The sequence below is a fragment of the Streptomyces sp. NPDC059895 genome, from assembly GCF_042731035.1.
Classification (GTDB): Bacteria; Actinomycetota; Actinomycetes; order Streptomycetales; family Streptomycetaceae; genus Streptomyces.
Genome location: NZ_JBHWKO010000004.1, coordinates 1 through 57,332, shown reverse-complemented (window position 1 = coordinate 57,332; position 57,332 = coordinate 1). Strand labels below are relative to the sequence as shown.

The window sequence follows — 57,332 nt, the reverse complement described above, 5'->3', positions numbered from 1 at the left end:
AGCCTCGGTGCCGTAGGCGCGTACAGGCTGGGTCGCCAGGAGTTGCAGTGCGTTGTCCGCGGCACGGAGGGATTCGGCCGGCTTCCCCAGGCGAAGGTGTACGGCTGCTGCGTAGTTCTCCTGTCGTGCGGGCTGGCAGGAGAAGATGCCGCCGATGTCGTCCGCCTCCGCTGCGCCGTCACGGGCGTCCTGGGCGCGGGCGAGTGCCATAAGGGCCTCGTCACGTGCGCCGAGTTCCGACCACGCGTCAGCTTCCTGGCAGGCGAGCAGTACTCCGACGGTTCCGCCCGGCTGGTAGGCCGCCCCACGTCTGGCGTAGGTGATGGCGTCCCGCAGACGGTTGTCCCAGAAGGCCACTTTCGAGCGGGTGGACAGCACCCAGGCGCGTAGATCATCGTGACCCGCGAGCTCAGCGCACAGCCACGCTGTTCGGCCCTGAGTGTCTGCGTCAGGCAGCTGGCCGAGGTCGCTCGACATCCACGCCAGCAGCCCGCACAGGTACCCGGCGGCCACGTACAGGTCGGCAGACTGCCGTGGATATTGATGGCCTTCGAGCAGGTTGAACACGCGGTCGCGCATCTGACGCGTGCGCGTGAACAGTGTGACTGGCTCTGATGTGAGGTAGTCGGCGGCCAAGGCACGGGTCTCCGCCATGATCTGTTCGAGCGCGATGTCTCCGACGTTGGATGCTTCTGCCCACTGTGCCCAAGTGGTTGATTCGTCGGCAGCGAGGCGGACCAGTTCGTGGCCGGTCGGCGTGATGGCGGGGACCGGTACGGTCGCACTCTCTGGGACGGGACTCGGTTGAGGCTGAGGACGAGTGAGCACACGGACGTCCCTCTCCGGCAGGGCTTGCCGGTCGTCGAGGTCCAGCAGATCGGCCGGGGTGCATGCGTAGGCCGAGGCCATGGCGAGCAGTACGGCTGTGCTGGGCCGGCGTGACGACGGTCCTGGCCACTTCTCCCACTTGCCCACGAGCGAGGCGTCGGCGGCGACGGCCTCACCGGGAAGTCGGTCGCTGGCCTGGGTGATGCGGTCGGCCGCATCCTGAAGGGTCCATCCGTGCGCCTGCCGCCAGGCTTCCCTGGGCCGCATCCGATAGCGGCTGCGCATCTCGACGACGATGTCCACGGTGCTGCATCCGACAGTAGTCATTCTGTGGCGGAGGGCGTTCCGGTCATGCTTCGAGCCGGGTTTGATGGGGGCGTTCATGGGCGAGCTCCCTGCGCTGCGTGGTGGACTCAACGTAACGGTCTCGTCGCTCAGACGTGTGATGGCGAACCGGAATCGATGCGCGAGCACGCCCAACGGGCGGTCCAAAAAGGGGAATTTTGGCTGGTCACGAGAGGATGAGGTGTCCAAGAAAGTTGGGCGCGACTGCCCGTGACGCCAAGTGGCCTTCTTGGGACTCTTTGAACTCGCAGACCACCACACGGCAACACCCGTGACACCAGGGCGCCTGGGGCTGGTCAAGGCGAGAAAGCACCCCCGCGACCGCGCAACCGGTCCGGGGGCATGGCCCACGCTACGAAGGAGCGTCGACATGACGAACCGTACCGCCCAACCCTCCGCCCGCCCACGGGAAGGAGGAATGACGATGCGGGTCTACACCGTGGACCGTGACGGAAGAATCACCAACGACCGTGGCACCCGCACTGTGTCGGTCGACGTCAAGTCGCTTCCCGTAGTGCTGAGCAACGACTTCCCGCCGTGTGCCTGCCCGAGGTGCCGTCTGGCAGTGGTCCGTTGAACGCCACAAGCTCCAAGAGAAACGCCCCGCCGCTGACCAGTCCCACGATGCGTGCCGCAGCCACCTGGTTCCTGGTTCAGGAGACACTGCCGCGCCACCAGACCGTGAAGCTGTTCGGCGAGGACTTCAGCACCCACCTGGAGCAGTTGATTCCGCGGATCGAGCAACTGACCGACGGACGTGCCGAGGGCGACGCGCAGGCGAGGGCCGCACAGGCCGAGGTCGGCGAGGCCCGCCGGCTCCTCCGTGTCCCGGAACGCCCCGGGCTGAACGGTGAAGTCGAGCGCGTCAAGCAACTCGCACGGTCCGTCGTCGGGCTGCGTGACCACTACGACGCGCTGGCTGGTGTCACGGTGTGCCCGGCCTGTGACCAGGCGATCGAGGACAGCGACGGAAGCCCGCCGTACGGCCAGGTCCTCTCCGCCAGGAAGCGTATCCAACGCTGTTGTGCCGACAGGAGGCTTCGCCTCTCCTGCTGAAGACCGGCCGTCCTGTTCCGGCGCGCGGGGCCGGCCCCATGGCAGCCGCAGGGCCAGGGGTGCACGCCGAATACCCCTCCCGTCCCGGACGGCGGTCCTGGGACGGAGGGGCCGGGGCGCCGGCTCCCGGGCCCTTACCCAGGACGGATGGAGCTTGGGGCGGGTGCCGAAGGCCACCGGCGCGTCGCGTGCCGACCGCTCCTAGACTGGCGCGGCCCCGCCCGCCAAGAGAGGAATGATCGATATGCGACCGGAACGGTTCCAGGCCTTCGTGATCGACACCTTGAAGAACACCCCCGGAACCGTCCAGGTACAGACCCTGGCCGAGGCCGGTGACGCCAAGCACCCCTTCGGGGTCGCGGTCACCACCGGCGATGGCGAGTCTCGCTGGCAGATCGTGGGCCAACTCGCCGACGGCGAGCGCCACGACCACGCGGAGCAGCCTGTTGAGGCCGCTCCGGCAGCCTGGACGGACGCAACGCCGGGCGACAACCCCGAGGGCTGGCTCACGGCGGCGATCGGCCGGGCAGAGTCTCCGGAGATCGCACGGATCGAGCGCTGGTCCACTCGCGACGGCCGAACCAGTCAGGGGGCAACCGTGTACTTCCACAACGGCGCGAGGGCGTACGTGCGGAAGATCTAGACCCTTCCTGCCCGTCCGGGTCTTGGCCGTGCAGGGAGCAGCACAGCACCACCTGTCAGCACCATCCACATGATGTGAGGAGCTCGATATGGGATGCACGCACGACCGCCCCGGCGCCCGGTTCGACCCGGGGATGGCCGAAGGCAACTGCCCGGTCTGCGGTGCCACCGTGGGCGCCGCGCCCGGGCAGCCGGTGGCCCAGCACCAGCGGCAGGGCTCGTTGGAGATGTGCCCCGGAGCGGGAGCTCCCGCCGTCTGACGGGCTGACGGACGAGGCGGGAGTGCGTCAACGACACGAAGGCGCCCGGCGGAAGATCCGCCGGGCGCCCCTCGCTGTCGTTCAGGCCGTGACTACAGCTTCTCGATGACGTAGTCGATGCACTTGGTCAGCGCCTCGACGTCCGTCGGGTCGATCGCCGGGAACATGGCGACGCGGAGCTGGTTGCGGCCGAGCTTGCGGTAGGGCTCGGTGTCGACGATGCCGTTGGCGCGCAGGACCTTGGCGACGGCCGCCGCGTCCACCTCGTCGGAGAAGTCGATCGTGCCGATGACCTGGGAGCGCTTGGCGGGGTCGGTCACGAACGGGTTGGCGTACTTGACGTCCTCGGCCCAGCCGTAGAGCGTGCGGGCGGAGGTCGCGGTGCGGCGGACCGACCAGTCCAGGCCGCCCTGGCCGTTGATCCACTCCAGCTGCTGGTTGAGCAGGAAGAGGGTGGCCAGCGCCGGGGTGTTGTACGTCTGGTTCTTGCGGGAGTTGTCGATCGCCGTGGGGAGGGAGAAGAACTCCGGGATGTGGCGGCCGGACGCGTGGATCCGCTCCGCGCGCTCGATGGCGGCGGGGGAGAACACGCCGATCCACAGGCCGCCGTCGGAGGCGAAGGACTTCTGCGGGGCGAAGTAGTAGACGTCCGTCTCGGCGATGTCGACCGGGAGGCCGCCGGCGCCGGAGGTGGCGTCCACCAGGACCAGCGCGCCCTCGTCGGCGCCCTCGACGCGCTTCAGCGGGGCGGCGACACCGGTGGAGGTCTCGTTGTGCGTGAAGGCGTAGACGTCGACGCCCGCCTCGGCCGCCGGCTCGGGGTGCGTGCCCGGGTCGGAGGCGATCACGGTGGGCTCGGCGAGCCACGGCGCCAGCTTGGCGGCCTTGGCGAACTTGGAGGAGAACTCGCCGAAGTTCAGGTGCTGCGACTTGTTCTCGATCAGGCCGTGCGTCGCGACGTCCCAGAAGGCGGTGGAGCCGCCGTTGCCGAGGATGACCTCGTAGCCCTCGGGGAGCTGGAACAGCTCGCGGATGCCTTCCCGGACCTGGCCGACCAGGTTCTTGACCGGGGCCTGGCGGTGGGAGGTGCCGAGGAGGGACGTGCCGGTGGCGGCCAGGGCGTCCAGCGCCTCCACCCGCACCTTGGAGGGGCCCGCGCCGAATCGACCGTCGGCGGGCTTGATGTCAGCAGGAATCTGGATCTCAGCCACGAGGCGGAGCGTATCCCCTGGGCGAAACCCTACGGAAACGTGTCCCGTCCGATGAGACGGGATTCCCGGCCTCCGAACCTGTACGGATGTACGAGGCGGTCCTTCGCGAGGCGGAAGCCTTCGTCACTGTCAGTGACGAGGTGCATGCTGGACCCATGACCGATCCCGGGGATCTCGAGGGTGAACTGCGCAGGGCCGTCCGCGGTGACGTCGGCTTCGACGTCACCTCCCGCGCGCTGGTCACCATGGACGCGTCCAACTACCGGCGGGTGCCGCTGGGCGTGGTCGCGCCGCGCGACGCGGAGGACGTGGCGGCGGTGCTGGAGGTGTGCCGGACGCGCGGTGTGCCGGTCGTGGCGCGCGGCGGGGGCACGTCGATCGCGGGGCAGGCGACGGGCACGGGCGTGGTGCTGGACTTCACGCGGTACATGAACCGGCTCGTCGCCCTCGATCCCGTCACCCGGACGGCCGTCGTCCAACCGGGGCTGGTGCTGGACCGGCTCCAGGAGGCCGCCGCCCCGCACGGCCTCCGCTTCGGCCCCGACCCGTCCACCCACAGCCGCTGCACGCTCGGCGGCATGATCGGCAACAACTCCTGCGGCTCCCACTCGGTGGCCTGGGGGACGACCGCGGACAACGTGCGGGAGCTGTCCGTCGTCACCGCGCGCGGCGAGCGGCTGCGGCCCGGCCGGGGCTGGGCGGGCGCGCCGGACGGGCTGCGGGACCTCGTGGAGGGCGAGCTGGCCCGGCTGCGCACCGGCTTCCCCGACCTGCCCCGCCGCATCTCCGGGTACGCGCTGGACGCGCTGCTGCCGGAGCGGGGCGCCGACGTCGCCCGCTCCCTCTGCGGTTCGGAGGGCACGCTGGCCGTGCTCACGGAAGCGGTCGTCGACCTCGTCGAGGCGCCCCGCGCGCGTGCGCTGGCGGTGCTGGGGTACGCCGACGAGGGCGCCGCCGCCGACGCCGCGGCCGGGCTGCTGCCGCACCGGCCGCTGACCGTCGAGGGGATGGCGGCCGACCTGGTGCCCGACGCGGTGGGTCTGCCGCGCGGCGCGGCCTGGCTGTTCGTGGAGACGGGCGGGGAGTCGGCGGCCGAGGCACGCGCGCGTGCCGAGACGATCGTGCGCGCGGCGGACGTCGTCGACGCGGCCGTCGTGACCGACCCGGCGGCACAGCGCGTCCTGTGGCGCGTCCGGGAGGACGCCAGCGGCACGGCGACCCGCATGCCGGACGGCTCCGAGGCCTGGCCCGGCTGGGAGGACTGCGCGGTCCCGCCCGCCCGGCTCGGCGCCTACCTGCGGGACTTCCGCGCCCTGCTGACCTCCCACGGCCTGCGCGGCACGCCCTACGGCCACTTCGGGGACGGCTGCATCCACGTCCGCATCGATTTCGACCTGCTCACCGAGGCGGGCGTCGGCCGCTTCCGCCGCTTCTCCGAGGAGCTCGCGGACCTCGTCACCGCCCACGGCGGCTCCCTCTCCGGCGAGCACGGCGACGGACAGGCCCGCGCCGAACTCCTGCCGAGGATGTACGGCGAGGACCTGGTCCGCCTCTTCGAGCGGGCGAAGGCCGTCTGGGACCCGGACGACCTGCTCAACCCGGGCATGCTGGTGCGCCCCGAGCCCCTCGACGCCAACCTCCGCTTCGCCGTCCTGCCCCGCGAGCCCGTCGACGTCGCCTTCGGCTACCCCGGCGACCGGGGCGACTTCTCCGCCGCGGTCCGCCGCTGCGTCGGCGTCGCCAAGTGCCGTACGACGACGGCGACGGGGCCGGCCGTGATGTGCCCGTCGTTCCGGGTCACCGGTGAGGAGCAGCACTCCACGCGCGGCCGGGCCCGCCTGCTGCACGAGATGCTCGCGGGCGGGCCGGTCACCGACGGCTGGCGCTCCACGGAGGTCCGCGACGCCCTCGACCTGTGCCTGTCCTGCAAGGGCTGCCGCTCCGACTGCCCGGTCGGCGTCGACATGGCCACCTACAAGGCGGAGTTCCTGCACCACCACTACGCAGGCCGCCGCCGCCCCGCCGCCCACTACAGCATGGGCCGGCTGCCGCAGTGGCTGCGCGCGGTGGCCCGTACGGGCACGGCGGGAGTCGTCAACGCGCTCGCCTCCCTGCGGCCGTTCGCCCTGCTCATGAAGAGGGCGGGCGGGATCGCGCCGGAGCGGCGGATCCCGCGGCTGGCCCGGGAGACGTTCAGCCGGTGGTGGCGCAGGAGGGCGCCGGTCCCCGGCAACGGCGCGTCGCGGGAGCGGGAGGCCGACCCCGGTGCCGGAGGCGCGTCGCGGGGGTGGGAGGCCGCCCCCGGTGCCGGAGGCGCGTCGCGGGAGCGGGAGGCCGCCCCCGGCACCGGCGGCGACCTGGTGGTCCTGTGGCCGGACACCTTCACCGAGTACCTCGCACCGTCCGTGGGCCGGGCGGCCGTCGCCGTACTGGAGGCGGCGGGCCTGCGGGTCGCGCTGCCGCCGACCCTGCGGATGCGCGGACGGCCGGTCGGGGACGGGCGGTCCAGATCCGCGGCCGCCCTGCTCACGGCCCGCCGCAGCCGGGTCTGCTGCGGCCTGACGTACGTCTCCACGGGCCAGCTCGACCGCGCCCGCGCGGTCCTGCGCCGCACGCTCGACCTCATGGCCCCGGTCCTGGAGACGGACGTACCCGTGGTCGTGCTGGAGCCGAGCTGCGCGGCGGCGCTCCGCGGCGATCTGCCGGAGCTGCTGCACGACGACCCGCGCGCGGCCCGTCTCGCCGCCCGCGTCCTGACCTTCGCGGAGGTGCTGGAACGCCACGCCCCCGACTGGAGACCGCCCCGCCTGGACCGTCCGGTGGCCGGCCAGACCCACTGCCACCAGCACGCGGTCCTCGGCGACAGCGCCGACCGGCGTCTGCGCGAGGCCGCCGGCCTCACCGGTGACCTGAGCGGCGGCTGCTGCGGCCTCGCCGGGAACTTCGGCTTCGAGCGGGGCCACTTCGAGGTGTCGAAGGCCTGCGCGGAGGAGCAACTGCTGCCCGCGGTGCGCCGGGCGCCCGAGGGGGCGGTCGTGCTGGCGGACGGCTTCTCCTGCCGGACCCAGCTGGAGCAACTGGCGGGGGTGCGCGGGCGCCATCTCGCGGAGGTCCTCGCGCAGGCACTGCCTCAGGGCGGGGGACCGTCCGACGAGGGGAGACCGGTCGGCGACGGGAGATGACGGAAACATGACGGAAGAAGCGGCGGCGAGAGATGACGGAAACATGACGGAAGGAGCGGCGGCGAGAGATGACGGAAACATGACGGAAGGAGCGGCTGCTGACCCAATCCCCAGGTTTTCCAAGGGTATTCACAGCGCTGCTTTGCCTTTTTTACCGCTGAACTGCAACACAGGCGTGTAGGTTCTGTGACGTCGGTTCGGGGATTTCCTCGCCGACAAACCTCTCAGGTACAGCGCAATCCAAGGAGTTGGAATGAGCCTCAAGAAGCTTGCTCCCCTGCCGAAGCCCAAGACGAAGCAGCTCCCGCCCCCGCCGCAGCCCAAGAAGGCCGCCAAGAAGCCGCTTCCCAAGCCGATCGCCGGCCGCGACTGATAATTCGGTCGTGAAGCCGTGAATGGGGGTCGGCCGTGCACAGCCGACCCTCATTTCTGCGTGAATTCGTGAACCAGGGAAATTGATCCCTGTTCGGGCAAGGGGAATGCGGCGTGGATGACGATGAATACGAGTACGAAACGCCCACCATTCCCGCCCGCGTCGCCTTCCGCCGCTTCTGGCCGCTGACGAAGGGGCTGCGCGGACGCCTGACGGTGGTCTGGGTCTGCACGGTGCTGGCCGCGCTCGCCGAGACCGCCGCCATCCTGCTCTTCAGCGAGCTCACCGACAACGCCCTCCAGAAGGGCTCACTGGCCGCGTTCTGGAAGCCCGCGGGCCAGTGGCTGGTCGTGGCGACCGTCGGCGCGATCATCGCGTACGCGGGCAACTCGCTCGCCGCCTGGACCACCGAACGGTTCGTGATGCGGCTGCGCGAGCAGGTCTTCGACCATGTCCAGCGGCTGCCGCCGCACTTCTTCCAGAACCACCGCCAAGGCGATCTGCTGTCCCGCCTGACCGGCGATGTCGAGGCCATCGAGACGATGGTCGTGTCCGGGCTGGTCGGCGCCGGCTCGGCCCTCTTCAGCGCCCTTTTCTACTCGGCCGCCGCCTTCTGGCTGCGCTGGGACCTGGCCGCGGCCACCTTCATCCTCGCGCCCCTGTTCTGGCTGGCGGCCCGCCGTTTCTCCGGCTCCATCAAATCGGTCGCGCGCGAGGGCCGGGTCGCCGACGGTGCGATCACCTCCGTGGTCGAGGAGTCGCTCGGCAACATCGTCCTCACCCAGGCCTACGACCGGCGCGACGCCGAGCGGAGGCGGCTGCACGAGGAGGCGACCGCCTGGTTCCGGGCGTCCGTCCGCTCGACCCGGCTGAACGAGGCGTACGAACAGCTTGTGGCGGTCATCGAGACGATCTGCGTGCTCGCCGTCATCGGCATCGGCGCCTGGGAGATCTCCACCGGCCGGATGACCCTCGGCCAGCTGCTCGCCTTCTCCGCCTTCCTCGGCTACCTCTACCCGCCCGTGCGGGGTCTGGCCCAGCTCGGCCTCACGATCACGGCGGCCACCGCGGGCGCCGAGCGGCTGATCGAGATCCTGGACGTACGGCCCTCGGTCAGCGACCCCCGGCGCGGCACGGACACCGGCCGCCCGGACGGCCGTGTCGAGCTGACGGACGTGTCCTTCGGCTATCCGGGCACGGACGCCGTCGCCCTGCGCGACCTCTCCTTCACCGTCCACCCCGGCGAGCTGGTGATCGTGACCGGCCCCAGCGGCGCGGGCAAGTCCACGGTCTCCAAGATGCTGCTCCGCTTCTACGACCCCGACTCCGGCACGGTCCGCCTCGACGGCGTCCCTCTGCGGGACTTCCCGCTGGCCCGGCTGCGCGAGTACATCACGCTCCTGCCCCAGGAGACCCTCGTCCTGCACGACACCGTCCGCGCGAACATCGCCTGCGGCCGGCCCGGCGCCAGCGAGCAGGCCATCGTGGAGGCGGCCCGGGCGGCCGACGCGCACGACTTCATCCAGAAGCTGCCCGAAGGCTACGACACCAGGGTCGACCCCAACTCGGCCCGGCTCTCCGGCGGCCAGATGCAACGCCTCGCCATCGCACGGGCGATCCTGCGCGACGCGCCGGTCCTGGTCCTCGACGAGCCGACGACCGGCCTGGACGCGATGGCCGCGCGCCGGGTGGTCAAGCCCCTGCGCCGCCTGATGACGGGCCGCACGACGATCATGATCACCCACGACCTCAACCTGGCCCCCGACGCCGACCGCATCCTCGTGATCGACCACGGCCGCATCGTGGAGACCGGCCGGCACGACGAGCTGCTGGCCCGGGGAGGCGCGTACGCGCGGCTGCACCGCTCGCAGAACAACGCCGTGATGGACACGGGAGAGCTGCGGCTGCCGCTGTTCGACGCACAGGCACCGCAGCAGCCGGCGTACGACTACGCGGCCGCCGCCCACGCCCACCAGCAGATGCCGCAGCAGGTGCCCCAGCAGATGTATGAGCAGGCCGCGCAGGAGATGGCTCAGCAGGTCGCCCAGCTGCTGCCCCAGGAGATGGCTCAGCAGGTCACTCAGCTGATTCCTCAGCAGATGGCTCAGCAGGTCACCCACCTGCTCCCTCAGCAGATGGCTCAGCAGGTCACCCACCCGCTCCCTCAGCAGATGGCTCAGCAGGTCACCCACCCGCTGCCCCAGCAGATGGCCCGGCAGGCGACACAGCTCATCCCTCAGCAGGCCGCCCCGTACGCGTACCAGGTCCACGAGCACTACGAGTACGTTCCGCCCGAGGGGATCCCGACCGTCCTCGACGACGGCCGCCCCCTCTTCCGCGACGAGGAGCCCTGGGCGGGGCGCTGACCGTATCCCCGTATCCTGGGACATTGGCATAAGCGCTTCACACACCTGACGCAGGTCCATTACCCTGGACTCGGCAGTACATCAGGCTGCACATTTCTCTCAGCGCCGAACCCCCAGGACCGCCCGTGAGCACCCCCGACACCGCGACCCCCACCCGGCCGGCCTCCGCCGTCGACGAGGTGGGCGGCCCGGGCCGCCTCGGCTCGCTCGGGCCGGTCGGCCTCGTGCTCGCCGGAGGCGTCTCCGTGCAGTTCGGCGGGGCGCTCGCGGTGATGCTGATGCCGAGGGCGGGCGCGCTGGGGGTGGTGACCCTCCGACTGGTGGTCGCGGCCGTCGTGCTCCTGCTGGTCTGCCGGCCCCGCCTGCGCGGGCACACGCGGGCCGACTGGGGCACGGTCGTCGCCTTCGGCATCGCCATGGCCGGGATGAACGGCCTCTTCTACCAGGCCGTCGCCCGCATTCCGCTCGGCCTGGCCGTCACCCTGGAGGTCCTCGGCCCCCTCGCCCTCTCCGTGCTGGCCTCACGCCGGGCGGTCAACCTGGTCTGGGCCGGGCTGGCCCTCGCCGGGGTCTTCCTGCTCGGCGGCGGCGGCTTCGGCGACCTCGACCTCGTGGGGGCCGCGTTCGCGCTCGGGGCGGGCGCCATGTGGGCGGCGTACATCGTGTTCAGCGCCCGTACCGGCCGCCGCTTCCCGCAGGCCGACGGGCTGGCGCTGGCGATGGCGGTGGGCGCGCTGCTCTTCCTGCCGCTGGGCATCGCCGAGTCGGGCGCGAAACTGGCCGACCCGGTGACGCTGGGCCTGGGCGCGGCGGTGGCGCTGCTGTCCTCCGTTCTCCCGTACACCCTTGAACTCCTCGCCCTGCGCCGCCTGCCCGCCTCCACGTTCGCGATCCTCATGAGCCTGGAGCCCGCCCTCGCGGCCGCGGCCGGCTTCCTCGTCCTCGACCAGGCCCTGTCCGCCATGGAGGCGGCCGCGATCGCCCTCGTCATCGCGGCGAGCATGGGCGCGGTACGCACCCAGGTGGGCCGGGGCAAGCCCCCGGTCCCGCCGGCCCCGGAGGCCTGAGTCGGCCTGGGGCGCGGCTTGCGGTTCCACAGACGGTGAACCGGCGGCGGTCCCCCTGTCGTACGGCATCCCACCCGAGGGCGAAGGGCGGCGTCGGCCCACCCCATAAATCCATGCAAGCATGCTTGCTTGTTTCTACCCCCGCTGCCATGCTCCTCCCCATGGCCGACCCGACGCCCGTCCTCGACGACCTACGCGCCGAAAGCGACGAACTCGACCGCCTGGTAGCCGAGTTGACCCCCACGCAGTGGGCCCTCGCCACCCCCGCCCCCGGCTGGACCATCGCCCATCAGATCGCCCACCTCGCCTGGACGGACCACTCCGCCCACCTCGCGGCGACCGACCCGGAGGCCTTCCGGACCCTGGTCGAGAAGGCCCTCGCCGCACCCGACTCCTTCGTGGACGACGGAGCGGAGGACGGCGCCCGCCTCCCGCCCGCCGAACTGCTCACCCGCTGGCGAGACGGACGGACCGCCCTCGACCGGGCCCTGCGCGAGGCCCCGCCCGGCGCCCGTTTCCCCTGGTACGGGCCGCCCATGTCGACCGCCTCCCTGGCCACCGCCCGCCTGATGGAGACCTGGGCGCACAGCCTGGACGTCTCCGACGCGCTCGGCGTCCCGCGCACCCCCACCGACCGGATCCGGCACATCGCCTTCCTCGGGGTCCGCACCCGCGACTTCGCGTACGGCGTCCACGGGCTCCCCGCCCCCACCGAGCCGTTTCACGTGAAACTCGTCGCCCCCTCCGGCGACCGGTGGACCTACGGCCCCGAGGACGCCGCGCAGCGCGTCACCGGACCCGCCCTCGACTTCTGCCTCCTGGTCACCCAGCGCGCCCACCGCACCGACCTCGACCTGCGCGCCGAGGGCCCCGACGCCGACCGCTGGCTGGACATCGCCCAGGCCTTCGCCGGCCCGCCCGGCGGCGGACGCCCCCCGAAGGGGGAGGCGGAGTGACCCTGCGCATCGGCAACGCCTCCGGCTTCTACGGCGACCGCTTCGACGCGATGCGCGAGATGCTCACCGGCGGGGAGCTCGACGTCCTCACCGGCGACTACCTCGCCGAGCTCACGATGCTGATCCTCGGCCGCGACCGGCTGAAGGACCCCGCCGCCGGCTACGCCCGCACCTTCCTGCGCCAGCTGGAGGAGTGCCTCGGCCTCGCCCACGACCGCCGGGTCCGCCTCGTCACCAACGCCGGCGGCCTCAACCCGGCCGGCCTCGCCGACGCCGTACGCGCGCTGGCGGACCGTCTCGGCGTCCCCGTCCGCGTCGCCCACGTCGAGGGCGACGACGTCGGCCCCGGCCACCCCGGCAGCCTCACCGCCCACGCCTACCTCGGCGGCTTCGGCATCGCCGCCTGTCTGCGCGAGGGCGCCGACATCGTGGTCACCGGGCGGGTGACGGACGCGGCGCTGGTCACCGGTCCCGCCGCTGCCCACTTCGGCTGGGGCCCCACGGAGTACGACCGGCTCGCGGGCGCGGTCGTCGCCGGGCACGTCCTGGAGTGCGGGACGCAGGCCACCGGCGGCAACTACGCCTTCTTCCGCGACGGCGACGTCCGCCGCCCCGGCTTCCCCCTCGCCGAACTGCACGAGGACGGCACCTGCGTGATCACCAAGCACGCGGGCACGGGCGGTTTCGTCGACGTCGGCACGGTCACCGCCCAACTGCTGTACGAGACGGCCGGCGCCCGGTACCCGGGACCGGACGTCACCGCCCGCCTGGACACCGTACGGCTCACCCAGGACGGCCCCGACCGGGTCCGGATCGACCACGTGCGCGGCGAGCCCCCGCCCCCGACGCTCAAGGTCGGCCGCACCCGCCTCGGCGGCTTCCGCAACGAGGTCGTCTTCGTCCTCACCGGCCTCGACGTCGAGGCCAAGGCCGCCCTGGTCCGCGAGCAACTGGAGCCGGCGCTCGCCAAGGCCGCCGACGTGCGCTGGGAGCGGGTCCGCACCGACCGGCCCGACGCCGGCACCGAGGAGACCGCGAGCGCCCTGCTCCGGCTCGTCGTGCGCGACCCCGACCAGGCCGTCGTCGGACGGGCGCTCAGCGGCGCGGCGGTCGAGCTGGCGCTGGGCAGCTACCCCGGCTTCCATGTGCTCGCCCCGCCCGGCAAGGGCGCGCCGTACGGCGTGTTCGAGGCCGCGTACGTGCCGCAGGGCGAGGTCGGACATGTGGCCGTGCTCGACGACGGGCGCCGCGTCCCCGTGCCGCCGCCCCCCGACGCCCTCGCCCTCGCCGACCTGCCGGAGCCGCCCCTGCCCGAGCCGCTGCCCGCCGGTCCCGTCCGCCGCGCCCCCCTCGGCCTGGTCGCCGGCGCCCGCAGCGGCGACAAGGGCGGCGACGCCAACGTGGGCGTCTGGGCGCGGTCGGATCAGGCCTGGCGGTGGCTCGCCCACGCCCTGACCGTGGACCGCTTCCGCGAACTGATCCCGGAGAGCCGCGAGCTGACCGTCACCCGGCACACCCTGCCCGCCCTGCGCGCCCTGAACTTCGTCGTCGAGGGACTCCTCGGCGATGGCGTCGCCTCCCAGCACCGCTTCGACCCGCAGGCCAAGGCCCTCGGCGAATGGCTGCGCTCCCGCCACCTGGACATCCCGGAGGTCCTGCTGTGACCGTCCTGCCGTCGGAGCTGGACCCCAACGGCCCCGACCACCGCGCGAACCGCGAGGCCATGCTCGCCAAGCTCGCCGACCTCGACACCGAGCACGCCAAGGCGCTGGCGGGCGGCGGCGAGAAGTACGTGGCCCGCCACCGCGCGCGCGGCAAGCTGCTCGCCCGGGAGCGCATCGAGCTGCTCCTCGACCCCGACACCCCCTTCCTGGAGCTGTCGCCGCTGGCCGCCTGGGGCAGCGAGTACACCGTCGGCGCCTCGCTCGTCACCGGCATCGGGACCGTCGAGGGCGTGGAATGCCTGATCACCGCCAACGACCCCACCGTGCGCGGCGGCGCCAGCAACCCCTGGTCGCTGAAGAAGGCCCTGCGCGCCAACGACATCGCGCTCGCCAACCGGCTGCCCTGCATCAGCCTGGTGGAGTCCGGCGGCGCCGACCTGCCCTCGCAGAAGGAGATCTTCATCCCCGGCGGCGCGATCTTCCGGGACCTCACCCGGCTGTCGGCGGCCGGCATCCCGACCGTCGCGGTCGTCTTCGGCAACTCCACCGCCGGCGGCGCGTACGTCCCCGGCATGTCCGACCACGTGATCATGGTCAAGGAGCGGGCCAAGGTGTTCCTCGGCGGCCCGCCGCTGGTGAAGATGGCCACCGGCGAGGAGAGCGACGACGAGTCCCTGGGCGGCGCGGAGATGCACGCGCGCGTGTCCGGCCTCGCCGACCACTTCGCCGTCGACGAACGGGACGCCCTGCGCCAGGCGCGGCGCGTGGTCGCCCGCCTCAACCACCGCAAGGCGTACCAGGACCCGGGACCGGCCGAGCCCCCCAAGTACGACCCCGAAGAACTGCTCGGCATCGTCCCCAGTGATCTGAAGGTGCCCTTCGACCCGCGCGAGGTGATCGCCCGGATCGTCGACGCCTCCGACTTCGACGAGTTCAAACCGCTGTACGGGACGAGCCTGGTCACCGGCTGGGCGGCCCTCCACGGCTACCCCGTCGGCATCCTGGCGAACGCCCAGGGCGTGCTCTTCGGCGCCGAGTCCCAGAAGGCCGCCCAGTTCATCCAGCTCGCCAACCAGCGCGACATCCCCCTGCTCTTCCTGCACAACACCACCGGCTACATGGTCGGCAGGGAGTACGAACAGGGCGGCATCATCAAACACGGCGCGATGATGATCAACGCGGTGTCCAACTCGAAGGTCCCGCACCTGTCCGTCCTCATGGGCGCCTCCTACGGCGCCGGCCACTACGGCATGTGCGGCCGCGCCTACGACCCCCGCTTCCTGTTCGCCTGGCCCAGCGCCAAGTCGGCCGTCATGGGCCCGCAGCAGCTCGCCGGCGTCCTGTCGATCGTCGCCCGCCAGTCGGCCACCGCCAAGGGCCGGCCCTACGACGACGAGGCCGACGCCGCCCTGCGCGCGATGGTCGAGCAGCAGATCGAGTCCGAGTCCCTGCCGATGTTCCTGTCCGGGCGGCTGTACGACGACGGCGTCATCGACCCGCGCGACACCCGCACCGTCCTCGGCCTGTGCCTGTCGGCCGTCCACACCGCGCCCTGCGAGGGCGCGCGCGGCGGCTTCGGCGTCTTCCGGATGTGAGGCCCAGTGATTACCTCCGTACTTGTCGCGAACCGGGGCGAGATCGCCTGCCGCGTCTTCCGCACCTGCCGTGAGCTGGGGATCCGCACGGTCGCGGTGCACTCGGACGCCGACGAAGGCGCCCTCCACGCGCGCGTGGCCGACACGGCGGTACGGCTGCCGGGAGCGGCGCCCGCCGACACCTACCTGCGCGCCGACCTGATCGTGAAGGCGGCCGTCGCGGCCGGCGCGGACGCCGTGCACCCCGGCTACGGCTTCCTCTCCGAGAACGCCGCCTTCGCCCGCGCCGTACGGGACGCCGGCCTGGTCTGGATCGGGCCGCCGCCCGAGGCGATCGAGGCGATGGCGTCCAAGACGCGCGCCAAGGCCCTCATGGGACTCGCCCCCCTGCGCGCGGACGAGGTGTCCGACGCCGACCTGCCGGTGCTGGTGAAGGCCGCCGCGGGCGGCGGCGGGCGCGGCATGCGCGTCGTACGCCGCCTGGAGGACCTGGGCGCCGCGCTGGAGGCCGCGCGCGCCGAGGCCGCGAGCGCCTTCGGCGACGGCGAGGTGTTCGTCGAGCCCTATGTGGAGAACGGCCGCCATGTGGAGGTGCAGGTGCTCGCCGACACCCACGGCACCGTCTGGGCCCTCGGCACCCGCGACTGCTCCCTCCAGCGCCGCCACCAGAAGGTGATCGAGGAGGCGCCGGCGCCCGCGCTCTCCGAGAAGCTCACCGAAGAGGTGAACGCGCTCGCCGTGCGCGCCGCCCGCGCCGTCGACTACGTCGGCGCGGGCACGGTCGAGTTCCTGGTGGCCGGCGACACCGCCCACTTCCTGGAGATGAACACCCGCCTCCAGGTCGAACACCCCGTCACGGAAGCTGTGTTCGGCGTCGACCTGGTCGCCGAGCAGATCCGCGTCGCCGAGGGCCGCGCCCTCGCCGGCCACCCCCCACGCGCGCGGGGCCACGCCATCGAGGCCCGCCTCTACGCCGAGGACCCGGCGAACGGCTGGACCCCCCAGACGGGCACCCTCCACCACCTGGCCGTCCCCGACGGCGTCCGCCTGGACACCGGCTACGACGACGGCGACGAGATCGGCGTCCACTACGACCCCCTCCTCGCCAAGGTCGTCGCCCACGCCCCCACCCGCGCGGAGGCGGCCCGCGCACTCGCCGGAGCCCTGGAACGGGCGGCGATCCACGGCCCGGTCACCAACCGCGACCTGCTCGTCCGCTCCCTGCGCCACGAGGAGTTCGCCGCGGCCCGCATGGACACCGGCTTCTACGACCGCCACCTGCCCGCCCTGACCGCACCGGCCCCCGACCCGTACGCCCCCCTCGCCGCCGCGCTCGCCGACGCGCACACCGGCACCGGACCCGGCCCCCGCCTCGGCGGCTGGCGCAACCTGCCCTCACAGCCGCAGACCAAGCGGTACGCCATGGCGGGGGAGGAGCACGAGGTCCACTACCGGCACACGCGCACCGGCCTGACCGCGGAGGGCGTGCAGATCGTGCACGCCGACGCGCGCCTGGTCGTCCTGGAGGCCGACGGCCTGCGGCGCCGCTACCGGGTGGCGCGCTACGGCGACCAGGTCCACGTCAACGCCACCACCCTCACCGCCCTGCCCCGCTTCCCCGCCCCCGAGACCCAGCGAGCCCCCGGCTCCCTGCTGGCCCCGATGCCCGGCACCGTCGTCAAGATCGCGGACGGCCTCGTCACCGGATCGAGTGTCCAGGCGGGAGAACCGATCGTCTGGCTCGAAGCGATGAAGATGCAACACGTCATTTCCGCCCCGGTGACGGGAGAGCTGGCCGAGCTCCCGGTGACGCCGGGACAGCAAGTGACGGTCGGCATGCTGCTGGCGGTCGTCAAAGAAACGTAGGGGCGCGGGGAACTGCGCGACCAGCCCCCTACGACCCGCACCCGAAGGAGCCACCATGACCACCCTCATCGAATCCGACGAACACAAAGCCCTCCGCAAGGCGGTCGCGGCCTTCGCCAAGGACCACCCCGACGTGGGGAACCGCGCCCTCTGGCAGGAAGCGGCCAAGCTCGGCTACATCGGCGTCAACCTGCCGGAGGCCTACGGCGGCGGAGGCGGCGGCATCACCGAACTCTCCCTCGTCCTCGAAGAACTCGGCACCGCCGGCAACCCCCTCCTCATGATGATCGTCTCCCCGGCGATCTGCGGCACGGTGATCGCCCGCTTCGGCACGGAAGCCCAGAAACAGGAGTGGCTCCCCGCGCTCGCGGACGGCACCCGCATCATGGCCTTCGGCATCACCGAACCCGACGCCGGCTCCAACAGCCACCGCATCACCACCACCGCCCGCCGCGACGGCGCCGGCTGGCTGCTCACCGGCCGCAAGGTGTTCGTCTCCGGCGTCGACATCGCCGACGCCACCCTGATCGTCGGCCGCACCGAGGACGCCCGCACCGGCCGGCTCAAGCCCTGCCTGTTCATCGTCCCGCGCGACGCGCCGGGCTTCACCCGCCGCGCCATCGACATGGAACTCCACAGCGTGGAGCAGCAGTTCGAGCTGGTCCTGGACGACGTACGGCTGCCAGCAGAGGCACTCGTCGGTGGGGGCCCCTCCCACGCTTTCGGCAGTGGGGGAGAGGACGCGGGCCTGCTCCAGCTCTTCGCCGGCCTCAACCCCGAGCGGATCATGACGGCCGCCTTCGCGATCGGCATGGGCCGCCACGCCCTCGCCAAAGCCGTCGCGTACGCCCGCGACCGCACCGTCTGGAAGACCCCCATCGGCGCCCACCAGGCCATCGCCCACCCCCTGGCGCAGGCCCACATCGACCTCGAACTGGCCCGCCTGATGATGCAGAAGGCGGCCCACCTGTACGACGCGGGGGACGACATCGGCGCGGGCGAGGCCGCCAACATGGCCAAGTACGCGGCCGGCGAGGCCTGCGTGAAGGCCGTCGACCAGGCCGTGCACACCCTCGGCGGCAACGGCCTGACCCGCGAGTTCGGCCTCGCCCGGCTGATCACGGCCTCCCGCGTGGCCCGTATCGCCCCGGTGAGCCGGGAGATGATCCTGAACTACGTCTCCCACCAGACCCTGGGGCTGCCCAAGTCGTACTGAGCGGCACCGTTCGGTGCCAGTCGCGCGAGGAGGAACCAGCCATGTTCCGCAGCGAGTACGCAGACGTCCCGCCCGTAGAACTCCCCATCCACGACGCCGTACTGGGCCACGCCGCCGGCTTCGGCGACCAGCCGGCCCTGGTCGACGGCACCGACGGCACCACCCTCACGTACGACCAACTGGACCGCTTCCACCGGCGGATCGCCGCCGCCCTCGCCGAGGCCGGTGTCGGCAAGGGCGACGTGCTCGCCCTGCACAGCCCCAACACCATCGCCTTCCCCGCCGCGTTCTACGCCGCCACCCGCGCGGGCGCCACCGTCACCACCGCGCACCCGCTCTCCACCGCCGAGGAGTTCGCCAAACAGCTCGGCGACTCGGCCGCCCGCTGGATCGTCACCGTCTCCCCCCTGCTGGAGACGGCCCGCCGGGCCGCCGAACTCGCCGGCGGCGTCCAGGAGATCTTCGTCTGCGACAGCGCCCCCGGCCACCGCTCCCTCATCGACATGCTCGCCTCGACAGCCCCCGAACCCCGCATCGACGTCGACCCCGCCGAGGACGTCGCGGCCCTGCCGTACTCCTCCGGCACCACCGGCGTCCCCAAGGGCGTGATGCTCACCCACCGGCAGATCGCCACCAACCTCGCCCAGCTCGAACCGGCGATCCCGGCCGGCCCCGGCGACCGCATCCTCGCCGTCCTGCCCTTCTTCCACATCTACGGCCTCACCGCCCTGATGAACGGCCCCCTCCGCAACGGCGCCACCGTCGTCGTCCTGCCCCGCTTCGACCTGGAGACGTTCCTCGCCGCCATCCAGAACCACCGCATCACCGGCCTGTACGTCGCCCCGCCGATCGTGCTGGCCCTCGCCAAACACCCGGCCGTCGCCCGGTACGACCTGTCCTCCCTGCGGCACGTCATCAGCGCGGCCGCCCCCCTCGACGCCGACCTCGCCGCCGCCTGCTCGGCCCGCCTGGGCCTGCCGCCCGTCGGCCAGGCCTACGGCATGACCGAACTCTCCCCCGGCACCCACGTCGTCCCCCTCGACGCCATGCGCGACGCCCCCGCCGGCACCGTCGGCAAACTCATCGCCGGCACCGAGATGCGCATCGTCTCCCTCGACGACCCCGACAAGGACCTCGGCGTCGGCGAGGCCGGCGAGATCCTCATCCGCGGCCCCCAGGTCATGAAGGGCTACCTCGGCCGCCCCGACGCCACCGCCGCCGTGATCGACCCCGACGGCTGGCTGCACACCGGCGACATCGGCCGCGTCGACGGCGGCGGCTGGCTCTTCGTCGTCGACCGCGTCAAGGAACTCATCAAGTACAAGGGCTTCCAGGTCGCCCCCGCCGAACTGGAGGCACTGCTGCTCACCCACCCCGGCATAGCGGACGCCGCCGTCATCGGCGCCTACGACACCGACGGCAACGAGGTGCCGCACGCCCACGTGGTCCGCCAGCCCACCGCCGGCGACCTCACCGAAGGAGAGGTCGCCCTGTACGTCGCCGAACGGGTCGCCCCCTACAAACGCGTCCGCCGCGTCACCTTCGTCGACGCCGTGCCGCGCGCCGCCTCCGGGAAGATCCTCCGCCGGCAGCTCAGGGAGGACCGCACATGACGTCACCCATCGGCCGCACGCGCGCGCGAGGCGCCGAGACCCTCAGCCTCGACGCGCCCGACACCCGCAACGCCCTGTCCCGCACGCTCGTGGCCGAACTGGCCGACGCGCTGAAGCGGGCCGGCGCGGACCCCGGCGTCCGCGCCGTCGTCCTCACCCACACCGGAGGCACCTTCTGCGCCGGCGCCGACCTGCGGGACCCGCCCGACCCGGACGCGTTCGTGGACCTGCTGCGGCAGATCGTGGAACTGCCCACACCGGTCGTCGCCCGGGTCACCGGACACGTCCGGGCCGGCGGCCTCGGCCTGCTCGCCGCCTGCGACATCACGGCCGCGTCCACCGGGGCGTCCTTCGCCTTCACGGAGGTGCGCATCGGCGTCGCCCCCGCCGTGATCTCCCTGCCCCTGCTGCCCCGCACCGACCCGCGCGCCCTGTCCCGCTACTACCTCACCGGCGAGCGCTTCGACGCCGCGGAAGCCGCCCGCATCGGCCTGCTCACCGCGACCGGCGACGACGTCGACGCCGTCCTGGAACCCGTCCTGGACGGTCTGCGCAGATCCGCGCCGCAGGGCCTGGCCGAGACGAAACGACTGCTCACGGCTAGGGTGCTGGAGGCATTCGACCGGGACGCGGCCGCCCTGACCGCGCTCTCGGCCCGCCTGTTCTCCTCCGCGCAGGCCCGCGAGGGGATGACGGCCTTCCTCGAACGACGGGATCCCTCATGGGTGCTGTGACCGCAGTCGACCGCGACCGCGCCCCCAAGCAGGACCGCAGCCGGGCCACCCGGCAGCGGCTCCTGGAAGCCGCCGTGGCCTGCCTCGCCGAACACGGCTGGGCGGGCTCCACGGTCTCCGTCGTCGCCGAACGGGCGGGCGTCTCCCGGGGCGCCGCCCAGCACCACTTCCCCACCCGCGAGGACCTGTTCACCGCCGCCGTCGAGTACGTCGCGGAGGAACGCTCCCTCGCCCTGCGCGCCCTGTTCCCGCAGGGCGCGTCCGGCGACCGGCGCGCGGTGGTGACGGCCCTGGTCGACCTCTACACCGGCCCCCTCTTCCGCGCCGCCCTGCACCTGTGGGTGGCCGCCGCCGACGAAGAACAGCTCCGCCCGCGCGTGACCGAACTGGAGGCCCGCGTCGGCCGCGAGACCCACCGCATAGCCGTCGACCTGCTCGGCGCCGACGAGTCCCGGCCCGGCACCCGCGAAACCGTCCAGGGCCTGCTCGACATGGCCCGCGGCCTGGGCCTCGCCAACCTCCTCACCGACGACGCGGCGCGCCGCGAGCGGGTGGTGGCGCAGTGGGCGGCGCTGCTGGAGCAGACGCTCGGCTGACGGGCGCCGCACCCCTGCGCAAAGCCCCGTGGTCCGCCCGGCGGACCGGCGGACCGGCGGAACACGCCGCTCCGGCCCAGGGGTCCGGCCCAGGGGTCCGGCCCAGGGACCCGGCTCAGGGGCTCAGGGGCTCAGCCGCTCCACCCGCCAGCTGCCGTCCGCCCGCGCCACGTACCGCAGCCGGTCGTGCAGCCGGTTCTCCCGCCCCTGCCAGAACTCCACGGACTGCGGCGCCACCCGGAAACCGCCCCAGTGCGGCGGCACCGGCACCTGCTCGCCCTCGGGATAGCGGGCCTCCAGCTCGGCGTAGGAGGCGTCGAGCTCGGCGCGGCCGGCGATCACCGAGGACTGGGCGCTGGCCCACGCGCCCAGCTGCGAGCCGTGCGGCCGGGTCCGGAAGTACGCGGCCGTCTCGTCCCGGCCGGTGCGCCGGGCCACCCCCCGCACGATGACCTGCCGGGCCATCGCGTGCCACGGAAAGAGCAACGAGACGTACGGGTTCTCCGCGAGGTCGCGGCCCTTGCGGGAGTCGTAGTTGGTGTAGAAGACGAAGCCCTGCTCGTCGAAGTGCTTCAGCAGCACCGTGCGGGAGCTGGGCCGCCCTTCGCCGTCCGCCGTGGAGACCACCATGGCGTTCGGCTCGAACAGGTGGGCCTCCGCCGCGGCCTGCTTGAACCAGCGCGCGAACTGCTCCAGGGGCGTCGCGGCCAGGCCGGACTCGGCGAGGCCCTCGGCCCGGTACTGCTTGCGCATCGAGGCGGGATCGGGGGAAGCGGCGTCTGCGGGGGTCACGCGGTCATCTTGCCGTACCGACGCACCGAAACCCAGGGTGGCACTGAGTGCCGCGAGGACTCCCCAAACATGGCACTCAGGGATATGGTGCTGATACCGGCCCGGTCGGGTGACCGCCGGCCGCACGGGGCATCAAAAGGGGTGACCGCCCAGGACCGCGAGTCCCCGGACCGCGGAACCACCGGCACACCGGTCACACTCAGCCAGTCACCACAACCGTCGCACCACCCCTCGCACCACCCGTCGCACCACCCCCGCCCCACCACCCGTCGCACACATCACGAGGAGCCGCCTGATGTCCGACTTCGTACCCGGACTCGAAGGAGTCGTCGCGTTCGAGACGGAGATCGCCGAACCGGACAAGGAGGGCGGCGCACTCCGGTACCGGGGCGTCGACATCGAGGAACTGGTCGGCCACGTCTCCTTCGGCAACGTCTGGGGCCTGCTCGTCGACGGCGCCTTCAACCCCGGCCTGCCGCCCGCCGAGCCGTTCCCCATCCCCGTCCACTCCGGCGACATCCGCGTCGACGTCCAGTCCGCCCTCGCCATGCTCGCGCCCGTCTGGGGCCTCAAGCCCCTCCTCGACATCGACGCCGAGCAGGCCCGCGAGGACCTCGCCCGCGCCGCCGTCATGGCCCTGTCCTACGTCGCCCAGTCCGCCCGCGGCCAGGGCCGGCCCATGGTCCCGCAGCGCGAGATCGACAAGGCCCGGTCCGTCGTCGAACGCTTCATGATCCGCTGGCGCGGCGAGCCCGACCCCAAGCACGTCGCCGCCGTCGACGCCTACTGGACCTCCGCCGCCGAGCACGGCATGAACGCCTCCACCTTCACGGCCCGCGTCATCGCCTCCACCGGCGCCGACGTCGCCGCCGCCCTCTCCGGCGCCGTGGGAGCCATGTCCGGCCCGCTGCACGGTGGCGCCCCCTCCCGCGTCCTCAACATGATCGAGGAGATCGAACGCACCGGGGACGCCGAGGCCTACGTCAAGCAGGCCCTGGACCGCGGCGAGCGCCTCATGGGCTTCGGCCACCGCGTCTACCGCGCCGAGGACCCCCGCGCCCGCGTCCTGCGCCGCACGGTCCGCGAGCTGGGCGCCCCCCGCTTCGAGATCGCCGAAGCCCTGGAGAAGGCCGCCCTGGAGGAGCTCCACAACCGCCGCCCCGACCGCGTCCTCGCCACGAACGTCGAGTTCTGGGCGGCCATCGTCCTCGACTTCGCCGAGGTCCCGGCGCACATGTTCACCTCGATGTTCACCTGCGCCCGCACCGCCGGCTGGTCGGCGCACATCCTGGAACAGAAGCGCACCGGCCGCCTGGTCCGCCCCTCCGCCCGCTACATCGGCCCCGGCTCCCGCAGCCCCCGCGAGATCGAGGGCTACGCGGACATCGCCCACTGAGCACAGCAAGCCCACACGTCACGCGGGGCCGAACCGCTCCGCGTGACCGACACGCGTGACCGAGACACTCCACCACCGCCGGAAACGCAGGCGACCCGCGAGTCTGGCCCTCCGGAGGAGGGGCCGGCCGGACGTACCGGCGACTCGCGGGTCGGGTGACTGCGTGGAATTGGCCGGCTGCGTGCATCTCACACACGCGGGTCCGGCGCCGAACCGAGTACGACGACGGGCTGCTAGCCCGCAGTCACCTCTTCCGTCCGGTATGCATACATCTACCGAATCACCTCCCTTCAGAAGTGAAGCCACTTTAAGAAGCGCTCTCCGCCCGGTTCAACCCCTTTTCTGAGATGTTTACCGGGGCACCTCACTTCGGACGCCATAGCCGTACCCGTCGCCCCGTTGCAGAAGGTCCAGACAGCGGTGGGTGACTTGGAGACGACCCTTCCGCGTCATGAGACTGTGCTGTCCCCTTGCGCGAACCGAGATGCGGCCGGTCCATGTCCCCGCCCACTTGCCCGACGGCACGACGGCACGCACAAGATCTCCGGTGGCGTATCCGAAGTGCCGCTTGGCACGGGATCGCAGCAGGCGGGGAAAGCCGTACCGGTCGGGGGTGGTGCGGGCGTAGGAGCCGCGCCCGGTGGCCTTCGCCACGATGACCTGGCTGGGGAACCGCACGATCTTGTTGCCGTCCGCGGGACCGAGATGCCCGATGGATCGTGATGACTGGGGCTGGTCATTCGACGGCCGTGCGGCCGGGGAGCGAATGACCTCCTTTCCGAAGTACGCCGCTGACGCTAGGTGCCGAAGCCGGAGGAGAGCATCGAACCAGGCAGAAGCAGCTCATACGCGCGAACGGGGCAGAATTGTCGAACGAGTGGGCGATTCTTGTGGTAAACGCCTGGCCACTCTGGCCACTCCACGATGTCGTGCGCCGATCGGCCGGTCCGGCAGCGTCATGAGGGACCCAAGGCGAGTCCGGGGACGGTTGCCAGCACATGGGTGACCAGCGGGTTCCGGTCCTCCGTGCGCCGGGCGAGGGCCACTGTGGTGTGGGCGGTGGGCTGGTCGAGAGGCCGGAAGGCGACGCCCTCCAGGCGGACGCGGCGGATGCCGGCCGGGGCGAGGGACACGCCCAGGCCGCTCTCCACCAGGGCGCAGACCGTCACCCACTCGACGGCCTCCTGGGCGACCCGCGGGGTGAAGCCGGCGTCGGCGCACACGGCGGTGATGCGGTCGTGCAGGCCGGGGCCGGTCTCGCGGGGGAGCAGGACGAAGGGGGCGTCCCGGAGGTCCGCGAGGGCCACGGTGGGGCCGGCGGCCAGCGGGTGGGAGGCGGGGAGGACGACGACGAGCGGCTCGGTCAGGAGCGGGGTGAACGTCAGATCCGGGTCCCGCGCGGGCGGCTCGCGCAGGAGACCGACGTCGATGGAGCCCTCGCGCAGGGCGGTCAGTTGCGGGGCGGTCGTCATCTCGCGGAGGTCCAGGTGGACACCCGGGAACCGCTCCCGGTGGGCGCGGAGCAGCTCCGGCAGCACGGTGAGGGCGAGCGAGGCGGCGAAGCCCAGGCGGAGCCGGCCGGTGCGGCCGTCACCGGCGGCCCTGGCCGCGGCGAGTCCGTCCGCGAGGCCGGTGAGGGCGCGGCGGGCGGCGGGCAGCAGTTGCCGTCCGGCCGGGGTGAGCGCGGTCCCGCCCGGGTCCCGCGTGAACAGGGGGTGGCCGACCTTGTCCTCCAGGCGCCGGATCTGCTGGCTGAGCGGCGGCTGGGCGATGCCGAGGCGGTCGGCGGCCCGGCCGAAGTGGAGTTCCTCGGCGAGGACGACGAAGGCGTGCAGTTGGGCGAGGGGCAGTTCCGGGCGCTCCATATCTCCAGAGGTATCAGATGACACGTGGATGCGTATTGGACGTATCCGCGCTGGTCCGCCTACGGTCCGGGCATGAGTGAGCGACGTGCCATCCTCAGCGGATCCCTGTTCGAGGAGCGGATCGGCTACGCCCGGGCCGTCGTCGACGGCGACTGGGTGCACGTGTCGGGGACGACCGGCTACGACTACACGACGATGACCATCGCGGACGACGTGGTCGAGCAGGCCGAGCAGTGTCTGCGGAACATCGGGGCCGCGCTCGCGGAGGCGGGCTGCGGGTTCGCGGACGTCGTGCGGGTGCGCTACCTGCTGCCGGAGCGGGACGACTTCGAGCCGTGCTGGCCGGTGCTGCGCCGCTGCTTCGGGGAGGTGCGGCCGGCGGCGACGATGATGGTGTGCGGGCTGGCCGACCCCCGGATGAGGATCGAGATCGAGGTGTGCGCACGCCGGCCGCTCACGCGTTGACGCACGCGGGGGGCCGCGTTTCCCTGTCCGGGTGACGGATCTTCGAACAGCGCCCGTGGCCGGCGAGGCCATGCTCCGGCAGTGGCGGCACGTCCACAACACGATCGTGCCGCCGGCCGCCCTCTCCCTCGACGAGGTACGCGCGCGTGCGCGGCGGTACCACCTGGAGAACGCCTACGTCGGCGACGTCCTCGTCGGCTGCTCGACCGTGCGTCCGCCTCAGGGCGAGGAGCGGGTGGCGACGGTCATCGCGCGCGTGCTGCCCGCGTACCGCCGTCGCGGCCACGGCTCCGCCCTGTACCAGCAAGGCCTCGCGCACGCGCGCGTGCTCGGCGCCGCGACGGTCGAGACGTGCGTGCCGGCCGCCAACGAGGAGGGGCTGCGGTTCGCGGTGGCGCGCGGCTTCGTGGAGATCGAACGGTATGTGCTCGACGGCGAGAGCGACGTCTGGATCGACCTGCGGCTCACCGCCTCTCAGCAGGCGGTGTGAGCGGTGCAACGATTCCTCTGCAATCTTGCGGGAACCCTATGTGGGCTGCGTCACGTTCGAGTTGAATGAGGGCACGTGAGCGAACCTGCAGGGGGTCCAGGTGAGTGCTTCCCGCCGTAGTGGGACCACCGACGAGCTGGGGCCGGACGAGCCCGAGCGGTCCGGGCCGGGGGCCTCGGACGGCCCGGCGGGCCCGGGCGGCTCGGATCTGCTGGCCGCGCTGCTCGACGGCATGGACGCGGCGCTGTGCGCCTTCGACGCCGACGGCGTCGTCACCCACTGGAACCGGGAGGCCGAGCGGATCCTCGGCTGGAGCGCGGAGGAGGCCGTGGGCCGCCGCGGCTTCGCCGGGTGGGCGGTGCGCGAGGCGGACGCCGCGGAGACCGAGAGCCGTCTGCTGGCGGCCATGCACGCCCCCGGCCGGCAGGTGCACGAGTTCGCCCTGGTGACCAAGGACGGCGGCCGGGTCCTCGTGCGCACCCAGTCCGCCGCCGTGCCCGGCCCCGACGGCAAGCCCGCCGGCCTGTACTGCGCCTTCAGCGAGGTGCACGCCCAGATCGACCTGGAGCGTTCGATAGCGCTCAGCGAGGCCCTGTTCGAGGACGCCTCCTGGGGGGTCGTGCTCGTCGACGCCGACCTGCGCCCCGCCGTCGTCAACGCGCACGCCGCCCGCGCGCTCGGCACCGGCCGTACGACCGTCCTGGGCCGCCCGCTGGGCGAACTGCTCACCCGGGGCGTCGAGGAACTGGAGAACGCCCTGACGCACGTCCTCGCCGAGGGCGCCCCGCCCGCGCCCGCCGAGATGTGGGTGGGGGTGCGCACCCCGGAGGGCGAGAAGCGGCGCTGCTGGCGCAGCGGCTTCCTGCGGCTGGCGTCGCCGCTCACGGAGGAGCCGGTGCCGCTGGGGGTGGGCTGGCTCTTCCAGGACGTCACCGAGGCCAAGCGGGGCGAGCAGGAGGCCGCGCTGCTGCGCTTCCGCGCCAACCAGTTGCACCGTGCCTCCCGCGCGGCCGCCGAGTGCGAGGACCCGGCGGAGGCGGCCACCGTGCACCTCGACTTCGCGCTCGCCGGCTTCGCCGACCACGCCCTGATCGACCGGGTGGCGGGCGCCCCGCGGGCCGACGGCGAGTCCGGGGCGCCGCCCCGGCTGGTGCGGGTCGCGGCCACGCCCTCCGGTGGCCCGGGCCCCAGCGCGCTCGACGGCCGCGCGGGCCTGCCCGTGCGCTACGCCGACGGGCACCCGGCGCTCCAGTGCGTGGCCCGCGCCGGCTGTGTGCGCGCCTCCGCCGGCGCTGTGCCGCAGGACCGGGCGCGGGAGTGGGCGCACGCGCGCCAGTGGCCCGAGGACACCGTGCACGCCCTGTGCGCCGTGCTGCGCAGCCGCGGCCGCACCCTGGGCGTCGTGACGTTCCTCCGGGGCGCCGCCCGCACCCCGTTCGAACGCTCCGACGCGACGTACGCCGAGGACGTCGCCGTCCGCATAGCCCTGGCCCTCGACCTGGCGGCGGCGACGGCGCCGGGGGAGCGGGCCTGACGTCTTCGAACCGGCGGGCCTGAGGCCGCGCCGGCCCAGCGGGCCTGACGCCTTCGAACCGGCGGGCCTGAGGCCGCGCCGGCCCAGCGGGCCTGACGGCAGGGTGCCGGAGGAGGACGACGCGAGCGGCACCGGCTCGTCGTCCTGGACGGCATCCCGCACGCCCCGGGAGAGAAGTGCCCCAGGAGGAGGACCGGCCCAGGAGGAAAACCGCCCCAGGGCGGCAGCACCAGCACCCGCCCGGCGTCCCCGTGTTGACAGCGCACTGGTCCAGACCGCACGGTGATCCGCGACACGGACACCGGACACCGGACCCCGGACAGGTGATCCGCGACATGGACACCGCACACGGCAGAGGGGCCCTTCGGATGAGCGACCGCACGCCCGCCGCCCAGTTCTTCGACGCCGCGATCGGCCTGCTGCACCGGGTCCGCGACGAGGAGGCCGGGGCCATCGAAGTCGCGGGCACCCTGCTCGCCGACACCGTCGCCTCCGGCGGCCGCCTCTTCGCCTTCGGCGCCGGCCACTCCTCGCTGGCCGCGCAGGACGTCGTCTACCGGGCCGGCGGCCTGGCCCTGATGAACCTGCTCGCCGTCCCCGGCGTCGTCGGCGTCGACGTCGTGCCCGCCACCCTGGGCTCCGCCCTGGAGCGCGTCGACGGTCTGGCGGGTGCCGTTCTCGGCACCTCCCCGCTGCGCGCGGGCGACGCCCTGGTGATCGTCTCCCTGTCCGGCCGCAACGCCCTGCCCGTCGAGATGGCCCGGACCGCCCGCGCCCTGGGCGTGCGGGTCATCGGCGTCACCTCGGTGGCGTACGCGACCGAGACCGTCTCGCGGCACGCCTCGGGCACGTTCCTGAAGGACCACTGCGACGTCGTCCTGGACTCCAAGATCGCCGTCGGGGACGCCGAGCTCACCCTCGACACCGTTCCCGCGCCCTTCGCGCCCGCCTCCACGGTCGTCACCGCGGCCCTCCTCCAGGCCGTCATGGCGACCGCCGCCGCCTCCCTCGCCGCCCGCGGCATCGAGCCCCCGCTGCTGCGCTCCGGCAACGTGGACGGCGGGCACGAGTGGAACGGGCGGATCATGGACGAGTACGGGGACCGGATCTTCTACCGGCGCTGAGCCGATCCCCTCGGCCAGAGCCCCCTTAACCCCATCGGCCCCACCAGCTCGACCGCCCCACCCGCCCGACCAACCCACTCGGCCCCACCAGGCCCGCAGACCTCCGCGGGCCCGGCCGCGGGCCCGGCCGCGGGCCCGCCCCCGGGCGGCCGTGGCCCCCGGATCCCCCGATGTAACCGCCTCGTTCCACCGGCGCGGCACGCTTGTCAGTGCTATCCGGCAGAATTGAAGCCAGGGCCAGCGCACGCGCCGAAGAGCCGTCGAGCCTTCGGCACATCTCATCAAGGGGCACGTATGTCCGGACTGATCGACACCACGGAGATGTATCTCCGCACCATCCTCGAGCTGGAGGAGGAAGGTGTGGTCCCCATGCGCGCCCGGATCGCCGAGCGGCTCGACCAGAGCGGGCCGACGGTCAGCCAGACCGTGGCGCGCATGGAGCGGGACGGCCTGGTCTCGGTGGCCAGCGACCGGCATCTGGAGCTCACGGACGAGGGCCGCCGGCTGGCCACGCGCGTGATGCGCAAGCACCGTCTCGCCGAGTGTCTCCTCGTCGACGTGATCGGCCTGGAGTGGGAGCAGGTCCACGCCGAGGCGTGCCGCTGGGAGCACGTGATGAGCGAGGCCGTCGAGCGCCGCGTCCTGGAGCTGCTGCGCCACCCCACCGAGTCGCCGTACGGCAACCCGATCCCGGGCCTGGAGGAGCTGGGCGAGACGGACGGCGCCCACCCGTTCCTGGACGAGGGCATGGTCTCGCTCGCCGACCTCGACCCGGGCCTGGAGGGCAAGACGGTCGTCGTCCGCCGCATCGGCGAGCCGATCCAGACGGACGCGCAGCTGATGTACACGCTGCGCCGGGCAGGTGTGCAGCCCGGTTCGGTGGTGAGCGTCACCGAGTCGGCCGGCGGCGTGCTGGTGGGCAGTGGCGGTGAGGCGGCCGAGCTGGAGTCGGACGTCGCGTCGCACGTGTTCGTCGCCAAGCGCTGAGCGGGAGCCGGGCCGCACCGGAGCCGGGCCGCACCGGAGCCGGGCCGCACCGGAGCCGGGGCCCCGTCCGCCCACCCGTATCGACCACCGGGTGGCGGCGAGACCGGCGGCCGGTGCCTGCGGAAAGCCTGAGCATTGTTCAACTCCTGGGGCCCGCCGGGCAGTTGAGGCCACGCATCGATGTCGTCGAATCGGTGATTCCCTGTGCCGAATCGCAGCGCTCCGGCGCTTCGCGTGCCAATCTGTCGCGAGAGGCATATGACCTGAGGGGGCGGGATGATGTGCCGCAGACGAAGGGAGGGCCCCGGCGCCGTTCGGCGCCGGGGCCTGTCCTCCCCTGTCCTGACCCGGAGCCCCGAGCTCTCAGGGTCAATCCCCTCGGACCGTTTTCCCCGAGCGGTCCGCCTCCTGATGAAGATCTCCCCTCGGTGGCGTCGATCATTCCTTGAGGGTGGTCACTCGAACGAGCGGTGTTGGCCGCGTAAGTGGGTGTTTTCGAATGCTCATTCGATAGCCTGCGGGTGAAGGGCCTCGCGTGGGGCGGATCACGGCCGTGGCGGATCACGGCTGCGGCGGACCACGGCTGTGACGATCACGCGGGGTGTGCGATGAGCGAAGGCAGTGGACAGCACAGCGGTACGACGGCAGACACGACGCGTGACCGGACCGGCCGGCTCGAACGGGAGCGAGGGGTCCGAGCGGAGCTAGGGGGGTGCCAGGACCATGGCGCGACGCATCGACGTGACCGGGGCGGGCGGTGTACGCCTGGCGGCCTGGGAATTCGGTGACCCGCCCAAGTCCGACCCGGCGCAGAACGGGTCGGAGCCCACGATTCCGGCCCAGTCGTCGGGAGGAGGGGCGGTGCCGGACGGGTCCGCCGACCCCGACCGGACCACCGGTGTGCTGTTGCTGCACGGTCTGATGGGCCGGGCCTCGCACTGGGCGTCCACCGCCCGCTGGCTCTCCGGGCGGCACCGCGCGATCGCCCTCGACCAGCGCGGCCACGGCCAGAGCGAGAAGCCCCCGCAGGCCGCCTACACCCGCGAGGCCTATGTGGAGGACGCCGAGGCCGCCCTGGAGCAGCTCGGCCTCGCCCCGGCCGTCGTCATCGGCCACGCCATGGGCGCCCTGACCGCCTGGCAGCTCGCCGCCAAGCGCCCCGACCTGGTCTCCGGGCTGGTCATCTGCGACATGCGGGCCTCCGCGCTCGGCGCCGCCTCGCAGCGCGAGTGGGCCGACTGGTTCCGCTCCTGGCCCGCTCCCTTCGCCACCCTCGCCGACGTCCGCAAGTGGTTCGGCGAGGACGACCCCTGGGTGGAGCGCCCGAACCCGGCGCGCGGCGAGTTCTACGCCGAGGTGATGCAGGAGTCCACCGACGGCTGGCGCCCCGTCTTCGAACCCGAGCAGATGCTGAAGTCCCGCGAGACCTGGATCTACGACGCCCACTGGGAGGAGCTCGCCCAGGTGCGCTGCCCCACCCTGGTCGTGCGCGGCCTCGACGGCCAGCTGGGCCGCGCCGAGGCCCAGGAGATGGTCCGCGTCCTCCCGCGCGGCGAGTACGCCGAGGTCGCCGACGCCGGCCACCTCGTCCACTACGACCAGCCGGAGGCGTGGCGCGCGGCCATCGAGCCGTTCCTCGACGGCGTCCTCACCGGCTGACTCGACGGCGCCCTCACCGGGCGAACGGGCCCGTCACGGCCGTCCGGGCCGGGTGAGTGGGTTCGCCACGGCTGTCCTCACCGGGCGAACGGGCCCGTCACGGCCGTCCGGGCCGGGTGAGTGGGTTCGCCACGGCTGTCCTCACCGGGTGAGCGGGCCTGTCACGGCCGTCCGGGCCGGGTGAGTGGGTTCGCCACGGCTGTCCTCACCGGGTGAGCGGGCCTGTCACGGCCGTCCTCACCGGGTGAGTGGGTTCGCCACGGCCGTCCGGGCCGGACTGTGTGGGTTCGCCACGGCCGTCCGCGTCGGATCGTGTGGGTTCGCCACGGCCGTCCGCGCCGGACCGTGCGGGGCCTTCACGGCCTTCACTGCCGTCCAGGCCGGACCGTGCGGGGCCTTCACGGCCTTCACGGCCGCCGCGCCGGACCGTGCGGGCGCCGCTACCGGTCCCGCCCGCACGCATAGGCCAGCGGCGAGATCAGCTCCTCCGCGTCCGGCAGCCACCGGTTCGCGGGAGTCGGCCGACAGGCCCACTGCACGGCACCCCGCGACCCGAACCGCGTGGGCGGCGCGGCCACGTACATCCCCTCGCCCAGCGTGACGAGATCGAGCGACCCCGGCGACCAGCCCAGTTTGCGGACCAGTTCGGGCAGCTTCGCGGACGCGCCCGGCAGCACGAAGAAGTTCATCCGGCGGTCCGGCGTCAACGTCACCGGCCCCAGCGACAGTTCCATCCGCTCCATCCGGGCCAGCGCCAGGAAGCCCGCCGTCTCCGGCACGGAGATCGCGTCGAACGTCCGCCCCGTGGGCAGCAGGATCGAGGCGGTCGGCTGCTTCTGCCACATCCGGCGCGCGACGGTCGCGCTGCCGGTGGCCTGCGTGGCCCAGTCCGGCCGCGCGGGATGTGCCCCGGGCGCCGGACACGCGGCGTCACCGCAGGAGCACCGCTGCATGCCCTCGACGGCTTCCAGCCAGGTGCCGGGAAAGACGTCCCAGTGACGTTCCTCGGCATAGCGAACAGCGGTGTCCAGCAGCGATTCCCCGCGCTGCTTCGGGATCTGGGTGGCTTCGGTGCCCGCGATGGTCTCTTCCACGATGAACACAACTCTGGGCGTCACCAGGGGTTACGCCCGCCCACGTGCGCGGGGGAGGAGCATCGATCCCGCGTCCGGGGCGCATGGGTGCATCGGCGGGGGCGCGCGGCAGGAATGAGCGCGGAAGCGGGTAGTCACGCTTGGGGGTCGGCTTCCGCCATTACCCCGGCAATCCTCACATGCCTCGCATTCTCGCCGTATCCGTGGGGCATTGATCTTCACGGCCGGAACTTTTCGGTGGAAGACACATCAACTCGGTGCGCGGGACGGCACCGCAGCCACAGGGCGGACGATCCGAAGGGAGCGCCGGCGCCGGCGGGACGAACGGACGGAGGCCCACGGGCCCGGCCCGGCCGTCCTCCCGGCACCAGCGGCGCGCCCGGAGGTGAGCCGCCGAGAAACAGGGGGTAGTGCCCATGGCCGCAAGGCCTCTTGTCGCGCGGCAGCCGAACGAACGGCTGCAGGCGCTCATCCAGGAAGCGGGTTGCTCGAACGCCGGGCTCGCCCGCCGCGTCAACATGTGCGGCGCGGAGCACGGCCTCGACCTGCGCTACGACAAGACGTCCGTGGCCCGCTGGCTGCGCGGACAGCAGCCGCGGGGACGCGCCCCGGCGATCATCGCCGAGGCGCTGGGCCGCAAGCTCGGCCGTACGGTCACGATCGACGAGATCGGCATGGCCAACGGCAAGAACCTCGCATCGGGTGTCGGACTCCAGTTCTCGCCGACGGTACTGGGGGCCATCGAGCAGGTCTGCGAGCTGTGGCGCAGTGACGTGGGGCGCCGGGACTTCCTCTCCGGGTCGTCCGTGGCCGCCTCGGCGCTGGTCGAGCCGAGCCGCGACTGGCTGATCTCCTCCCCGGACGCGCAGGTGGCGCGCTCGGCGGGCCCGCGGGTGGGACTGTCCGACGTGGCGGCCGTCAAGGCGATGACCCAGGCGCTGGTCGACCTGGACCACCAGTACGGCAGCGGGCACGTGCGCCCGGTCGTCGTGCACTACCTCAACAGCGTCGTCTCGGGCCTGCTCGCCGGGTCCTACCGGGAGGCGGTGGGACGTGAACTCTTCGCCTCCGTGGCCCGGCTGACGGAGCTGGCCGGCTACATGGCCGTCGACACCGGACAGCCGGGGCTCGCCCAGCGCTACTACATCCAGGCCCTGCGCCTCGCCCAGGCGGCCGGCGACCGCGGCTACGGCGGTTACGTCCTGGCCGCCTCCATGAGCCACCTGGCCGCGCAGCTCGGGAACCCGCGCGAGATCGCCCAGTTGGCACGGGCGGCGCAGGAGGGCGCACGGGGGCGCGTGACACCGAGGGCGGAGGCGATGTTCCACGCGGCCGAGGCCCGTGGACACGCGCTCATGGGCGACGTACGGGCGGCCCAGGCGGCGGGCGGCCGGGCGGTGGAGGCGCTGGAGGCGGCCGATCCGGCGGCCGGTGACGACCCGTCGTGGATCGCGCACTTCGACGCGGCCTATCTGGCCGACGAGTTGGCGCACTGCCACCGCGATCTGGGCCAGGCCGAGGCGGCGGCCCGGTGCGCCGAGCAGTCCCTGGCCGGGCACCCGGAGAGCCGGGCCCGCCGGCGGGCCATCGGATATGTGCTCCTCGCCACGGCGCAGGTGCAGCGGCGCGAGGTGGAGCAGGCCTGCAACACCGGTACGAAGGCAGTGGAGTTGCTGGAGACACTGCGGTCCAACCGGGGCGCGGAGTACCTGGAGGACCTCCAGCAGCGGCTCCAGCCGTTCCGGGAGGAACCCGTGGTCAGGGAGTTCGGGGCCCGTCTGGACCTCCAGGCCGCCGCGTGAACGGACGGAGCGCCGGCGCGTGAACGGCCGGGAAACGGCCCGTCGTCGCCCGGGGCGCGACGGACACGGCGTACGGCGCTCCGGTCGCGTCACTCGTCTCACACTCGTCCCTTGGGAGGGAGGTCGCGTCCTGAGCTGCGTGGCACGGGGTTCCGCCGACCCGGTAGCGTGAGCCGACGATTCCGAAGGTCCCCCATCAGTTGGAGTCCCGGTGACGCAGAGTGGACAGGGCGAGGAGCCCTCGGCGCGGCCCGCGCGCGAAGGCATCGTGCTGCCCTCCGACGGCGGGGAACCCCTGCTGCCGGGCATGATCAGCAGTCCCCACGACAGGCGGCCGTACGGGCAGCAGGCGCCGCAGGCGTCCGCGCCGCCCGGCGGGCAGACCTGGGGCGGGCCGTGGGGCCCCGACCAGCAGCAGCCGGGCGGCCAGGGCTGGCAGCCCGCGGCAGACCGGCAGTGGGACACCCCGCAGCCGGCGGGCCACGACGCGTGGGGCTCCGGGCCCCGCCCGGGCGCCGCCCCGCTGCCGCCCGAGGGGGCCCCGGCCCCGTCGTACGGCCACGGCGCGCCGTCGGCCCCGCTGCCGCCGCCCGCCGACGCCGCCACCCAGTACATCCCGCCGGTCCCGGCCACCCCCGTGGACGACGGCGCGACGCAGTACATACCGCCCGTGTCCGCCGCCCCGGTGGACGGCGCGACGCAGTACATACCGCCCGTGTCCGCGGCCCCCGTGGACGAGGGCGCGACGCAGTACCTGCCGCCGGTGGGACCGGGTGCCCTGCCCCCGGAGACGCCGGCGGAGTCGACCCACTTCCTGGGCCGCTCGACCGGCCACGGCCCCGGCCCCGGCCCGATGCCGGGCGGCGCCCAGCCCGGCTCCTTCCCGGGCGCGGGCGCACACGCGGGCGCGGGCCCCGTCCCGGGCGCCCCGGCGTACCCCGGCGGGCCGTCGCACCCGGGCCCGGGACCCCTGCCCGGCGCCGGCCCGCACCCCGGCGCCCACCAGGGTCCGCTGCCCGGTGCCGCGCACCCCGACTCGGAGGCCACGCAGTACATCCCGCCGGTGACCGGTCAGGCACCGTACGGCGGGGCCGGTGCGGACCGGCAGCCGCCCGCGGAGTTCGAGAACCTCTTCCGCGGCGGGCCCGGCGACGACGGACCGGCCGGGTCGACGCAGCAGTTGCCGCGGTTCTCCGAACCCGAGCCCGCCGGACACGGAGGTTACGGCGCCGGTCCCGGACATGGGTCCGCTCAGTCCTCGTACGCCCCGCCCGGCGGCGGGGGCGGGCGGCGCGCCGCGCGGGACGACGACCACGGACGTGGCCGCGGAGGCCGCACCGGATCGCGGGTGCCGCTGTTCGCCGCGGTCGGCGTGGGCATCGCCGTCGTCGGGATCGGCGCGGGAGCGCTGCTCGCCGGCGGGGGCACGAGCGACCAGGGCGAGGACAACAAGACGGTGGCGGCGTCCGCCCCCGCCACCGAGGCGTCCCCCTCGGCGTCGGCGGCCGACCCCGCGGAGCAGCAGGCGATCGCGCTGGACGCGCTGCTCGCGGACAGCGGCAGCAGCCGGGCCACCGTGATCAGCGCGGTGGCCGACGTGAAGAAGTGCAGCAACCTCGCGCAGGCCGCCAAGAACCTGCGGGACGCGGCGACGCAGCGCACCGAGCTGGTGACCAGGCTGTCCGGGCTGAGTGTCGACCAGCTCCCCAACCACGCGGCGCTGACCACGGCCCTCACCAAGGCGTGGCAGGCGTCCGCGTCCGCCGACAACCACTACGCGGCCTGGGCCGACCAGGTCGCCGCGAACAAGAAGAGCTGCAAGAAGGGCCAGGCCCCGACCACCGCCCAGACGCAGGCCGGCAACCGCGAGAGCGGCACCGCCAGCACCCAGAAGACGCAGGCCGCCGCGATCTGGAACACGATCGCCACCACGTACGGACTGACGGAGCGTCAGCCGACCCAGCTGTGAGCCCCCGGGGCGCGCCGCCCGGGAGGCTCAGTCGACGTCCGCGTTCTCCAGCGTCTTCGTCACGTCGACGAAACCATCCCGGGCGGCCACCAGCCGGCCCTTGCGCACCGTCTGGAGGGTCACGTCGGCGTTGACCAGGCGCGGGAAGCCGATGGAGGCGAGCTTGTCGCTGAACTCCCAGCGCAGGGTCGGCGTGAGCCCGCCGGTGCTGATCTCCAGCCCGTCGTCCAGGGCGCCGCGCACGCTGTCGGCGGTGACCTCGCCGCTCCCCAGGGACTCCACGACCCGCCGGAACACGGTGTAGGCGATCCAGGTGGTCTGCACCCCGGTGTCCGTCGCGTCGATCCGGGTGTCGGAGAAGGCCTGCTCGCTGATGACCTTCTTCATCGCGTCCCAGCGCGAGTCGTCCGCCACCGGGTACCAGCCGGTGACGTACGACCCCTCGAAGGGGCCGGAGGCGCCGCCGGTGGAGTTGATCACCGCCTGGTCGACGCTGCTGAGGACGGTGGCCGTGCGCACGGCGGGGTAGTCCTCGCGGGCGCGGCGGAAGGAGTCCATGTAGGTGCTGGTGCGGTCGCCGAGCGCGGGCACCACGCACCCCTTCCCCTCGGCGCCGTCGGTGCCGTCGGTGGCGTACTTCAGGGCGGTCTCGGCCTGCGCCGTGTACTGGGCGGCGTCCTCCGCCGCCAGCTGGTCGTCGGCCGCGTCGTGCGCGCCCGCCTTCAGTCCCGCGTCGAGCATGGCGGGCAGCGCGTCGCCCGCGATGGTGTCGGGGCGGACGAGGGCGACGGAGCCGCAGACCGCGGCGAGTTCCCGGCCGAGCCCGGCCAGCAGCGCCGGCGCCCCGCCGTTGACGGGGTAGGACAGGGGGCTGGTGAACTCCTCGTTGGTGACGCCGTAGCCGCCGATATAGGGGATGCCGGCGCCCTCCAGGGGCGGCAGGAAGGACTCGGAGTGCTGGCTGTAGGAGCCGACGACGGCGACCGCCCCCTCCTTGACCGCCCGCCGGGCGCACTTCGCGGCGTCCACGGTGTCGTTGTGGTCGTTGCAGGTCAGGACGGTCAGCTTGCGGCCGCCCAGCCCGCCGTGGGCGTTGACCCAGCGGGCGTAGGCACGGGCGAAGGCGGGCATTCCGGGCTTGTTGGTCGCGGCCGTGCCCTCGGGCGCCCAGGTCATCACGACGATCGGATCGTCGCCGGAACTCCCCGTGGTGCCGGGGACGATCCCGCAGGCGGCGGCGAGTGACGCGCAGGCCATGAGGGCGCCCGCCGACAGGGCGGTGGCTCTGGCGGATCGGGTGAAGCGCAGGTACCTGGGGAGGGAGGTGCTTCGCGTGCGTCGCCTGCCGGTCATGAACCCACACGATTCCGCCACATCGCTAACCGCCGAGTGACCTTCGGTCAACGCATGGTGACGCGCAGGTGAATTACCGGGGCGGGTGGGAGGCCCGGAGCGCGGAACGTACGATCGATGACCGTGCAACAAGGTTCGGAGAACTCTTCCCGTCGCAGTCGTCGCTCCTCCACCATGGGCGGCATGCCACTCAACGACATGCCGTGGTGGCGCTGGCGCAGCAATGTGCGCTCCGCGCTGCACATGCTCTCCGACCCGCTGTTCCAGCGGGACGTCTGGCTGGCCGGGGCCGAGGGGTACGGCGACGTCACCGACGCCGTGTACCGCCTGGTCGAGGACACCTGGCTGGACAACTGGTCCGCCGAGAAGTACGTCGGCACGATCTTCCGCGACTCGCAGGAGGCGGCGCTCGTCGACACCGCCGTGCTGCGGGTGCTGCGGATCATGCACCAGGTCGGCCCGGACGCGCCGGTCTCCGCCTACGTCGACCACCAGGCGTGGCCGGAGGCGGTACGGGCGGCCCGTGACGCGCACGTACGGATGGCCGTGGCCGACGGGGAGGACCCGGACGCGCCGCCGCGGACGCTGGAGGTGCTGCGGATCCTGACCCGGTCCGCGTAGCCGGGACGGGCGCGCCGGGGCGGATGTCCGGGGAGGGCGCGCCGGGGCGGATGCCGGGGAGGGTGTGCCGGGGCGGATGTCCGGGCAGGGTGTGCCGGGGCGGATGTCCGGGCAGGGTGTGCCGAGACGGATGTGCGGGGAGGGCGTACCGGAGCGGGTCCGTCCTGCGGACGGAGTTCCGCCGGGCCGGTGCGGTCGTGAGACCCTGTCGTGCATGAGTGAGCAGTCCACCCGAGCCGCGGCGGCCCCCGCCGACCAGTACGTCCTCACCCTGTCCTGCCCCGACAAGCAGGGCATCGTGCACGCCGTGTCGAGCTACCTCTTCATGACCGGTTGCAACATCGAGGACAGCCAGCAGTTCGGCGACCACGACACGGGCCTGTTCTTCATGCGCGTCCACTTCTCGGCGGAGGCGCCGGTGACCGTGGACAAGCTGCGGGCGAGCTTCGCGGCGATCGGCGACTCCTTCCACATGGACTGGCAGATCCACCGGGCCGACGAGCGGATGCGGATCGTCCTCATGGTCAGCAAGTTCGGCCACTGCCTGAACGACCTGCTGTTCCGCGCCCGGACCGGCGCACTGCCGGTGGAGATCGCGGCGGTGGTGTCCAACCACACCGACTTCGCCGAGCTGGTGGCCTCCTACGACCTTCCCTTCCACCACATCCCGGTGACGAAGGACACCAAGTCCGAGGCCGAGACGAAGCTCCTGGAGATCGTCCGCGGGGAGAACGTCGAACTGGTCGTGCTCGCCCGCTACATGCAGGTCCTCTCCGACGACCTCTGCAAGCAGCTCAGCGGCCGGATCATCAACATCCACCACTCCTTCCTGCCGAGCTTCAAGGGCGCCAAGCCGTACCACCAGGCGCACGCGCGCGGCGTGAAGCTGATCGGCGCGACGGCGCACTACGTCACCGCGGACCTCGACGAGGGGCCGATCATCGAGCAGGAGGTCGAGCGGGTCGGGCACGGCGTGACCCCGGACCAGCTGGTCGCGATCGGACGGGACGTGGAGTGCCAGGCGCTGGCGCGGGCCGTCAAGTGGCACGCGGAGCGCCGGATCCTGCTGAACGGGCGACGGACGGTCGTCTTCGCCTGACCCGCCCCCGCCCCCCGGCTCTCAGGGGCTGACCGAGCGCCAGATCCGCTCCGGCAGGATCCGCGCGGCCTCGTCGGGGTCGACGTCGTCGACCCCGGAGCGCCAGCGGCGGGCGACGCCGATGACCGGTCCGAGGACCAGCGACTCGATCAACGCGAGGGGGAGCGGGGCGAGTTCGCCCGACTCGACGTGGGGCCGGCCCCACTGTGCGATCGCCGAGATCCGGGCCTCCTGCGAGTCGCGCAGCTCCTTCCCCCGCGTCATGCCGTACCGGTCGGCCGTGGCCGAGTGCAGCAGCAGGGCGCAGGAGGGCGCGGACGGGACCGGCGGTTCCCAGGGCTCGGCCGGAGGCGCCGGCACCGGCACCGGGGGCCAGGGGAGCACGGGCGGCGGTTCGGGCGGCGGCGACGACGGCGGCAGCGGCTCCACATCGTCCGGCACGAGCGGAACCACCGGCTCCGGCGCGAGCGGAACCTCCGGCTCGGGCACCTCCGGCGGTACGTCGACGTCGACCACCGCCCCCGCCCCCGCCTCCGGCACCCACCGCTACCGCAACGGCGACAACAACAACCGCCTCACCACCGTGCACGGTTCCGCGGACGACGGAAGCTGCTCGGACGCGAGCGCCTCGTGGACGGTCCGCAGCGCGTCGGGCGGGGGTTTCCAGCTGGTCAACGGGCAGAGCGGCCAGCGCCTGTCCGCCAACATGCTCGGCCAGGCCGTCTTCGTCGCCGCGTGCGACGGGAGTGCCGCCCGGCTGTGGCGTTCCGGGTCGGGCGGCAGCCTGGTCAGCGTCTACAACGGCGGCTGCCTCGACCTCGCCTTCGGCGGCGGGGTGGCGGCGACGACCTGCGCGGGAGAGGCGTCCCAGCGCTGGTCGGCGGTGTGACGACAGGGCCCGGGGGTGGTGCGGGGACGGCCGGTGACCGGTCGGCGGCCTACATCCGGCTCAGGGACGCCGCCGCGAACAGGACGTCCCTGATCGCCTCCGGGTCCCCGACCTGCCCCGCCGCGGCCTCCTCCGGCGACACGTGGCCCGCAGCCAGCCGGCAGAACTCCACGTCGTCCAGGGCGACATGGGCCACCTCGTGGGCGGCGGAGCCCACCGCGGCGGGGGAGTCCAGCGGGATGAGCCACTCACCGCCGCCCAGGCCCTCGATCTCCAGCCGCAGACTGCGGCCGGGCCGGCCGGCGGTCACCAGGTGCCGGCTGTGTCCGGGCGCGGCGAGGCCCGCCCGCCGACGTTCGGCGAGGGCGCCCGGCAGCAAACGGGCGGCCAGGTCGATCATGTCGTGCAGGTGGCGCGGCGCGGGCGGCGCGTACGGGTAGTCGACGGCCTCCGCGATGTCCTCGGCGTGCACCCAGCACTCGAAGGCCCGGTCGGCGAGCGCGTCCCGCAGCGGCAGTTCGAAGCCGCCGTACGACACCGGCAGGGTGCCGCGGCCGCCGCCGGTGAAGGACACCGTGCGGACGACGGCGTGGGTCTGCTCCCGCCACGGTCCGCGCACGGTACGCGTCGGCGGGAAGCGCGAGGCGCCCCAGAACGCCTCCGTCCGCTCGGCGGGCGTCTCCGCCGGCTTGTCCCCGGCCAGCGGGTCGTCGAGACCCAGGGCGACGGCGATCAGGCCGTCCACCGCGAGCAGATGCGCGATGACCCCGGCGACGGTCGTACGGCGGCTCGTCCCGTCCTCGCCCCCGAACCAGCGCAGCCGGACGGGCGCGTGCCACTCCGCGTCCCCGAAGTCCTGGAGCAGGGCGTCCAGGCGGGCGGTCTCGGCGTCGTACGACGTCGCCCACGCGGGCACCGGGACCCGGGGCGGGCGCCGGTCCAGGCAGCCGTCCAGGACGCGGGTGCGCAGGCCGGGGTCCAGGTCGAGGCTCTCGGGCCGCTGGAGCAGGCCGACCGCCTCGCGCAGCCGCCGGGCCTCGTCGGCGCAGGCGCCGCAGTTGCCCAGGTGCTCCTCCACGGCGGCGGTCTCCTCGGCCGAGCAGGCGGCCAGCGCCCACGCGCCCAGCAGCGCCTTGAGCACGGGGTGCTCCAGGCGCGGGAGCGTCGGGCCGGCGGGGTCCGTGGCGGACGGCAGTGACGGACCGCCGGGACCGTCCGCACCGCCGGAACCGCCGGAACCGCCGGAACCGCCGGAACCGCCGGAACCGCCGGAACCGCCGGAACCGCCGGAACCGCCGGTCGGGCCGGGGTTGCTCGGACCGGCGGGTCCGTGGGCGTCGTCGTCGAACGCCGCGAAGCGTTCCATGCCGCTCACGCCGCGCCCCCGTAACCGGGCGGTGCGCCGGGGGCGGCGGTGTCGTGGGCCGTGGAGAGCAGTTGCAGGCCCAGGCGGAGGCGGCGGCGGGCCTCGTCCTCGGTAACGCCGAGGTCGGCGGCGGTCTGGCGGTAGTCGCGGCGCTGGAAGTAGGCGAGTTCGAGGGCGGCCCGCAACGGGGCCGGCATGGACTGGACGATGTAGTCGGCGCGGGCGGCGACGGAGGCGTGGCGGACCTTGTTCTCCAGTTGCTCGGTGGTGCCGGGGCCGCCGCGGGCGAGCGCCGCGGTCTCGGTGGCACGCAGCCGCTGCACGGCGAGACGGTGGGCCAGCGCGGCGATCCAGGTCCGCAGGGGGCCCTGCGCGGGGTCGTAGGTGTCGGGGTGCTCCCAGACGTGGGCGAAGACCTCGCGGGTGATGCCGTCGGCGGCCCGTTCGTCTCCGAGCACGCGATGGGCGAGGCCGTGCACGAGCGAAGCGAACCGGTCGTAGAGCTCACCGAGGGCGGCGGCCTCGCCGCGCGCGAGCCGCTGCTGCATTGTGCGGTCCCAGCGGGGTGGTGCGTCCTTCCGCGCCATGCGGCCCCCTCGTCGTGCTCGTGTCTGCGTCCAGCGTGCGTCCACCGTCACCTCGAATGTAGTCGGCACGCCCGATGCCGCACGCCCCTTTGCTGCAATGTGCGCCCCCTGCGCGGCGGGGGGTGGTATGGGGCGTTGACTACCCGGCCTCGTGCCGATCAGACCCGATCGGATCAGTTCGCAACCGATCAATCAGGATTGAACAAGACTGAACGGGACTGAATGTGATGGGAATCAGCCTCTTTCCTTCAGGGGCTGTTTTCCGTGCGGCGTTTCGGGGCACGGCCGCTGGGCAGCCGCGCTGCAAGGAAGCGAAGGGACGGCTTCCGTTTACGGCGAGCGAAGGGCGTGGTGGTGGCGTTCAAAGTGACCGGCGGCGAGCGGGGCGACTGGGCCGTGCTCCATGTGTCGGGCGAGCTGGACCTGGTGACGTCGCCGGTGCTGCGTCAGCGGGTCCACGACGTGGTGGCCGAGGGCCGCCACAGCCTCGTCCTGGACCTCTCCGAAGTGCATTTCTGCGATTCCAGCGGTGTCGGCGTCCTCATCGCCGCCCGCCGTCTGATCCGGTCCTGCCGGGGTCGGCTGCGCCTGATCCTCCCGGCGCGCGGTGCCGTCGAGGACTCCCACGTCAACCGGGTCCTCGGCGCGTTGGGCGTACGCCGGCTCTTCGACGTGTACGGGGATGTCGCGGAGGCCGTCGACGAAGGGACCGAACCCCTGTCGGCGTGACCGGCGCCACCCGCTCGGCCACACTCTTGTCCCGAAATTCCCCCTGTCTTGGCACAACCGTCACTCAGCCGACGCCGGAGCGTCGCCGGCGTCGTACGCTCCCTGCCGGAAGCACCCGCACGCGACGACGTAAGGCGGCCCGAGAAGACATGGTCAGCAGCGAGTACGAACGCAGGATCGCCGGCCGGTTCGCCACCTTCGACCAGGACGGCAACGGCAGCATCGACCGACAGGACTTCGGCGCCGCGGCCAAGGCCCTGCTCGCCGAGTTCGGCACACCCGCCCGGTCCGACAAGGGGCAGGCCCTGTACGCCGGAGCCGAGGCCTTCTGGCAGGGCATGGCGGGGATCGCCGACCGCGACGGCGACCAGCGCATCAGCCGCGACGAGTTCGTGAACGGCGCGGTCAAGCGGCTGCGCGACAACCCGGACCGGTTCGCCGAGATCGCCCGCCCCTTCCTGCACGCCGCCCTCGACATCGCCGACCCCGACGGCGACGGCCGCGCCACCGTCGAGGACACCGCCCGCGTCCTCAAGGCCCTCGGCGCCCCCGCCGAGGCCGCCCGCGCGGTGGCCGCGGCACTCGACACCGACGCCGACGGCAAGGTCGGCGAGGCGGACATCGTCCCGGCGTTCGCCCGCTACTTCACCGTGCCGGAGTAGCCGAGGACGCGACGCCGTCCGACCGAACGTCAGCCGGTCCCGCGTCCACACCGATCTGACATCACGTCAGGCATATAACAGGGTTCACCTGGGAGGCGGAGTCGCGACCCGCACATAGGTGCACTCGATGTGCGTCCAGCCGCACGGAGAGTGACGAGAGGTCCCCTCGCGGCCCCGGGTGCGGACGCGGCGGCACGGCGCCGGCCTGCGGTGATGAGTGACCGGCGACGCCGATGTCGCGGATTGTGGCGTACCGCTGTCACGGAGCGTGAATTGCGGTTGTGTCCGAGGCGTGACCCGTCACGGCCCGGAGTCGGGGAGTCGCTCGGGTACCTTCTGTGAGATGCGACTGGTTCCGAGTGCGAGCCGTGCCGGTGGTGCCCCGGGGGCGGTGCCGTACACGAGGGTGCGCACCCCTGCTTGCAGGGCGGATGTGCGCCGGGGCCCCGTCTGTTCGACTCCCCGGGGCGAGCGTCGCACAGTATGCCGCACGAGTACTCCTTCGCGCTGGAATATGCCCGAAGCGCTTGTTGGGGTGACGGTGCGTCAACCAGGCTGTCTCGTAAGGGATTCACGTTCCGTCACGCTGCCTCTGGCCATTGTTCTGGTCATGCAGAAAATGGCTACGATCGTGGCCATCGTCGTCATGGTGCTCGCGTGGCTTGCGTGGCTCACGTGGCGCGCGGCCATGTGTCCGCCGGTTCGGATGGTGTGAGCGGTGCAGGTGCTTCAAGTGCAGCTGGAGATCCGGCCCGACCCCGCTGAGGTGGGGCGGGCCCGGAGTTGGGCCCGTTCGCGCCTCGCCGGGTCCGGGATAAAGGCCGACGAGCCGCTCGCCGAGACGCTGATCCTGCTCGTCTCCGAACTGGTCACCAACGCCGTGGTGCACACGGGCTGTCCGGCCGTGCTGCGCCTGTCCCTGCCGCGCGGCGGCGGAGGGGAGGCGGGGGAGTCCACCGTCCGTCTGGAGGTGGCCGACAGCAGCAGCCGGGCGCCCGTGCCCCGGTGCGTGGACGGCGACGCCACGGGCGGCCGCGGGCTGGCCCTCGTCGACTGCCTCGCGGACCGCTGGGGCTGGAGCGTCGAGGGGCCGGGCAAGCGCATCTGGTGCGAACTCGACCGCTGTGCGCGGCCCCGCGCGGACGAGGCCGAGTGCGGGAGCGTGGCGGACCGCGGCGGTACGCCGTCCCGTCCCGAACCGGCGGTGGCCTACCGGGGGCCGGCGTACGAGGGGTTCGCCTGCGAGGCCGTGTGACGGCTGGGGGCGCACGGCCGGCGGGTGCACGGGTGCGGGGAGTGCCGTCGTCCGGTATTCGGCGGGTGGCGGTGCGCCGGGTGTGCTTCCGTGCGCGCCCACCACAAAGAGGGCGTAAGTGATGAATCTCCGATCGGGTGTTGACGCGGCGTGTCCGTTTGATCACGCTTGGGTCGGTGATTCGCCGTGAGGGGACGACGAGGGTTCCGGTGACGGGAGTCCTCGCCGAGTGCGGGTCGCCGGTTCGGCGTCGGATCCCTCAGGGCCGAGGGGAACCGATGAGGGTCCCCCCGCTCGGGCGAGTCGCGAGTGGGGAGGCGTACGCCGAGTCGGACGGTGGCGCGCGCTGCCGTGCCCGGGGCGGGCTGGGGACATCTCCCGCCCGGGTGCAGCCGGCAGTGGGGAGGCGCGCCGCCGTCCGTCGTTCACCCGCTTCTCCACAGGCTGTGGACAACTTCTCGGGACGCCGGAGCCACCGGAGCCGCCGGAGCCACCGGAGTAGTCAGAGCCACCGGAGCCGCCAGAGCCACTGGAGTAGCCAGAGCCGCCGGAGCCACCGGAGCCGCCGGCCGCCGGATCACGTCCGGGCGGTGGCCCGGAAGGTGCGGCGGTAGGCCGTCGGCGTCACCCCGAGCGCCGCCTGGAGGTGCTGCCGCATCGACTGGGCGGTGCCGAAGCCGGCGTCCTGGGCGACCTGCTCGACGGACAGGTCCGTGGACTCCAGCAGGTGCCGGGCCCGTTCGACGCGCTGCCGGGTCAGCCACTGGCCGGGGCTGACGCCGACCTCCTCGCGGAAGCGGCGGGTGAAGGTCCTCACCGACATGGACTCCTGGGCGGCCATGTCCCGCAGCTGGATCGGTTCGTGGAGGCGGCCGAGGGCCCAGGCGCGGGCGGTGGTCGTGCCGGACAGCTGCGGATCGGGCACGGGCCGCTCGATGTACTGCGCCTGGCCGCCGTCGCGGTGCGGCGGGACGACCGTACGGCGGGCGACCTCGTTGGCGACGGCGGTGCCGTGGTCGCGGCGCACCATGTGCAGGCACAGGTCGATGCCGGCGGCGACGCCCGCCGAGGTCAGCACGTCGCCGTCGTCGATGAACAGCACGTCCGGGTCGACCTCGATCTCCGGGAACAGCCGCTGGAGGCGTTCGGCGTCGGCCCAGTGCGTGGTCGCGGGGCGGCCGTCGAGGAAACCGGCGGCGGCCAGGACGTAGACGCCGGTGCAGATGGAGGCGAGGCGGGTGCCGGGGCGCAGGTGGGCGAGGGCGGCGGCCAGCTCCTCGGTGAGCACGCCCTGCTGGAAGACCGGGCCCAGCTCGTAGGAGGCGGGGACGATCACGGTGTCGGCGGTGGCGAGGGCCTCCGGTCCGTGCTCCACCTGGATCGCGAAGTCGGCGTCCGTCTCGACCGGTCCGGGCGGGCGGACCGAGCAGGTCACGACCTCGTACAGATGCCGCCCCAGGCCGTCGCGGGGACGGCCGAAGATCCGGTGCGGGATGCCCAGCTCGAAGGGGAGCAGGCCGTCCAGGGCGAGGACGGCGACGCGGTGCGGACGGAACTGCGGTGTGTCCTGCTCACAGGTCATGGCCCGATCCTAACGAACGCTGTCTTTCGGGCCACTCGTTCGCGCGAGGCGGGCACCGGAAGCTCGATGGCGTGACCCAGACAACCGAAGCCACAGCGACCGCCGTCCGTCGGGAGAGGCGGCCGACGCGCGTCCACCGTGCCTGGTTCGTCGCCGCCGTCACCTTCGTGACGATCATCGGCGCGGCCGCCTTCCGCTCCCTGCCCGGACTGCTCATCGACCCCCTGCACCAGGAGTACGGCTGGTCGCGCGGCACGATCGGCGCCGCCGTCTCGGTCAACCTCGCGCTGTACGGACTCACCGCCCCCTTCGCCGCCGCGCTGATGGACCGCTTCGGCATCCGGCGCGTGGTCGCCGTCGCCCTGACCGTGATCGCGGTCGGCTCGGGCCTGACCGTGTGGATGACGGCGGCCTGGCAACTCCTGCTGTACTGGGGCCTGCTGGTCGGTCTCGGGTCGGGCTCGATGGCGCTGGCGTTCGCCGCGACGGTCACCAACCGCTGGTTCACCGAGCGCCGGGGCCTGGTCAGCGGCATCCTCACCGCGGCCTCCGCCTCCGGGCAGCTGATCTTCCTGCCGCTGCTGTCCTGGATGGTCACGCGGTACGACTGGCGTCCGGCGGCCGTCACGGTCGCCCTCGCCGCCCTCGCCGTCGTCCCGTTCGTGTGGCTGCTGCTGCGCGACCACCCGGCGGACGTGGGCCTGAAGCCCTACGGCGCGCGGGAGTTCGTGCCGAAGCCGCCCCCGGTCACGGGTGCCGCGCGCCGCGCGGTCACCGTCCTGCTCTCGGCCGCGCGCACCGGCCCGTTCTGGCTGCTGGCCGGCACCTTCGCGATCTGCGGTGCCTCGACCAACGGCCTCGTCCAGACCCACTTCGTGCCCGCCGCCCACGACCACGGCATGCCCGTCACGGCGGCGGCCTCGCTCCTCGCGGTCATCGGCGTGTTCGACGTGGTCGGCACGATCGCCTCCGGCTGGTTCACCGACCGCTGCGAACCGCGCCGTCTGCTCGCGGTGTACTACGCGCTGCGGGGCGTCTCGCTGCTGTTCCTGCCCATGCTGCTGGCCCCCACGGTCCACCCTCCGATGATCTTCTTCATCGTCATCTACGGCCTCGACTGGGTCGCCACCGTCCCGCCCACCCTCGCGCTCTGCCGCGAGCGGTACGGCGACGACAGCGCCATCGTCTTCGGCTGGGTCCTCGCCTCCCACCAGGTCGGCGCCGCCCTGGTCGCCTTCCTCGGCGGTGTCGCCCGCGACGTCTTCGGCTCCTACGACGTGGTCTGGTACGCGTCGGGAGCGCTGTGCGCGGCCGCGGCGCTGATGGCCCTGGTGATCCGGCGCCGCCCGGACACCGGGACGGTCCGGCTCGCGGTGGCGGGCTGACGGCGGGACCGCGCCGACGGGCCGGTAGGGCCGGTAGGGCCGGTAGGGCCGGTAGGCCGGTAGGCCGGTGGGGCCGGTCCACGGGATCGGCCCCGCGGCGCCGCCAGGAGGCCGGGGGTGTCGGACGCGCCGTCGTCAGGGGCGCCGCAGGTGAGCGCGTACGGCCGTGGCGATCCGCTCCGCGTCGAGCGCGACCTCGCGCAGGGTGCCGCTGATCGGCGTGGTGAAGCCGGTGAAGTACAGGCCGGGCGCGTTCTTCGGGGCGCGGGGGCCGTGCGCGACGGGGAGGCCGCGGCCGTCGAGGACGCCGAGGTGGCCGACCAGGCCGTCCAGGGCGCGGACGTAGCCGGTGGCGGCGACGACGGCGTCCGGGGAGATCCGGGTGCCGTCGGCGAGGACCACCTTGCCGTCCTCGAAGCCCTCCACGGCGGCCACCACCTCGATCCTGCCCCGGCGCACGGCGTCGAGCAGGCCGACGTCCTGCACCGGTACGGCCCCCTGTCTCGCCCGGGTGTACAGCCCGGTGTCGGGGCGCGGCAGCCCGTGCGCCGACAGGTCGGGCACGCTCACCCCGGCCAGAACACGGGAGAGCCGGTCGACGAGCGCGACCGGGAGCCGGCGGACGAGGATGCCGCTGTACTGGGCGGCCCAGCCGGCGGTCGAGCGGCGCACGATGTGCGGGACGGTCCGCACGGCCAGCCGCACCCGCCCGGCGCCGCTCTCCACCAGGTCGACGGCGATCTCGGCACCGGTGTTGCCGACGCCGACGACCAGGACGTCCCGGCCCGCGTACGGGGTGCCGTCACGGTAGGCGGAGGCGTGCGCGAGGTCTCCGGTGTACGTCTCGCGGCCCGGCCAGTCCGGCAGCCGCGGGGTGTGGTTGTAGCCGGTGGCGACGACGACCGCCGAGCCCGTCAGCTCCCGGCCGCCGGAGGCGCGCAGCAGCCAGCCGGTGCCGTCGGCGGTGCGCTCGACGCGGGACACCTCGACGCCGGTGACCAGCTCCAGTTCGTGGTGCTCGGCGTACTTCTCCAGGTACCGGACCACGTCGTCGCGGGCCGGCCACCGCCCGAACCGGCGCGGCATCGCGAGCCCGGGCAGGGCCGACAGGCGCCGGGTGGTGTGCAGGCGCAGCCGGTCGTAGTGGCGCCGCCAGGACGCCCCGACCCGGTCGGACCTCTCCACCACCACGGCCCGTATCCCCCGGGTGCGCAGCGCGTACGCGGCGGCGAGTCCGGCCGGGCCGCCGCCGACGACGTAGACCGGGCGGTCGGCGGGGTTGGGGGCGGTGGGCGCGGAGGGGCTCGGGGACGGTGTGGAGTCGGCCATGAGCGGGAGCGTAATCAAGCACAGGATTGATGGGTCTCGGTCAAGACCGGAATCGGTTGCGGATTGATCACGCTTGCGGAGATGGCCCCGCGGCCGGTGGCGTATGCCGCCCCGCCGTCGCCCTCCGGGAGAGAAGCCGCCCTCGCCCTCCGGGAGAGAACCCGCCCTCGCCCGCCGGAAGAGAAGCCGCGCCGCCGGGCCCAGGTGCGCTGGGGTCCGGCGGCGCGGCGGACGGCGTCGGTTCTTATGACGGGAAACGGACGCCGTGTCCAGGGGCCTCCGGGAGGACGCGGGGAGAACTCCCGGAGGGGGGAGGCCGGTGGCTACTTCTTCTTCTTGGTCTTGTAGCCCGCGACCTTCGCGATCCAGGCGATGAAGTCGCCCGGGTCGGTGTTGGAGCCGTGGCCCTCGTCCCAGTAGTAGAGGTGGCTGACGTCGTCGCCGAGGGTGTGCGCGGCGGCGGCGATGTTGGCGGAGACCGTCAGCGAGGTGTCGGAGTCCTTGGTGCCGAGGCGGATCCACCAGTGCTTGGTGCGGTTCTCGTTGGGCTCGTCGACCAGGTGGTACATCGGGTTCATCAGGCGCAGCAGCTCGGGGATGTCGCTGTCGAGCCGCTTGGCGGTGAGCCCGGTCGTGTCGTTCTTCAGGCCGTACGCCGTGAAGTGGCGGGCGATGGTCGTGCCCTTGCCGAACTCGTTGTTCTCGCCCGTCGACAGGTCGAAGCCGTCGAAGGCCGGGATGGTCTTCTTGCGGGCGCCGACGTGGGTGAGGAAGTCCGCCCAGGTGAAGGAGGCCTTGCCGTTCTTCCAGGTGATGAAGGTGTTGGCGGCGAGGTAGGTCTCGCGCTCGGAGTCCGACAGGGCGGCGAGGTAGGTGGTGGCCGACGGCTCCAGGTACTGCTCGACCAGGTACTCGTCGTAGTTGCGGGCGGTCAGCGTGCCGAAGCCGTCGAGGCCCTTGAGCTTCAGGCCGGCCTGGTACTCGGCGAACTGCGCCTGGAGTTCCTTCGACACCGTCTGGTCGGCGACCTTGCCGGTGGACAGGAGGTTGGTGCCCCAGTTCCACTCGTAGGCGCCGTCGGCGTGCTCCAGGTCGGCGATCGGGCACCAGGTGCCGGTCGCGAAGATCGCGTCGGAGGCGTCGGCCGCGCCGAGCTCCTTCAGGTACTTGGCGTAGATCGGGCTGTCGCCGGAGGCGCCGAGCAGGGCGGACAGGGCGCCGCCCGCGCTGGTGCCGGAGGAGACGATCCGGTCGGTGTCGCCGGGGATGCGGCCCTTGTTGGCGCGCACGTACCGCACGGCGGCCTTGAGGTCGACGATCGCGGCCGGGGCGACGCCGTAGTACTCGCCGGCGGAGTTCTTGAGGGTGCGGCCGCGGGCGCCGGGCTCGACGACGACGTAGCCGGCCGCCAGCGCCAGCTTGGGGAGGCTGACCATCTTGCCGCCGTTCAGCATGGCGTTGCCGCCGGAGGCGACCTCGCCGGTGCCGGTCGACGCGGAGGCGCTGGGGGCCGCGCTCGCGGAGGCGCCGCCGGTGCCGCCGGTGGGCGCGCCGGTCATCCCGCCGCCGCCCACGCCCGTCGCCTCCGCGACCGAGGACGGCATGTAGCCGCCCACCGAGTTCGCGAAGAGGATCGGCGCGTCGCTCGCGTCCACGGCCGTGCCGTCGATCTCGACGGGCACGCTGACGTTCAGGCTCTGGTAGGCCTCGTCGACCGGCTTGGCGACGTAGGTGATCGCCTTCCAGAAGTGGTACGTCACCTCGTGGTCGGCGCCGTCCGCGTCCGTGATCGTCGTCGTCAGCTTCGTGTAGGCCTCCGGGTCGAAGACCAGGGAGTCCGAGGAGGAGGACGAGGAGTCGTCGGATGCCTGCGCGCTCAGGGCGATGCCGCCCACTGCCGCGACGCCGGCGGTGGCCCCGATGCCGATGACGACGGACCTGCGCTTGACTGCCCTGTGCTTCACGGTTCGACTCCTCGCTGCCTTTGGCTTGCGAGTGTGAACGTAGTAGGAGTGCCGACAAAATTGCCAACAATGCGCGAATCTCATGGGCGATACACAGCTTCATGGTGATCCCACAGGCCGGCCGGACGGGGGCGCGGGCTCCGCGGAACCGGAGATCCGTGAACCGGGGGTGTCGGCGGGGCGGGGGTGGGTCCGGGGTTCGACGGCCGCGTCGACAAGTGGTGATGACGGGCGGTCAGGCGGTCGGTCGAGCCGGGTCGCTGGTGGCGGGAGACCGGACTGCGCCCGCCCGGTCGGACGGGTGTTCAATGACCGGATGACCGACATCCACGAGTCGCCCGCTCTTCCCGCCACCCCGGTCCTCCGAGGTCACGGCCTGCGCCTGCGCGCGTGGGACCCCGGGTCCGACACCGATGTGAGCGCCTGGCTGCGAGGGCTGGCCGACCCCGACTTCCTGCGCTGGAACACGCCGCTGCGGACGGTCACGGACGCCGACGGGGCACGGGAGTCGCTGCGCGCGAAGGCCGCCGACGCGGAGGCCGGGACGGGCATCGGCCTCTGCGTCACGGACGCCGGTGCCGGCACGGTCCTCGGGCAGATCGGCCTCGCCGCCGTCGACCCCGTCCAGAGCGTCGCCACCGTCGGCTACTGGGTCCTGCCCGAGGCCCGCGGCCGCCAGGTCGCCACCCGGGCGCTGCTGCTCGCGGCACGCTGGGCGTTCACCGAACTCGGCCTGCACCGCCTGGAACTGGGCCACGCCCTCGGCCACGAGGCGTCCTGCCGGATCGCCGAGCGGTGCGGTTTCCCGTACGAGGGAACCTCGCGCGGGGCGATGTGGGAGGCGGGCCGCAGGGACGCCTGGCGCGACGTCCACCGCCACGGCCGCCTCGCGACGGACCCGGAGCCGGACCTCGGGGGGCTGTGAACGGCCGGAGGACCCGCGTACGCCCCACCGGGGTCAGTGCCGGGCGATCAGCGCTGGGCGGTCAGCGCCTGACGGTCAGTGCCTGGCGGTCAGTGCCGGGCGAACTGCACCCCGGTCGGCTGCACGGTCTCCGGCCGCAGCGCGATGCCGTCGATTGTCAGGCGTTCGCCGTAGATGTCGGTGACGCGGAGCGCGCCGCCGCAGCCCGCGCCCTGCTCGGAGAGGAAGTAGTTGTACTCGGTGCGGGTCAGCGCGGTCCAGCCACTGCCCGTACGGACCTCCAGCCGGGCCAGCGGGTTGCGGTGGCCGAGGGCCTGGATGCCGCACCAGTAGCGGCTGGAGCCGGTCTTGTAGCGGATCGAGACCGGGTCGGAGCCGGCGGGGCTCAGCAGGCTCCAGGTGATCGCGACCCGGCCCGCCGAGAGCGGGGCGAGTTCGGCGAAGGCCTGGGTGCTGAGGTCGAGCTGGCCGGGCTCGCAGGGGGCCGGGCACTCGTTGACGATCCGGACGGTGACGGACGCGCCGTCCGCCGTGCGGACCAGGACGTGGGCCCCGCAGGCCTTGGACGTCTCGTAGTCGGCGGTGTTCATCGCCGCGACCATGAGGTCGTCGGCGGGACCGTACGAGCAGGCGCCGTCGCCGTCCCCGGCGTCGTACGAGGTCGCGACGCCCTCGCGGGCGACCCCCGGCCGTATCCGTCCCGCCAGCGGTGCCGCGGCGGACGGCGTGCGGGTGGCGCCCGCGGCCGTGGACCGTGCCGACGCGGTGGCCGGGGCCGCCGTCCGGGTGGCGGGCGAGGTGCTCCGGCCGGCCGCCGGGCTCGGGGACGCGGGGGACGCCGTGGACGGTGTCGGGGCCGGCGTCGAAGCCGTGGGCGAGGCGGTGCCGCCGGCGCCCGCGACGGCCCCGGCCGCCGCCTCCCGGGTGCCGTCGGCCCCGTGGCCGGGGCGGAAGGCCACCACCAGGGACACGACGAGCGTCACCGCCGCGACGACCGCGACGACCGCGACGACGAGGGCGGGGGCGGGGGCGGGACGCCACGTACGGCGCGAACGACGGGAACGGCGGTGCGAGGGGGATGCCACGGCTGAGTCCTAACGCGGTCCGGGAGAGCACGGCTGCCTCTCGGTCGCCGCCGGGACCCGGAACGTTGCCGCGGGCGGGCCGCGGGGCCCCTACGGCCACAGCAGCTCCGCGACCCAGTCCCCGGCGTCCCGCCGGTACCTCAGCCGTACGTGCCGTCGCCTCTCGTCACCCTGGAAGAACTCCACCGTCTCCGGTCGCAGCCGGTACAGCGTCCAGGTCGGGGACGGGGTCGCCGGGTCCCGCCGGGCCCGTTCCCAGGCCGCCTCCGAGGCCCTCGCCAGTTCCTCCACCGAGCCCAGGACCTCGCTCTGCCGCCCGGTGAGCGCGGCCGCCAGGGCCCCCGTCGACCGCATCCGCAGGTCGGCCCGCGCCGCCTCCGCCGGGGCGACGCCGACCGGCCCGCGGACGCGGACCTGGCGGCCCAGCGTGGGCCAGTAGAAGGCGAGGGCGGCGTAGGGGCGGGCGGCGAGCTGGCGGCCCTTGTCGCTCGTCGCGTGGGTCGCGAAGGACCAGCCGTGCGCGTCGGCGCCGTGCAGCATCACGATCCGGGCGTCCGGCAGGCCGTCCTCGCCGGCGGTCGCGAGGGTCATCGTGTGCGGCTCGCGTTCGCCGGCCTCGGCGGCCTCGGCCAGCCACCGCGCGAACAGCGGCAGCGGTTCGGCGGGGGCCGCCGCCGGGTCGAACGCCCGCAGCTCGGTCACCTCCGGGTCCCACACCCGCAGCGACCTCAGCAGTTCGTGAAGATCCGTTCCCATGGCCCGAGTATCGCCCCGGGGCGGTCGCGGAGCGCCGGGGCGGTCATGGGCGCCGGGTGCGGTCACGGCCGTTCGGCCGAGGGCCCGGTACGCCGCTCCGGCCGCCGGAAAGCGCGACGGCCGCCGGAAAGCGCGACGGCCGCCGGAAAGCGCGACAGGCGGTGGACCGCCCGGAGTGACCGGGTGAACCACCGCCTGCCAGACAGGACGGACTTGGGGCTGGCCTGGAAAAAGGAAAAGGGGGAGGCGGAAGCGCTGCCGCCGCGGCTACTTCGTCGGCTTCCTGCCGGTGACGCCCAGGTGCACCAGCAGCGCCAGGTTGGGCTTGATCTCGGCCTGCTTGACGCCCCCCGCCAGGAAACCCTTCTGGTGCGAGGCCACCGCCGCGAGCATGGCGACCAGGGCCCCGGCGATCGCGGCCGGGTTCACGTCCTTGTCGACCCTGCCCTTGGACTGCAACTCGGCGACGGCGTCCGCGAGGGAGCTGTTCACCGAGTTCAGGATCTTCATGCGCAGTTTGTAGAAGCGTTTGTCGCCCTCGGCGGCGCCGAGCTCGACGACGCGCAGGATGGCGTCGTTCTTCTTCCAGAACTCCAGGAAACCGTCGACGAGTTCCTGTGCGGTCTGCCAGCCGGCCTTGCCGACCCAGGACCGTCCGCCGACCAGTTCGGTCAACCCGGCGCCCTCCGCGGCCATTTGCTCGGCGATCTCCAGGACGGCGCCCTCGACGTCCGGAAAGTACTGGTAGAAGGTCGCGGGCGAAGTGCCCGCCTTCCGGGCGACGTCGATGACCTTGACGTCCCGGTAAGGCGATGAGCTGAGCATGTCGCTGAGGCAGTCGAGCAACTTCTGCCGCGTCGCCTGCCCGCGCCGGCCGGCCACGCGGCCGTCGACGGTACGCACTTGTCCTGTCATGTCGTCAGCTTACCGAGGGGTGATCTGAGCGCGATTCGGCCGACTGCAAATGGGGTGCGCGGGGGCTCGGGCGAGGCCGTGCCTGGTCTGCGGGCTGCGGGAACCGCCGTTAGTTTGGCTGCATGGCCGAAAACAGGGCATCGGTGAGCGCACAGGGAGTCACGGAGGGCGTCCCCTGCTGGGTGGACGCGCAGCTTCCCGACGTGGACGCGGGGCGCCGGTTCTACGGTGCGCTTTTCGGATGGACGTTCGAATCTGCGTACGGTGCCTCCGTGTGGGCCCGGCTGGACGGCGAGCCGGTCGCCGCGCTCGCCCCCAAGACGGACGGCCGGATGCCCACCGTCTGGACGGTGTATTTCGCCACCCCGGACGCGGAGGCGACGGCCCGCCGCATCCGGGCGGCGGGCGGGCAGCTCGTCACGGCGCCGTTCCCGGTCGGCGGCCTGGGCACCGCCGCCCTCGCCGCCGACCCCGAGGGCGCCGTCTTCGGCCTCTGGCAGCCGGGCGGCCACCGGGGCTTCGGTGTCCGCCACCGGCCCGGCGCCTTCGCCTGGGCGCAGCTCTACGCCCGCGACACCGACGCCGTGAACACCTTCTACGGCCACCTCTTCCACGACGCCCTGTTCGGCCCCGGAGCCGACCCCGACTTCGGCCGGGCGCCGGTCGCCGACGTCTTCCCCGAGGTCATGCCGCCCCACTTCCTCGTCCACTTCGGCGTGACGGACTGCGAGGCGGCGCTCGGCGCGGTGAGCCGGCTCGGCGGACGCGTGCAGGCGGGCCCGTTCACCGCCTCGTACGGAACGGTGGCCGTCGTCACCGACAATCAGGGGGCGTCGTTCGCGCTGCTCCAGCGCTGAGCCGTGCCGTCGACCGTGCCGTCGGCGGTGGTGCCGGCCAGGTCGTTGGCCGGTACACGCGCCGCGTTCGCCGGGACAACCGCGCTCTTTGCCGGTATATGAAGTGAGACACCCTGATTGTCCGCGGGTTCGCAACCGGTGGCCCGGCCAGGAAGAATCGGGGTGCGTGCCGCCATGGCGGTGCGGTGGTGAGACGCTGCACTTCGGTCGCGTGCACAAGTGGGTGACGCGGCTCGTACGGGGAGGTGGCAGGCAAGTGGTGGATCAGCTGACGCAGCACGATCCGCGGCGGATCGGGCCGTTCGAGGTGCTGGGACGGCTGGGGGCCGGCGGCATGGGGCTGGTCTATCTGGCCCGCTCGGCCTCGGGCCGGCGCGTGGCGATCAAGACGGTCCGCACCGAGCTCGCCGAGGACCAGCTCTTCCGCGTGCGCTTCACGCGCGAGGTGGAGGCGGCCCGGGCGGTCTCCGGCTTCTACACGGCCGCGGTCGTCGACGCCGACCCGCGGGCCGCCGTGCCGTGGCTGGCCACCGCGTACGTGCCCGCGCCCTCGCTCGAGGAGATAGTGAACGAGTGCGGGCCGCTCCCGGCCCCGGCGGTGCGCTGGCTGGCCGCGGGCGTCGCGGAGGCCCTCCAGTCCATCCACGGCGCCGGACTCGTCCACCGCGACCTGAAGCCGTCCAACGTGCTCGTCGTCGAGGACGGCCCCCGGGTGATCGACTTCGGTATCGCCTCCGGCGTGTCGAACACCCGTCTGACGATGACGAACGTCGCCGTCGGCACCCCCGCCTACATGTCCCCGGAGCAGGCCAAGGACTCGCGCAGCGTCACCGGCGCGAGCGATGTGTTCTCCCTCGGCTCCACCCTGGTCTTCGCCGCCACCGGTCACCCCCCGTTCCACGGCGCCAACCCGGTCGAGACGGTCTTCATGCTGCTGCGCGAGGGCCCGGACCTGGCGGGCCTGCCCGACGAGCTGCGCCCGCTCATCGAGTCCTGCATGCAGATGGAGGCCGCGGGCCGCCCCAGCCCCGCCGACCTCCAGGCCCAGCTCGCCCCCCACCTCTTCGGCTCCGGCTCCGACGACAGCGGTACGGCGTCGGCGTGGCTGCCCGAGAAGGCGGTCGCCCTCATCGAGACCCGCCGCGGCGGCCGCCCGCCCGCCAAGCCCGCCGCGCCCGCCGCGGGCCGCGGCGGCGGGGGCGCGGCCCCGGCCCGCCCGGCGGTAC

General features: G+C 73.2%; 47 protein-coding genes and 1 pseudogene (1 of these 48 running past the window's edge). 33 read left to right on the top strand and 15 right to left on the bottom strand.

Annotated features, from left to right (window positions below; genetic code table 11):
• A protein-coding gene (locus ACFV9M_RS06070) for an XRE family transcriptional regulator (protein ID WP_385070771.1) crosses the window boundary here: on the bottom strand, positions 1-1,212 show its 5' portion. It extends 258 nt beyond the left edge of the window; 1,212 of the gene's 1,470 nt are visible here — the first part of the coding sequence; the start codon lies at positions 1,210-1,212; the stop codon falls past the left edge of the window.
• Between the two features lie 585 nt (positions 1,213-1,797).
• Here ACFV9M_RS06070 and ACFV9M_RS06065 point away from each other — a divergent pair.
• The 3 genes from ACFV9M_RS06065 (at position 1,798) to ACFV9M_RS06055 (ending at position 3,131) form a co-directional block, all read left to right on the top strand.
• Positions 1,798-2,229, top strand: coding sequence for a DUF6415 family natural product biosynthesis protein (locus tag ACFV9M_RS06065; protein WP_385070774.1), 432 nt, complete (start codon positions 1,798-1,800; stop codon positions 2,227-2,229).
• A 244-nt stretch (positions 2,230-2,473) separates the two neighbouring features.
• A complete protein-coding gene (locus ACFV9M_RS06060) occupies positions 2,474-2,872 on the top strand; it encodes a hypothetical protein (RefSeq protein ID WP_385070776.1) in 399 nt (132 codons plus the stop codon).
• Between the two features lie 88 nt (positions 2,873-2,960).
• Positions 2,961-3,131: a hypothetical protein gene (locus tag ACFV9M_RS06055; RefSeq protein ID WP_385070778.1), complete on the top strand. Its 171-nt coding sequence runs from the start codon at positions 2,961-2,963 to the stop codon at positions 3,129-3,131.
• A gap of 92 nt (positions 3,132-3,223) precedes the next feature.
• Here the strand turns inward: ACFV9M_RS06055 and serC are convergent, their stop codons facing one another.
• Complete coding sequence (gene serC, locus ACFV9M_RS06050) at positions 3,224-4,342, bottom strand: phosphoserine transaminase (protein ID WP_385070781.1); 1,119 nt, start codon at positions 4,340-4,342, stop codon at positions 3,224-3,226.
• Between the two features lie 155 nt (positions 4,343-4,497).
• Here serC and ACFV9M_RS06045 point away from each other — a divergent pair, with 155 nt between their 5' ends.
• From ACFV9M_RS06045 to ACFV9M_RS05995, 11 genes are all read left to right on the top strand, one after another.
• A complete protein-coding gene (locus ACFV9M_RS06045; protein ID WP_385070783.1) occupies positions 4,498-7,524 on the top strand; it encodes an FAD-binding and (Fe-S)-binding domain-containing protein in 3,027 nt (1,008 codons plus the stop codon).
• Between the two features lie 486 nt (positions 7,525-8,010).
• Complete coding sequence (locus ACFV9M_RS06040) at positions 8,011-10,263, top strand: ABC transporter transmembrane domain-containing protein (protein ID WP_385070786.1); 2,253 nt, start codon at positions 8,011-8,013, stop codon at positions 10,261-10,263.
• Positions 10,264-10,388: 125 nt separating this feature from the next.
• Entirely contained in the window at positions 10,389-11,330 is a 942-nt protein-coding gene (locus tag ACFV9M_RS06035) for a DMT family transporter (protein ID WP_385070789.1), read from the top strand.
• Between the two features lie 161 nt (positions 11,331-11,491).
• Positions 11,492-12,286, top strand: coding sequence for a TIGR03084 family metal-binding protein (locus ACFV9M_RS06030; RefSeq protein WP_385070792.1), 795 nt, complete (start codon positions 11,492-11,494; stop codon positions 12,284-12,286).
• On the top strand, positions 12,283-13,950 hold the full coding sequence (locus tag ACFV9M_RS06025; RefSeq protein ID WP_385070794.1) for an acyclic terpene utilization AtuA family protein: 1,668 nt from the start codon (positions 12,283-12,285) through the stop codon (positions 13,948-13,950). The genes ACFV9M_RS06030 and ACFV9M_RS06025 overlap by 4 nt, the downstream gene beginning before the upstream one ends.
• Positions 13,947-15,545 carry an acyl-CoA carboxylase subunit beta gene (locus ACFV9M_RS06020; RefSeq protein ID WP_385070797.1) on the top strand — a complete coding sequence of 533 codons (1,599 nt, stop codon included), beginning with the start codon at positions 13,947-13,949 and terminating at the stop codon, positions 15,543-15,545. Before ACFV9M_RS06025 ends, ACFV9M_RS06020 begins: the two co-directional genes overlap by 4 nt.
• 6 nt (positions 15,546-15,551) lie before the next feature.
• Positions 15,552-17,411 carry a biotin carboxylase N-terminal domain-containing protein gene (locus tag ACFV9M_RS06015; RefSeq protein ID WP_385070800.1) on the top strand — a complete coding sequence of 620 codons (1,860 nt, stop codon included), beginning with the start codon at positions 15,552-15,554 and terminating at the stop codon, positions 17,409-17,411.
• 55 nt (positions 17,412-17,466) lie between these two features.
• Positions 17,467-18,627 (top strand): acyl-CoA dehydrogenase family protein, encoded by a 1,161-nt coding sequence (locus ACFV9M_RS06010; protein ID WP_385070803.1) that lies wholly within the window; start codon positions 17,467-17,469, stop codon positions 18,625-18,627.
• A gap of 41 nt (positions 18,628-18,668) precedes the next feature.
• Positions 18,669-20,240, top strand: a complete 1,572-nt coding sequence (locus tag ACFV9M_RS06005; RefSeq protein WP_385070806.1) for a 4-coumarate--CoA ligase family protein — start codon at positions 18,669-18,671, stop codon at positions 20,238-20,240.
• Complete coding sequence (locus ACFV9M_RS06000; protein WP_385070809.1) at positions 20,237-20,974, top strand: enoyl-CoA hydratase family protein; 738 nt, start codon at positions 20,237-20,239, stop codon at positions 20,972-20,974. Before ACFV9M_RS06005 ends, ACFV9M_RS06000 begins: the two co-directional genes overlap by 4 nt.
• Positions 20,962-21,570, top strand: a complete 609-nt coding sequence (locus ACFV9M_RS05995) for a TetR/AcrR family transcriptional regulator (protein ID WP_385070812.1) — start codon at positions 20,962-20,964, stop codon at positions 21,568-21,570. Before ACFV9M_RS06000 ends, ACFV9M_RS05995 begins: the two co-directional genes overlap by 13 nt.
• Before the next feature lie 123 nt (positions 21,571-21,693).
• On the opposite strand, the gene pdxH is transcribed toward ACFV9M_RS05995, so the two are convergent.
• The gene (pdxH, locus tag ACFV9M_RS05990; protein ID WP_385070890.1) at positions 21,694-22,323 is read right to left on the bottom strand and encodes a pyridoxamine 5'-phosphate oxidase; all 630 of its coding nucleotides are present in this window, start codon (positions 22,321-22,323) and stop codon (positions 21,694-21,696) included.
• Between the two features lie 334 nt (positions 22,324-22,657).
• On the opposite strand from pdxH, the gene ACFV9M_RS05985 reads away from it, so the two are divergent.
• Complete coding sequence (locus ACFV9M_RS05985) at positions 22,658-23,758, top strand: citrate synthase 2 (RefSeq protein ID WP_385070815.1); 1,101 nt, start codon at positions 22,658-22,660, stop codon at positions 23,756-23,758.
• 956 nt (positions 23,759-24,714) lie between these two features.
• Here the strand turns inward: ACFV9M_RS05985 and ACFV9M_RS05980 are convergent.
• Positions 24,715-25,623 (bottom strand): LysR family transcriptional regulator, encoded by a 909-nt coding sequence (locus tag ACFV9M_RS05980; RefSeq protein ID WP_385070818.1) that lies wholly within the window; start codon positions 25,621-25,623, stop codon positions 24,715-24,717.
• A gap of 72 nt (positions 25,624-25,695) precedes the next feature.
• On the opposite strand from ACFV9M_RS05980, the gene ACFV9M_RS05975 reads away from it, so the two are divergent.
• The 6 genes from ACFV9M_RS05975 (at position 25,696) to ACFV9M_RS05950 (ending at position 31,882) form a co-directional block, all read left to right on the top strand.
• Complete coding sequence (locus ACFV9M_RS05975) at positions 25,696-26,088, top strand: RidA family protein (protein ID WP_385070820.1); 393 nt, start codon at positions 25,696-25,698, stop codon at positions 26,086-26,088.
• A gap of 31 nt (positions 26,089-26,119) precedes the next feature.
• A complete protein-coding gene (locus tag ACFV9M_RS05970) occupies positions 26,120-26,578 on the top strand; it encodes a GNAT family N-acetyltransferase (protein WP_385070823.1) in 459 nt (152 codons plus the stop codon).
• A 100-nt stretch (positions 26,579-26,678) separates the two neighbouring features.
• Positions 26,679-28,112, top strand: coding sequence for a PAS domain-containing protein (locus ACFV9M_RS05965; protein WP_385070826.1), 1,434 nt, complete (start codon positions 26,679-26,681; stop codon positions 28,110-28,112).
• Between the two features lie 368 nt (positions 28,113-28,480).
• Positions 28,481-29,236 carry an SIS domain-containing protein gene (locus tag ACFV9M_RS05960; RefSeq protein ID WP_385070828.1) on the top strand — a complete coding sequence of 252 codons (756 nt, stop codon included), beginning with the start codon at positions 28,481-28,483 and terminating at the stop codon, positions 29,234-29,236.
• Between the two features lie 294 nt (positions 29,237-29,530).
• On the top strand, positions 29,531-30,223 hold the full coding sequence (locus ACFV9M_RS05955) for a metal-dependent transcriptional regulator (RefSeq protein WP_385070831.1): 693 nt from the start codon (positions 29,531-29,533) through the stop codon (positions 30,221-30,223).
• A gap of 723 nt (positions 30,224-30,946) precedes the next feature.
• Positions 30,947-31,882: an alpha/beta fold hydrolase gene (locus ACFV9M_RS05950; RefSeq protein ID WP_385070834.1), complete on the top strand. Its 936-nt coding sequence runs from the start codon at positions 30,947-30,949 to the stop codon at positions 31,880-31,882.
• A 440-nt stretch (positions 31,883-32,322) separates the two neighbouring features.
• Here ACFV9M_RS05950 and ACFV9M_RS05945 read toward each other — a convergent pair whose 3' ends face one another.
• Entirely contained in the window at positions 32,323-32,985 is a 663-nt protein-coding gene (locus tag ACFV9M_RS05945) for a bifunctional DNA primase/polymerase (protein ID WP_385070836.1), read from the bottom strand.
• Between the two features lie 407 nt (positions 32,986-33,392).
• On the opposite strand from ACFV9M_RS05945, the gene ACFV9M_RS05940 reads away from it, so the two are divergent.
• Positions 33,393-34,778: a transcriptional regulator gene (locus tag ACFV9M_RS05940; RefSeq protein WP_385070839.1), complete on the top strand. Its 1,386-nt coding sequence runs from the start codon at positions 33,393-33,395 to the stop codon at positions 34,776-34,778.
• A gap of 211 nt (positions 34,779-34,989) precedes the next feature.
• Complete coding sequence (locus ACFV9M_RS05935; RefSeq protein ID WP_385070842.1) at positions 34,990-36,747, top strand: hypothetical protein; 1,758 nt, start codon at positions 34,990-34,992, stop codon at positions 36,745-36,747.
• 27 nt (positions 36,748-36,774) lie between these two features.
• Here ACFV9M_RS05935 and ACFV9M_RS05930 read toward each other — a convergent pair whose 3' ends face one another.
• Entirely contained in the window at positions 36,775-38,100 is a 1,326-nt protein-coding gene (locus ACFV9M_RS05930) for an ABC transporter substrate-binding protein (protein ID WP_385070845.1), read from the bottom strand.
• 117 nt (positions 38,101-38,217) lie between these two features.
• Here ACFV9M_RS05930 and ACFV9M_RS05925 point away from each other — a divergent pair, with 117 nt between their 5' ends.
• Positions 38,218-38,721 (top strand): hypothetical protein, encoded by a 504-nt coding sequence (locus ACFV9M_RS05925; protein ID WP_385070847.1) that lies wholly within the window; start codon positions 38,218-38,220, stop codon positions 38,719-38,721.
• A gap of 214 nt (positions 38,722-38,935) precedes the next feature.
• Positions 38,936-39,820 (top strand): formyltetrahydrofolate deformylase, encoded by an 885-nt coding sequence (purU, locus tag ACFV9M_RS05920; RefSeq protein ID WP_385070850.1) that lies wholly within the window; start codon positions 38,936-38,938, stop codon positions 39,818-39,820.
• A 21-nt stretch (positions 39,821-39,841) separates the two neighbouring features.
• Here the strand turns inward: purU and ACFV9M_RS05915 are convergent.
• Positions 39,842-40,123 (bottom strand): annotated as a pseudogene (locus tag ACFV9M_RS05915) (TetR/AcrR family transcriptional regulator); the annotation flags it as partial.
• On the opposite strand from ACFV9M_RS05915, the gene ACFV9M_RS05910 reads away from it, so the two are divergent.
• Complete coding sequence (locus ACFV9M_RS05910; RefSeq protein WP_385070900.1) at positions 40,083-40,709, top strand: hypothetical protein; 627 nt, start codon at positions 40,083-40,085, stop codon at positions 40,707-40,709. The pseudogene ACFV9M_RS05915 and the gene ACFV9M_RS05910 overlap by 41 nt on opposite strands.
• Positions 40,710-40,758: 49 nt before the next feature.
• Here the strand turns inward: ACFV9M_RS05910 and ACFV9M_RS05905 are convergent, their stop codons facing one another.
• Both ACFV9M_RS05905 and ACFV9M_RS05900 read right to left on the bottom strand, forming a co-directional pair.
• The gene (locus ACFV9M_RS05905) at positions 40,759-42,075 is read right to left on the bottom strand and encodes a zf-HC2 domain-containing protein (RefSeq protein WP_385070891.1); all 1,317 of its coding nucleotides are present in this window, start codon (positions 42,073-42,075) and stop codon (positions 40,759-40,761) included.
• A 5-nt stretch (positions 42,076-42,080) separates the two neighbouring features.
• Entirely contained in the window at positions 42,081-42,662 is a 582-nt protein-coding gene (locus ACFV9M_RS05900; protein ID WP_385070854.1) for a sigma-70 family RNA polymerase sigma factor, read from the bottom strand.
• A gap of 348 nt (positions 42,663-43,010) precedes the next feature.
• On the opposite strand from ACFV9M_RS05900, the gene ACFV9M_RS05895 reads away from it, so the two are divergent.
• The 3 genes from ACFV9M_RS05895 (at position 43,011) to ACFV9M_RS05885 (ending at position 45,308) form a co-directional block, all read left to right on the top strand.
• The gene (locus tag ACFV9M_RS05895) at positions 43,011-43,391 is read left to right on the top strand and encodes an STAS domain-containing protein (protein WP_385070855.1); all 381 of its coding nucleotides are present in this window, start codon (positions 43,011-43,013) and stop codon (positions 43,389-43,391) included.
• 149 nt (positions 43,392-43,540) lie between these two features.
• Positions 43,541-44,053 (top strand): EF-hand domain-containing protein, encoded by a 513-nt coding sequence (locus ACFV9M_RS05890; RefSeq protein WP_385070858.1) that lies wholly within the window; start codon positions 43,541-43,543, stop codon positions 44,051-44,053.
• Between the two features lie 733 nt (positions 44,054-44,786).
• Positions 44,787-45,308 (top strand): ATP-binding protein, encoded by a 522-nt coding sequence (locus ACFV9M_RS05885; protein WP_385070894.1) that lies wholly within the window; start codon positions 44,787-44,789, stop codon positions 45,306-45,308.
• 577 nt (positions 45,309-45,885) lie between these two features.
• On the opposite strand, the gene ACFV9M_RS05880 is transcribed toward ACFV9M_RS05885, so the two are convergent.
• Complete coding sequence (locus ACFV9M_RS05880; protein WP_385070861.1) at positions 45,886-46,890, bottom strand: GlxA family transcriptional regulator; 1,005 nt, start codon at positions 46,888-46,890, stop codon at positions 45,886-45,888.
• Positions 46,891-46,961: 71 nt separating this feature from the next.
• Between ACFV9M_RS05880 and ACFV9M_RS05875 the strand changes: the two genes are divergently transcribed.
• Positions 46,962-48,275 (top strand): MFS transporter, encoded by a 1,314-nt coding sequence (locus ACFV9M_RS05875; RefSeq protein WP_385070864.1) that lies wholly within the window; start codon positions 46,962-46,964, stop codon positions 48,273-48,275.
• 135 nt (positions 48,276-48,410) lie between these two features.
• On the opposite strand, the gene ACFV9M_RS05870 is transcribed toward ACFV9M_RS05875, so the two are convergent.
• A complete protein-coding gene (locus ACFV9M_RS05870) occupies positions 48,411-49,604 on the bottom strand; it encodes a flavin-containing monooxygenase (protein WP_385070866.1) in 1,194 nt (397 codons plus the stop codon).
• A gap of 323 nt (positions 49,605-49,927) precedes the next feature.
• Positions 49,928-51,568: a subtype B tannase gene (locus tag ACFV9M_RS05865; RefSeq protein ID WP_385070869.1), complete on the bottom strand. Its 1,641-nt coding sequence runs from the start codon at positions 51,566-51,568 to the stop codon at positions 49,928-49,930.
• A 316-nt stretch (positions 51,569-51,884) separates the two neighbouring features.
• On the opposite strand from ACFV9M_RS05865, the gene ACFV9M_RS05860 reads away from it, so the two are divergent.
• The gene (locus ACFV9M_RS05860; protein WP_385070872.1) at positions 51,885-52,493 is read left to right on the top strand and encodes a GNAT family N-acetyltransferase; all 609 of its coding nucleotides are present in this window, start codon (positions 51,885-51,887) and stop codon (positions 52,491-52,493) included.
• An 89-nt stretch (positions 52,494-52,582) separates the two neighbouring features.
• On the opposite strand, the gene ACFV9M_RS05855 is transcribed toward ACFV9M_RS05860, so the two are convergent.
• The 3 genes from ACFV9M_RS05855 to ACFV9M_RS05845 form a co-directional block, all read right to left on the bottom strand.
• The gene (locus ACFV9M_RS05855) at positions 52,583-53,578 is read right to left on the bottom strand and encodes an expansin EXLX1 family cellulose-binding protein (RefSeq protein ID WP_385070875.1); all 996 of its coding nucleotides are present in this window, start codon (positions 53,576-53,578) and stop codon (positions 52,583-52,585) included.
• A 90-nt stretch (positions 53,579-53,668) separates the two neighbouring features.
• A complete protein-coding gene (locus ACFV9M_RS05850; protein ID WP_385070878.1) occupies positions 53,669-54,334 on the bottom strand; it encodes a pyridoxal 5'-phosphate synthase in 666 nt (221 codons plus the stop codon).
• Between the two features lie 267 nt (positions 54,335-54,601).
• A complete protein-coding gene (locus ACFV9M_RS05845; RefSeq protein WP_385070897.1) occupies positions 54,602-55,237 on the bottom strand; it encodes a TetR family transcriptional regulator in 636 nt (211 codons plus the stop codon).
• A 134-nt stretch (positions 55,238-55,371) separates the two neighbouring features.
• On the opposite strand from ACFV9M_RS05845, the gene ACFV9M_RS05840 reads away from it, so the two are divergent.
• Together ACFV9M_RS05840 and ACFV9M_RS05835 are read left to right on the top strand one after the other, a co-directional pair.
• Entirely contained in the window at positions 55,372-56,106 is a 735-nt protein-coding gene (locus ACFV9M_RS05840; RefSeq protein WP_385070881.1) for a VOC family protein, read from the top strand.
• A 256-nt stretch (positions 56,107-56,362) separates the two neighbouring features.
• A partial coding sequence (locus ACFV9M_RS05835) for a serine/threonine-protein kinase (protein WP_385102348.1) occupies positions 56,363-57,332 on the top strand: 970 nt, incomplete at its 3' end.

Coding starts and splice junctions, on each gene's coding strand:
- ACFV9M_RS05880 (WP_385070861.1), bottom strand. CDS start 46,890: ATGACCTGTGAGCAGGACACACCGCAGTTCCGTCCGCACCGCGTCGCC.
- ACFV9M_RS05850 (WP_385070878.1), bottom strand. CDS start 54,334: ATGGGAACGGATCTTCACGAACTGCTGAGGTCGCTGCGGGTGTGGGAC.
- pdxH (WP_385070890.1), bottom strand. CDS start 22,323: ATGCGCAAGCAGTACCGGGCCGAGGGCCTCGCCGAGTCCGGCCTGGCC.
- ACFV9M_RS05930 (WP_385070845.1), bottom strand. CDS start 38,100: ATGACCGGCAGGCGACGCACGCGAAGCACCTCCCTCCCCAGGTACCTG.
- ACFV9M_RS05955 (WP_385070831.1), top strand. CDS start 29,531: ATGTCCGGACTGATCGACACCACGGAGATGTATCTCCGCACCATCCTC.
- ACFV9M_RS06005 (WP_385070806.1), top strand. CDS start 18,669: ATGTTCCGCAGCGAGTACGCAGACGTCCCGCCCGTAGAACTCCCCATC.
- ACFV9M_RS06065 (WP_385070774.1), top strand. CDS start 1,798: ATGCGTGCCGCAGCCACCTGGTTCCTGGTTCAGGAGACACTGCCGCGC.
- ACFV9M_RS05910 (WP_385070900.1), top strand. CDS start 40,083: ATGCCGTACCGGTCGGCCGTGGCCGAGTGCAGCAGCAGGGCGCAGGAG.
- ACFV9M_RS05985 (WP_385070815.1), top strand. CDS start 22,658: ATGTCCGACTTCGTACCCGGACTCGAAGGAGTCGTCGCGTTCGAGACG.
- ACFV9M_RS05980 (WP_385070818.1), bottom strand. CDS start 25,623: ATGGAGCGCCCGGAACTGCCCCTCGCCCAACTGCACGCCTTCGTCGTC.
- ACFV9M_RS05840 (WP_385070881.1), top strand. CDS start 55,372: ATGGCCGAAAACAGGGCATCGGTGAGCGCACAGGGAGTCACGGAGGGC.
- ACFV9M_RS06055 (WP_385070778.1), top strand. CDS start 2,961: ATGGGATGCACGCACGACCGCCCCGGCGCCCGGTTCGACCCGGGGATG.
- ACFV9M_RS06060 (WP_385070776.1), top strand. CDS start 2,474: ATGCGACCGGAACGGTTCCAGGCCTTCGTGATCGACACCTTGAAGAAC.
- ACFV9M_RS05905 (WP_385070891.1), bottom strand. CDS start 42,075: ATGGAACGCTTCGCGGCGTTCGACGACGACGCCCACGGACCCGCCGGT.
- ACFV9M_RS05925 (WP_385070847.1), top strand. CDS start 38,218: ATGACCGTGCAACAAGGTTCGGAGAACTCTTCCCGTCGCAGTCGTCGC.
- ACFV9M_RS05940 (WP_385070839.1), top strand. CDS start 33,393: ATGGCCGCAAGGCCTCTTGTCGCGCGGCAGCCGAACGAACGGCTGCAG.
- purU (WP_385070850.1), top strand. CDS start 38,936: ATGAGTGAGCAGTCCACCCGAGCCGCGGCGGCCCCCGCCGACCAGTAC.
- ACFV9M_RS05860 (WP_385070872.1), top strand. CDS start 51,885: ATGACCGACATCCACGAGTCGCCCGCTCTTCCCGCCACCCCGGTCCTC.
- ACFV9M_RS06000 (WP_385070809.1), top strand. CDS start 20,237: ATGACGTCACCCATCGGCCGCACGCGCGCGCGAGGCGCCGAGACCCTC.
- ACFV9M_RS05975 (WP_385070820.1), top strand. CDS start 25,696: ATGAGTGAGCGACGTGCCATCCTCAGCGGATCCCTGTTCGAGGAGCGG.
- ACFV9M_RS06045 (WP_385070783.1), top strand. CDS start 4,498: ATGACCGATCCCGGGGATCTCGAGGGTGAACTGCGCAGGGCCGTCCGC.
- ACFV9M_RS05995 (WP_385070812.1), top strand. CDS start 20,962: ATGGGTGCTGTGACCGCAGTCGACCGCGACCGCGCCCCCAAGCAGGAC.
- ACFV9M_RS05890 (WP_385070858.1), top strand. CDS start 43,541: ATGGTCAGCAGCGAGTACGAACGCAGGATCGCCGGCCGGTTCGCCACC.
- ACFV9M_RS05900 (WP_385070854.1), bottom strand. CDS start 42,662: ATGGCGCGGAAGGACGCACCACCCCGCTGGGACCGCACAATGCAGCAG.
- ACFV9M_RS06030 (WP_385070792.1), top strand. CDS start 11,492: ATGGCCGACCCGACGCCCGTCCTCGACGACCTACGCGCCGAAAGCGAC.
- ACFV9M_RS05870 (WP_385070866.1), bottom strand. CDS start 49,604: ATGGCCGACTCCACACCGTCCCCGAGCCCCTCCGCGCCCACCGCCCCC.
- ACFV9M_RS06010 (WP_385070803.1), top strand. CDS start 17,467: ATGACCACCCTCATCGAATCCGACGAACACAAAGCCCTCCGCAAGGCG.
- ACFV9M_RS05960 (WP_385070828.1), top strand. CDS start 28,481: ATGAGCGACCGCACGCCCGCCGCCCAGTTCTTCGACGCCGCGATCGGC.
- ACFV9M_RS05950 (WP_385070834.1), top strand. CDS start 30,947: ATGGCGCGACGCATCGACGTGACCGGGGCGGGCGGTGTACGCCTGGCG.